Origin of the sequence: Rothia sp. HSID18067 (assembly GCF_003989445.1) — a bacterium.
Lineage (GTDB): Bacteria > Actinomycetota > Actinomycetes > Actinomycetales > Micrococcaceae > Rothia > Rothia aeria.
Genome location: NZ_RBMF01000001.1, coordinates 1 through 57168, shown reverse-complemented (window position 1 = coordinate 57168; position 57168 = coordinate 1). Strand labels below are relative to the sequence as shown.

58 protein-coding genes are annotated in these 57168 nt (G+C 58.5%); 8 read left to right on the top strand and 50 right to left on the bottom strand.

Annotated features, from left to right (window positions below):
- Positions 1-373 precede the first annotated feature (373 nt).
- From guaA to groES, 15 genes are all read right to left on the bottom strand, one after another.
- Positions 374-1966, bottom strand: a complete 1593-nt coding sequence (gene guaA, locus D8M23_RS00290) for a glutamine-hydrolyzing GMP synthase (protein WP_094757588.1) — start codon at positions 1964-1966, stop codon at positions 374-376.
- Positions 1967-2102: 136 nt separating this feature from the next.
- A complete protein-coding gene (locus D8M23_RS00285; protein WP_006888714.1) occupies positions 2103-2708 on the bottom strand; it encodes a DUF3817 domain-containing protein in 606 nt (201 codons plus the stop codon).
- A 58-nt stretch (positions 2709-2766) separates the two neighbouring features.
- On the bottom strand, positions 2767-3741 hold the full coding sequence (locus D8M23_RS00280) for an SURF1 family protein (RefSeq protein WP_126852994.1): 975 nt from the start codon (positions 3739-3741) through the stop codon (positions 2767-2769).
- A 180-nt stretch (positions 3742-3921) separates the two neighbouring features.
- Positions 3922-4458: a DUF6301 family protein gene (locus tag D8M23_RS00275; RefSeq protein WP_126852992.1), complete on the bottom strand. Its 537-nt coding sequence runs from the start codon at positions 4456-4458 to the stop codon at positions 3922-3924.
- A gap of 112 nt (positions 4459-4570) precedes the next feature.
- Complete coding sequence (locus tag D8M23_RS00270) at positions 4571-5212, bottom strand: SMI1/KNR4 family protein (RefSeq protein WP_126852990.1); 642 nt, start codon at positions 5210-5212, stop codon at positions 4571-4573.
- A gap of 151 nt (positions 5213-5363) precedes the next feature.
- On the bottom strand, positions 5364-5789 hold the full coding sequence (locus D8M23_RS00265; RefSeq protein ID WP_126852988.1) for a hypothetical protein: 426 nt from the start codon (positions 5787-5789) through the stop codon (positions 5364-5366).
- A 217-nt stretch (positions 5790-6006) separates the two neighbouring features.
- Complete coding sequence (locus D8M23_RS00260) at positions 6007-6555, bottom strand: DUF6301 family protein (RefSeq protein ID WP_126852986.1); 549 nt, start codon at positions 6553-6555, stop codon at positions 6007-6009.
- A 208-nt stretch (positions 6556-6763) separates the two neighbouring features.
- Positions 6764-7090: an NTP pyrophosphohydrolase gene (locus D8M23_RS00255; RefSeq protein WP_202976109.1), complete on the bottom strand. Its 327-nt coding sequence runs from the start codon at positions 7088-7090 to the stop codon at positions 6764-6766.
- A 496-nt stretch (positions 7091-7586) separates the two neighbouring features.
- The gene (locus tag D8M23_RS00250; RefSeq protein ID WP_126852984.1) at positions 7587-7898 is read right to left on the bottom strand and encodes a hypothetical protein; all 312 of its coding nucleotides are present in this window, start codon (positions 7896-7898) and stop codon (positions 7587-7589) included.
- Between the two features lie 765 nt (positions 7899-8663).
- The gene (locus D8M23_RS00245) at positions 8664-9089 is read right to left on the bottom strand and encodes a hypothetical protein (protein ID WP_126852983.1); all 426 of its coding nucleotides are present in this window, start codon (positions 9087-9089) and stop codon (positions 8664-8666) included.
- A 93-nt stretch (positions 9090-9182) separates the two neighbouring features.
- A complete protein-coding gene (locus tag D8M23_RS00240; RefSeq protein WP_202976108.1) occupies positions 9183-9563 on the bottom strand; it encodes a hypothetical protein in 381 nt (126 codons plus the stop codon).
- A 463-nt stretch (positions 9564-10026) separates the two neighbouring features.
- Complete coding sequence (locus tag D8M23_RS00235; RefSeq protein ID WP_126852979.1) at positions 10027-11157, bottom strand: GuaB3 family IMP dehydrogenase-related protein; 1131 nt, start codon at positions 11155-11157, stop codon at positions 10027-10029.
- Between the two features lie 104 nt (positions 11158-11261).
- Complete coding sequence (gene guaB / locus D8M23_RS00230) at positions 11262-12779, bottom strand: IMP dehydrogenase (RefSeq protein WP_006888789.1); 1518 nt, start codon at positions 12777-12779, stop codon at positions 11262-11264.
- A gap of 199 nt (positions 12780-12978) precedes the next feature.
- Entirely contained in the window at positions 12979-14568 is a 1590-nt protein-coding gene (gene groL / locus D8M23_RS00225; protein ID WP_126852978.1) for a chaperonin GroEL, read from the bottom strand.
- 119 nt (positions 14569-14687) lie between these two features.
- On the bottom strand, positions 14688-14975 hold the full coding sequence (groES, locus tag D8M23_RS00220; protein ID WP_006888719.1) for a co-chaperone GroES: 288 nt from the start codon (positions 14973-14975) through the stop codon (positions 14688-14690).
- Between the two features lie 249 nt (positions 14976-15224).
- On the opposite strand from groES, the gene D8M23_RS00215 reads away from it, so the two are divergent.
- Both D8M23_RS00215 and D8M23_RS00210 read left to right on the top strand, forming a co-directional pair.
- Positions 15225-16613 (top strand): class I SAM-dependent methyltransferase, encoded by a 1389-nt coding sequence (locus tag D8M23_RS00215; protein ID WP_238693712.1) that lies wholly within the window; start codon positions 15225-15227, stop codon positions 16611-16613.
- 302 nt (positions 16614-16915) lie between these two features.
- Positions 16916-18064 (top strand): glutamate--cysteine ligase, encoded by a 1149-nt coding sequence (locus tag D8M23_RS00210; protein ID WP_023134197.1) that lies wholly within the window; start codon positions 16916-16918, stop codon positions 18062-18064.
- 126 nt (positions 18065-18190) lie between these two features.
- Here D8M23_RS00210 and D8M23_RS00205 read toward each other — a convergent pair whose 3' ends face one another.
- The 6 genes from D8M23_RS00205 to alr all read right to left on the bottom strand — a co-directional run bounded on the left by D8M23_RS00205 (position 18191) and on the right by alr (position 24541).
- On the bottom strand, positions 18191-19759 hold the full coding sequence (locus tag D8M23_RS00205) for a cutinase family protein (protein ID WP_126852974.1): 1569 nt from the start codon (positions 19757-19759) through the stop codon (positions 18191-18193).
- Between the two features lie 234 nt (positions 19760-19993).
- Complete coding sequence (gene tsaD / locus D8M23_RS00200; RefSeq protein ID WP_126852972.1) at positions 19994-21094, bottom strand: tRNA (adenosine(37)-N6)-threonylcarbamoyltransferase complex transferase subunit TsaD; 1101 nt, start codon at positions 21092-21094, stop codon at positions 19994-19996.
- On the bottom strand, positions 21091-21684 hold the full coding sequence (gene rimI / locus D8M23_RS00195) for a ribosomal protein S18-alanine N-acetyltransferase (RefSeq protein WP_126852971.1): 594 nt from the start codon (positions 21682-21684) through the stop codon (positions 21091-21093). Before rimI ends, tsaD begins: the two co-directional genes overlap by 4 nt.
- A complete protein-coding gene (gene tsaB, locus D8M23_RS00190) occupies positions 21684-22544 on the bottom strand; it encodes a tRNA (adenosine(37)-N6)-threonylcarbamoyltransferase complex dimerization subunit type 1 TsaB (RefSeq protein WP_126852969.1) in 861 nt (286 codons plus the stop codon). The genes rimI and tsaB overlap by 1 nt, the downstream gene beginning before the upstream one ends.
- 87 nt (positions 22545-22631) lie before the next feature.
- Complete coding sequence (gene tsaE, locus D8M23_RS00185) at positions 22632-23225, bottom strand: tRNA (adenosine(37)-N6)-threonylcarbamoyltransferase complex ATPase subunit type 1 TsaE (RefSeq protein WP_126852967.1); 594 nt, start codon at positions 23223-23225, stop codon at positions 22632-22634.
- Positions 23225-24541: an alanine racemase gene (gene alr, locus D8M23_RS00180; RefSeq protein WP_126852965.1), complete on the bottom strand. Its 1317-nt coding sequence runs from the start codon at positions 24539-24541 to the stop codon at positions 23225-23227. Before alr ends, tsaE begins: the two co-directional genes overlap by 1 nt.
- 272 nt (positions 24542-24813) lie before the next feature.
- Here alr and D8M23_RS00175 point away from each other — a divergent pair, with 272 nt between their 5' ends.
- The 3 genes from D8M23_RS00175 to D8M23_RS00165 all read left to right on the top strand — a co-directional run bounded on the left by D8M23_RS00175 (position 24814) and on the right by D8M23_RS00165 (position 28884).
- The gene (locus D8M23_RS00175) at positions 24814-26094 is read left to right on the top strand and encodes a glycosyltransferase (protein ID WP_174234592.1); all 1281 of its coding nucleotides are present in this window, start codon (positions 24814-24816) and stop codon (positions 26092-26094) included.
- 54 nt (positions 26095-26148) lie between these two features.
- Complete coding sequence (locus D8M23_RS00170) at positions 26149-26937, top strand: phosphatase (RefSeq protein WP_126852964.1); 789 nt, start codon at positions 26149-26151, stop codon at positions 26935-26937.
- A 486-nt stretch (positions 26938-27423) separates the two neighbouring features.
- On the top strand, positions 27424-28884 hold the full coding sequence (locus tag D8M23_RS00165) for a sugar transferase (RefSeq protein WP_238693711.1): 1461 nt from the start codon (positions 27424-27426) through the stop codon (positions 28882-28884).
- A 105-nt stretch (positions 28885-28989) separates the two neighbouring features.
- Here D8M23_RS00165 and D8M23_RS00160 read toward each other — a convergent pair whose 3' ends face one another.
- The 3 genes from D8M23_RS00160 to glmS all read right to left on the bottom strand — a co-directional run bounded on the left by D8M23_RS00160 (position 28990) and on the right by glmS (position 33165).
- A complete protein-coding gene (locus tag D8M23_RS00160) occupies positions 28990-30570 on the bottom strand; it encodes a bifunctional ADP-dependent NAD(P)H-hydrate dehydratase/NAD(P)H-hydrate epimerase (protein ID WP_126852962.1) in 1581 nt (526 codons plus the stop codon).
- 33 nt (positions 30571-30603) lie between these two features.
- Positions 30604-31047, bottom strand: a complete 444-nt coding sequence (locus D8M23_RS00155) for a holo-ACP synthase (RefSeq protein WP_126852960.1) — start codon at positions 31045-31047, stop codon at positions 30604-30606.
- A 234-nt stretch (positions 31048-31281) separates the two neighbouring features.
- The gene (gene glmS / locus D8M23_RS00150; protein WP_126852958.1) at positions 31282-33165 is read right to left on the bottom strand and encodes a glutamine--fructose-6-phosphate transaminase (isomerizing); all 1884 of its coding nucleotides are present in this window, start codon (positions 33163-33165) and stop codon (positions 31282-31284) included.
- Positions 33166-33356: 191 nt separating this feature from the next.
- On the opposite strand from glmS, the gene coaA reads away from it, so the two are divergent.
- From coaA to mscL, 3 genes are all read left to right on the top strand, one after another.
- Positions 33357-34313 carry a type I pantothenate kinase gene (gene coaA, locus D8M23_RS00145; RefSeq protein ID WP_094757566.1) on the top strand — a complete coding sequence of 319 codons (957 nt, stop codon included), beginning with the start codon at positions 33357-33359 and terminating at the stop codon, positions 34311-34313.
- Positions 34314-34356: 43 nt separating this feature from the next.
- A complete protein-coding gene (locus D8M23_RS00140) occupies positions 34357-35154 on the top strand; it encodes a M15 family metallopeptidase (RefSeq protein WP_126852956.1) in 798 nt (265 codons plus the stop codon).
- A gap of 252 nt (positions 35155-35406) precedes the next feature.
- Positions 35407-35775, top strand: a complete 369-nt coding sequence (gene mscL / locus D8M23_RS00135) for a large conductance mechanosensitive channel protein MscL (RefSeq protein WP_126852954.1) — start codon at positions 35407-35409, stop codon at positions 35773-35775.
- Positions 35776-35938: 163 nt separating this feature from the next.
- Here the strand turns inward: mscL and glmM are convergent, their stop codons facing one another.
- From glmM to D8M23_RS00005, 26 genes are all read right to left on the bottom strand, one after another.
- Positions 35939-37300 (bottom strand): phosphoglucosamine mutase, encoded by a 1362-nt coding sequence (gene glmM / locus D8M23_RS00130; protein WP_126852952.1) that lies wholly within the window; start codon positions 37298-37300, stop codon positions 35939-35941.
- A 326-nt stretch (positions 37301-37626) separates the two neighbouring features.
- On the bottom strand, positions 37627-38706 hold the full coding sequence (gene ppk2, locus D8M23_RS00125) for a polyphosphate kinase 2 (RefSeq protein ID WP_126852950.1): 1080 nt from the start codon (positions 38704-38706) through the stop codon (positions 37627-37629).
- Positions 38707-39065: 359 nt separating this feature from the next.
- Positions 39066-39563 (bottom strand): 30S ribosomal protein S9, encoded by a 498-nt coding sequence (gene rpsI / locus D8M23_RS00120; RefSeq protein WP_006888782.1) that lies wholly within the window; start codon positions 39561-39563, stop codon positions 39066-39068.
- 32 nt (positions 39564-39595) lie between these two features.
- A complete protein-coding gene (gene rplM, locus D8M23_RS00115) occupies positions 39596-40039 on the bottom strand; it encodes a 50S ribosomal protein L13 (RefSeq protein ID WP_006888736.1) in 444 nt (147 codons plus the stop codon).
- Between the two features lie 293 nt (positions 40040-40332).
- Positions 40333-41433, bottom strand: a complete 1101-nt coding sequence (gene truA / locus D8M23_RS00110) for a tRNA pseudouridine(38-40) synthase TruA (protein ID WP_174232413.1) — start codon at positions 41431-41433, stop codon at positions 40333-40335.
- Between the two features lie 134 nt (positions 41434-41567).
- A complete protein-coding gene (gene rplQ, locus D8M23_RS00105) occupies positions 41568-42260 on the bottom strand; it encodes a 50S ribosomal protein L17, sunset domain variant (RefSeq protein WP_037286295.1) in 693 nt (230 codons plus the stop codon).
- Positions 42261-42375: 115 nt separating this feature from the next.
- Positions 42376-43368, bottom strand: a complete 993-nt coding sequence (locus D8M23_RS00100; protein ID WP_037234581.1) for a DNA-directed RNA polymerase subunit alpha — start codon at positions 43366-43368, stop codon at positions 42376-42378.
- A 144-nt stretch (positions 43369-43512) separates the two neighbouring features.
- A complete protein-coding gene (rpsK, locus tag D8M23_RS00095) occupies positions 43513-43917 on the bottom strand; it encodes a 30S ribosomal protein S11 (RefSeq protein ID WP_006888779.1) in 405 nt (134 codons plus the stop codon).
- A gap of 68 nt (positions 43918-43985) precedes the next feature.
- Positions 43986-44354 (bottom strand): 30S ribosomal protein S13, encoded by a 369-nt coding sequence (gene rpsM / locus D8M23_RS00090; protein ID WP_005505026.1) that lies wholly within the window; start codon positions 44352-44354, stop codon positions 43986-43988.
- Positions 44355-44521: 167 nt separating this feature from the next.
- Entirely contained in the window at positions 44522-44635 is a 114-nt protein-coding gene (gene rpmJ / locus D8M23_RS00085) for a 50S ribosomal protein L36 (protein ID WP_004005257.1), read from the bottom strand.
- Positions 44636-44755: 120 nt separating this feature from the next.
- A complete protein-coding gene (gene infA, locus D8M23_RS00080; protein WP_006888715.1) occupies positions 44756-44977 on the bottom strand; it encodes a translation initiation factor IF-1 in 222 nt (73 codons plus the stop codon).
- Between the two features lie 211 nt (positions 44978-45188).
- Positions 45189-46418: a 23S rRNA (adenine(2503)-C(2))-methyltransferase RlmN gene (gene rlmN / locus D8M23_RS00075; RefSeq protein ID WP_126852948.1), complete on the bottom strand. Its 1230-nt coding sequence runs from the start codon at positions 46416-46418 to the stop codon at positions 45189-45191.
- 137 nt (positions 46419-46555) lie between these two features.
- Positions 46556-47395 carry a type I methionyl aminopeptidase gene (map, locus tag D8M23_RS00070; protein ID WP_006888741.1) on the bottom strand — a complete coding sequence of 280 codons (840 nt, stop codon included), beginning with the start codon at positions 47393-47395 and terminating at the stop codon, positions 46556-46558.
- A 105-nt stretch (positions 47396-47500) separates the two neighbouring features.
- Entirely contained in the window at positions 47501-48064 is a 564-nt protein-coding gene (locus tag D8M23_RS00065; RefSeq protein ID WP_006888753.1) for an adenylate kinase, read from the bottom strand.
- Complete coding sequence (gene secY / locus D8M23_RS00060) at positions 48061-49368, bottom strand: preprotein translocase subunit SecY (protein ID WP_006888706.1); 1308 nt, start codon at positions 49366-49368, stop codon at positions 48061-48063. Before secY ends, D8M23_RS00065 begins: the two co-directional genes overlap by 4 nt.
- A gap of 241 nt (positions 49369-49609) precedes the next feature.
- Positions 49610-50056, bottom strand: coding sequence for a 50S ribosomal protein L15 (rplO, locus tag D8M23_RS00055; RefSeq protein ID WP_006888780.1), 447 nt, complete (start codon positions 50054-50056; stop codon positions 49610-49612).
- Position 50057: 1 nt separating this feature from the next.
- A complete protein-coding gene (rpmD, locus tag D8M23_RS00050; RefSeq protein WP_004005265.1) occupies positions 50058-50264 on the bottom strand; it encodes a 50S ribosomal protein L30 in 207 nt (68 codons plus the stop codon).
- On the bottom strand, positions 50264-50938 hold the full coding sequence (gene rpsE, locus D8M23_RS00045) for a 30S ribosomal protein S5 (RefSeq protein ID WP_006888721.1): 675 nt from the start codon (positions 50936-50938) through the stop codon (positions 50264-50266). The genes rpmD and rpsE overlap by 1 nt, the downstream gene beginning before the upstream one ends.
- On the bottom strand, positions 50938-51300 hold the full coding sequence (gene rplR, locus D8M23_RS00040; RefSeq protein ID WP_006888729.1) for a 50S ribosomal protein L18: 363 nt from the start codon (positions 51298-51300) through the stop codon (positions 50938-50940). Before rplR ends, rpsE begins: the two co-directional genes overlap by 1 nt.
- A 2-nt stretch (positions 51301-51302) precedes the next feature.
- Positions 51303-51839 (bottom strand): 50S ribosomal protein L6, encoded by a 537-nt coding sequence (gene rplF / locus D8M23_RS00035; protein ID WP_126852947.1) that lies wholly within the window; start codon positions 51837-51839, stop codon positions 51303-51305.
- Between the two features lie 24 nt (positions 51840-51863).
- Positions 51864-52262 (bottom strand): 30S ribosomal protein S8, encoded by a 399-nt coding sequence (gene rpsH / locus D8M23_RS00030; protein ID WP_006888793.1) that lies wholly within the window; start codon positions 52260-52262, stop codon positions 51864-51866.
- A gap of 72 nt (positions 52263-52334) precedes the next feature.
- A complete protein-coding gene (gene rplE, locus D8M23_RS00025; RefSeq protein ID WP_006888718.1) occupies positions 52335-52895 on the bottom strand; it encodes a 50S ribosomal protein L5 in 561 nt (186 codons plus the stop codon).
- Positions 52895-53230: a 50S ribosomal protein L24 gene (gene rplX / locus D8M23_RS00020; protein ID WP_006888716.1), complete on the bottom strand. Its 336-nt coding sequence runs from the start codon at positions 53228-53230 to the stop codon at positions 52895-52897. Before rplX ends, rplE begins: the two co-directional genes overlap by 1 nt.
- Positions 53231-53233: 3 nt before the next feature.
- Positions 53234-53605, bottom strand: coding sequence for a 50S ribosomal protein L14 (rplN, locus tag D8M23_RS00015; RefSeq protein WP_006888745.1), 372 nt, complete (start codon positions 53603-53605; stop codon positions 53234-53236).
- A gap of 372 nt (positions 53606-53977) precedes the next feature.
- Positions 53978-55600 (bottom strand): YncE family protein, encoded by a 1623-nt coding sequence (locus tag D8M23_RS00010; RefSeq protein ID WP_126852945.1) that lies wholly within the window; start codon positions 55598-55600, stop codon positions 53978-53980.
- Between the two features lie 150 nt (positions 55601-55750).
- On the bottom strand, positions 55751-57168 hold a 1418-nt coding region (locus D8M23_RS00005; RefSeq protein ID WP_126852943.1), incomplete at its 5' end, for an LPXTG cell wall anchor domain-containing protein.

Genomic DNA, 57168 nt, shown 5'->3' with positions numbered 1-57168 from the left:
AAAGCCGATATTATCAGTTATTGGTACTGCTTTTCTCATTATGCTGGTAACACTTATTGTAAGGTTTATTCACTTTGCAGGTTTGAGCCCCGGCAAAACCACAAGCAGAACAATATCGAGAACACCAGCAGGATTTTCTCGCAACCAAGCCTACACCTGTTACCAAGTACGCTTCAGACTTTTACATTCCCATCAATGGATATCCGAAACTGTGCTCTGTTGCAGAAGAAATTGAAGAAGTCTTCCAAAGTCATGCCACAAGCCTTCACGAGAAATACAAAGCCGCCCGGCGCATCCTGACAGCTCAGAACACACCGGGCGGCTTACCTATCCAAAACTGGGTGAAACTCTAGGCGGCTACTCCCCTAGTGTGTTACTCCCACTCAATGGTTCCTGGGGGTTTGGAGGTTACATCCAGCACCACACGGTTCACGTCTTTGACTTCGTTCGTAATCCGGTTCGAGATTTTTGCCAGCAGATCATAGGGCAGGCGCGACCAGTCGGCAGTCATCGCATCCTCTGAAGAAACCGGGCGCAGCACAATCGGATGCCCGTAAGTGCGGCCATCGCCCTGCACGCCCACCGAACGCACACCGGAGAGAAGAACCACGGGGCACTGCCAAATATGCTCGTCCTGACCGGCGGCGGTCAGCTCTTCACGCACAATCGCATCCGCCGCGCGCAGGGTCTCAAGGTTCTCGCGGGTCACCTCACCCACAATGCGGATACCCAGACCGGGGCCGGGGAACGGCTGACGCGCCACGATCTTCTCGGGAACACCCAGCTGACGACCAATCGCGCGAACCTCATCCTTAAACAGGGTACGCAGCGGCTCGACCAGCTCAAACGCCAAGTCCTCAGGCAGACCACCCACATTGTGATGCGATTTAATATTCGCCGCACCCTCGCCGCCGCCGGATTCAACCACATCCGGGTACAGGGTGCCCTGCACCAGGAACTTGATCTGCGCGCCCTCTTCGCCCGCTTCCTCAATGAGCTTGCGCTCGGCCTGCTCAAAGGAGCGAATGAACTCGCGGCCAATAATCTTACGCTTCTGCTCGGGATCACTCACGCCAGCCAATGCGGTGAGGAAACGCTCTGACTCGTCAATGGTAATCACACGGATACCCATTGACGCGGCGTAATCCTGCTCAACCTGTTCACGCTCACCCGCGCGCAGCAGCCCGTGGTCGATAAAGAAGCAAGTCAACTGATCGCCCACGGCCTTATGCACGAGAGCCGCAGCAACAGAAGAATCCACGCCGCCAGAAAGCGCACAAATCACGCGGTCTTCGCCAACCTGCTCACGAATCTTCGCAACCTGTTCCTCAATAATATTGGCGGTTGACCAGGTGGGTTTAAGCCCAGCAATGTTATACAGGAAATTCTCAAGCGCAACCTGGCCGTAGTCGGAGTGCTTCACCTCGGGGTGCCACTGCACGCCGCCCAGCTTGCGGTGCTCATCCACGAACGCCGCCACGGACGCACCCGGGGTCTGCGCCAGAACCTCAAACCCGGCGGGGGCTTCGGTCACGGAATCGCCGTGCGACATCCACACGTTCTGCGTCTGCGGGGTGCCAGTGAGGAACGAAGAATCAACTGCACACAAAGTTGCGTCGGTTGCGCCGTATTCACGGGAACCAGTCTGCGCCACGGTACCGCCCAAGGTTTGCGCCATCACCTGAAAACCGTAGCAGATGCCGAAGACCGGCACGCCAGCCTCAAATAGTGCCCTATCGCCGCGGGGGGCGCCATCGGCATACACCGATGAAGGCCCGCCCGAAAGCACAATCGCGGCGGGGTTTTTAGCGAGCATCTTTTCGGTGCTCATAGAGTGGGGAACGATTTCAGAGTAGATACCCGCCTCACGCACGCGACGAGCAATAAGCTGCGCATACTGGGCACCGTAATCTACCACCAGAACCGGACGCTCTTCAAGCTGATCCGGGTGTACAGAGTCGGTCACGGATTTTCCTCACGTGTCAGGTCGAAATTCCGCGCGAGCGCGCGAAGTCTTGTATTTCTATTCTACGGGAGAGATAAAGGTTTTATGTGGTGCTCTCACAACAGTTCTCGTGGCGGTTCTCACCGGCGCCAGGGGCCTAGTACCGCTTAGTCGCCTGCGGGTTAGCGTCAAGCTGCGCCAGGGTTTCTGCGTGGATGCGCTTCTCAACAATGAATGAGAGGAACGGCACCACGCCGCCGAGCGCCATCACAATAAACTGGGCTATACCCCAGCGCATGAGCAGCCAGATACGGAAGCATGACACTAAATAGATCACGTAGAACCAGCCGTGAATAATAAGCACCAGGGTGGAGATGTTCACCCCGCCGGTGAGATTACCGGTTTCGCGGTTCAGCACCCCCAAGGCCACAGACTTGCCGCTTGCCGCCTCCGTACCACCGGCTACCAGGTCGAAGCCCAGCACGTAACGGCTGATCATCTCAAGAACCAGCAGCAGCAGGAAGGTACCGGATATCCAGGCGCACCATTTATAGAAGGTGAGCGCCGAACGAATCTGCGCCTGCGTACCACCGAATTTTTTGCGCACCGTAAACCCGCCCTGGGGCGCATGCCCGGCCCCGTCCGCAGGTGCCTTTGAGGCGTTCGGGGACAGGGTGACTTTGCGCCCGTCGGTGCGTTCCACCGGCTGGGGTGCCCCAGGGGTGGGTGTGCTATCTGTCTCGGAACCGTGTTCTTTACTCATATTCACCTTTCGTGTGTGCAGTGGTGATGCAAAACCTAGCTATGAAGAACGGTCGTTCTTATTTTTTCGTGTGGGGCTCTCCCGGAGAGGAGGCGCTGGGGGCGTCGTCGAAGAAATAGTATTGCTTATCGGCAGGGTCCCAATAGTAGGGGCGTCCGGTGGCCTCCTCCACAAAGTATTCGCCCTCGTACTCGAAATACTGGGTGTATTCGGCGGGTTCGGCGGCGCGGTGCGCCGCATCCTTAAGCATGCGGCCCCACAGGTAGAGGGCGAACGCCGCGAAAATCAGCCATTCAAGCGAGTAGAAAATATTCAGCCAGTTCACGCTCGTATCATCCACCGCCTGAGTGGCGCGGATCGGCCGCACATCCTGCGACTGCCCGATCACCGTAGAATTCTCGGCAATCGTATGATGCTCAGTCACGGGGATAGTCTGCCCCTCGGGGACCTCAGCGGCCAGTGCCAGCACCCCGTCGTATAGGGGCGTATCCCACAGGTTACTGAGCTGCGCCGGGGATGCGCTCTCAAGAATCCGCTGCTGTTGGCGCTTATATTCGGTGGGCCCCTGCGCGTTAACCACCCGGCCCGCCACCTCAACGGTGCCGGTCGGCTCGGCGGGGATAGCCGCAGGCGCATCCCCTTCACCTTTCACCCAGGCGCGGGCCACAACAATAGCGCGGGGCTTGGTGCTCCCCTGGGCGGTCACAGTATCAGTGCCTTCGGGGATGAATTCGCTCAGCACCCAGTAGCCGCGTTCCCCATCGTTGAGGCGGTGCGCCACCAGCATGGAAGACCCCGCAACGTAGCTGCCCTTCGCCCGCACCACGGTATCTACAGTAATATTAGTGACCGGCTCATGAGGTTTCAGGATGTCCGTGTAGGGCCGCAGAGTATCTTTGGCAGTGTCCGCGTGCACCTGGCCCGACGTGGAGGCGTTAAACTGCCAGCTGGAGAGCGCAACAAACCCCGTCACGAAGACGAGAGCCAGCAAAAGCCCGCCCAACCAGCGGGGAGTAAACGCCAATTTCCACACGTATCTAGGGTAACGCGTCTGCGTGATGTGCCCCTAACGCCGTTGGTAACCTACGCGGGGAAAAGTCCCGGTGAATAGTTTGCAGAGATGCGTCGCTTCCCAGTGTAGAACGCAGTCTAGCCGGTACGGTAAGGACCCAGAACCAAAAAATAGCTGGCAGCAAACCAGCGGCGCACAGCGTTAAAGCTCCCCGCCCTCCGCAAAATACTTCTCTTCAGCTTCAGTAAGATCAGTCATCGCTGGCGATTCAATTGTCGCGGACACAAGCCTTGTAGCGACTCCTAAACCGACACTTGCGCGCGACGGCAAACGCCAAACCAAGGTCTCTACTTCGCTGCTAGGGCCAGGGGTTGCAGCCCCGTACAGTGATGTGAGTCCGGCGATATAGTCTGAACGTGCCGACTGTATCAATGCACTAATTTCCGGGGTTGGATCCGGGGATGCGAGGCTGGTCAAGCGGAAAGAAATCCCGGATACGAATTGGTTGTTACTGACGTCTAGGCTTATGTGGCCGTCTTCCTCTCCGTTGCTGACGGGAGTAACGAAAAATTCTCCATTGTCTGGAGCAGGTGTCCACCCGAACTGGTCTCGCAGCGAGAAAGCCTCCTCGACGGTCATGGGCCATCGATGCTCAGCTATTGCTCGGATGATGGCCACCGCTTGCTCGACCGGATACGCGCGAAAACCTGACGGTGTGGAGTTTGCTTCATTTAACATATGAGAATTCGGTCTCTCTTCTGGGATTTTTAGAGCTTGTCGATAGATTCTTAAGATGCTGAGCAGCCTCGGGCGTGAGAACGCCATAGCCCACCTAGCTATGCGAACTACGTCAGTCTTCCCCTTCATTGGGGCGGGTATCGAGGACAGCGTGGGGAACGCCGTCGGGCTTGGGGCCGAAGTCCTTTCTGAGGTCGGCGGTTTCGAGCTTGTTGTACTCCATCATAGACAGGTAATAGTCCAGAAGATCGTCGTAGCGTCCTAGTACTTCACCGCGCACCCACGAGGCAGTCCCCTCTGCTGGGGTACCGGGCCGCCCCATCAGAACGATATCAATCGACCCCTGTGCGGCGGCAACCATGAAATGGTCAGCAGCGATAACACCGTCTGAAGCCATAGCCTCAATGCACTCCTCCAGCTCCAGCTGAACCCCGCCCAGCCTACGCAGTTCGCCGCCAAGAAGGTCACTGGTGGAGAAGATCGTCATGTCCTGGTAGAAGCAGGGCCAGCCGTCGGCTACCTTGAGAAAGTCACGGTAGGACTTTGGCAAACGAAAACCCAGCTGAGCCTCAGTACGTGCCAGTGTTTCTTCAGAGGCTCCTGTATTGGGCGGTGCGTAGTCCCACAGGCCCTTCCAGTCGGCCTCCATCCGCTCCTGGTTAATCTCCTGCCCCCAGCTCAGGTAGTCCTGCCACGTCCATTCCGACATAGCCCGATTTGTCCCGCTGGGTACACCAATAGCCTCATCTGTCATGCGCCTTAGCCTCTTCCTATCTCCTATCCGGCTCTAAAAACCAGCTCTGCTGCCGCAGCAACCAATCACTACTAGTTTGCCGGTATCGCCATAATCTCAGGGTCTACCGCGCCCATATCAGCCTCGCCCCCTTTCACTATGAGTACATCATTCACGAGAAGTACTGAGGGTACTCCACATAAGGGTCATGCTCACGATGATCCACCCACTGATCAAGCACTTGCTGGGGTGTAATTCCCGGAGTCAAGACAGTGTGACCATCGAAAGCACTGGATGTAAACCATAGCACCACGTCAGGGTCTGGGTTCAAAGACCGCACCCACGCGGCAATCTCTACGGCCTCCTCAAAATCTGCCCCATCAACAGATATGAGCCGACCATCAGCGAAATGACTAATAATCGTCGATGCCCCATCAGGGGTAATAATGATGTCGGCATCCGTCAAGCGGTCTTCCTCAGCGGTCCACTGCGCCGTCTTACACCCGGGCCATTTTCGCTGACCCTCACGTAAGAAAGCTTCGACATCAATGAGGGTATCCTCTGAACTGAGAACGGGATATAGGTAATGAACGCCCACAATTTTTCCTCTCGCCTTACCTGCGAAATACCGTAAACCACTGCACGCTACCCGCCTGCCCTATTCATGCTACGGGGTTTAATGCGTCTGTGCCCCGCGTATGGTCATTGTGGTTCTTGCCGCCACAGCATCATTGCATATTTACCGTATTCGACATTCACAGATACCCCTGCTCATGATGATTCACGAGAAGCTACTTTAAGTCTCATGACGAGAGCTAGAATTCCCCTCCCTCTGCGAAATACTTCTCTTCAGCTTCAGTGAGGGCGGTCATCGCTGGCGATTCAATTACGACAGAAATAGATCGATGAGTGATTCCGATGTCGACGCTCACACGTGATGGCAGGTGCCACAAAACACCATCTACGTCACTGCTAGATCTGGCTTCGCCTGTGCCGTATCTCATAGTGAGGGCTTCGACGTACCTCGAATATACTGACCGTATTTCTGACTGAGTGTTAGGATCTGCATCTTTAGGAAGCTGAGAAGTTAATTTGAACCGGATTCCCGATATGTAAATTCTGTTCTCTCGGTCAATGCTTATAGTTCCGTCTTCCTCGCCGTTGCTGACAGGGGTGACGAAAAACCTCCCGTCGTCAGGAGCAGGTGTCCAGCCGAACTGATCTCGCAACGAGAACGCCTCGTCAACAGTCATAGGCCACCGATGCTCAGCTATTGACCGAATGATATTCAATGCCTGATCGACCGAGTACGAACGAAAGCCTGACGTTTCCGAGCCTGCATCATTTGACTTACTAGGGTTCATGGTACTTTCCCAGGCTTTCTAAGGCTTGTCGATAGCTAGTTGAAGATCTGAGCGACTTTAGGTGTGATCTCGGAAGGTGCGCCAGTAGCTTCTACTCTACCAATTTCGCGTCTCGCTCTCCCCCCCCTGATTGCCATCTTTATGTACCCGTTCCGAACATTCTGCTCCGCACCGGGTGGGGTGCGGAGCCATGGTGGTAGGTTGGTGGTTAGACGTCGATTCGGCGCAGCAGGTTGGCCGGTGGTAGGGCGTTGTCCTCGATATAGGTTTGGAAGATGGGGACTGCCTGCTCACCGGTGAAGACCTCCTCGGGGTGAACCTGGATGGTGAAGGGTTCGGGGTTCCCGTTGTCCCAGGACACCGTGGTCCACGCCTCGGGATCGGCCACAGGTTCGCGAGCCACCGTGTAGTGAGTGTAGGAGTCACTTCCGTCGGAAACCCGCACCTCAATAGTCATCGCCTCATGAACACCTGCGGCCTGCATGTAGCTGTTGAGGGAGGGGTCGTTCTTGGGAACGTCCTCCGGCCACAACACCTCCTCCGGAAGCGCACGCACACCAAACGAAAAGAAACCACCAAGTCGTAGGAATTTTGGAGACCCCAGCTGGTCTTTTATCTCGTTGAAAATTATGTTTGGTGTCTGTGGGGTGAGGAAATTGTTCCTTAGGCCGAACCTTGGACTGACGGTCCACGTTGTAAAATACCTTTCCATTTGTACTCCCCCCTCAAGGCTGCTCATAAATATATATCGCTCTAACAACTTCTAAAACTTCGTTGCCACCGAGGTTAACTCATGCTGGGTTGTCAGAGGAGACGGCCCGATTGAATTCTCTCTGCTCTTGTCTAAGAGAGGCTGTGCCGTGATTGTTCTCGATCCTGGTTCACCTTCTGAGCCAGCCTGTCATAGAACCACCCATGTTTGACCCCGTTTACTTAAATCAACCATCCGCTGAAGAGGTTTGCCAGACTCTTCTCTCAGTTGAGAATATAATTTCTCTTCCTTGGTGCTCTTGGCGGTGTCGGCGGAGTTGTCAGGAGAAGTATTCGGGGTACTCCACATAGGGGTCATGCTCACGATGATCCACCCACTGCTCAATGACCTGCTGGGGTGTGATGTCAGGAGTCAGAACGGTATGACCATCAAAGTTGTCGGTGGTAAACCATAGCACCAGGGTGGGGTCCGGGTTAAGGGATCTCACCCAAACGGCAATTTCGGCAGCCTCCTCAAGATCTGCCCCGTCAACAGATATGAGCTGACCGTCGCTGAAGTGACTGATAATCGTCGACGCCCCGTCTGGATCAAGCAGAATTTCTACGTCGGTCTCGCGGTCGACGGACCTCACGGATCTTGTTTTGCAGTCTGGCCAATGCCGCTTTCCCTCGCTGAGGAACGTGTCGGTGTCGGCGATAACGAGCCCTGAGTTGAGGGTTGAGTAGAGATAGCTGACGCCCATGATAACTCCTTATTCTAAGTTTATGGTTTCAGTTGGATGTGCAGTTCGACGTCGGGGCCGAGAATCTCTCGGGTTCGGTTATGCTCACCCCTGCCTTACCACGCCCCCTGCTTCAGTAATCAGGCCACTCATTGTGGACTCAATGCGAGAAAACTCGACAATTGAAACTACTTTAAGTCTCATCGCGAGAGCTAGGATTCCCCTCCCTCTGCGAAATACTTCTCTTCGGCTTCAGTGAGGGCAGTCATTGCTGGTGATTCAATTGTTGCGGACACGAATCTTTTACCAACTCCTAAACCGACACTCGCGTGTGACGGCAAACGCCAAACTAAGGTCTCTACTTCGCTGCTAGGGCCAGGGGTTACAGGTCGTCGCGGCGGGCCTCCTTGATGACGGGTTCCGTCGATTTGGACTCTACTGGACAACATCATCCTGTCCCCCAGGTCGAAACTCACTGAGGACAATATCGGTAGCCATATGAAGAGCATCGAGTCGGTTGCCCACCATGCGGGGTCGGTTCAGGGTAGGGGAAGTATTGCTCCCGTGAGGGCAAAGCGGTGGGGACCGAGCCGGAAGGGTTCGGCCCCCACCGCTGAGTGGGTTGGTCAGTGAGGTACCACAGCCAGAAAACCAACAACGGGCACGGAAGGCAGTCTAGCCGCCGATACGCATCCAGTCAGGAATAGCATTCGGTTCCCGCGGGAAAGCCTCCAGTTCTTGGGCCACATCCTGAGCTGCGTAGGGTGGGTCCAGAACGGGTTCACGGTCATAGTTGAAGTCGGAGACGAGCTTGTAGCCTTGCGAGCTGCTCATGGACAGCCGTGCCCAGGTCCACGCCCCGCCTCCAGGGCGCCCCATAGCCACACGCAGATCCACACCCAGGCGCACTAGCTCCACCGGCAGGGCACTGTTCACCCACTGCCCCTGATGCAGCACCTGACTGCTCACAGCCGCACGGGTGCCGACACCCTCAACCTCAACGACGACCTCCTGAACGCCGTTAGCGCGCATCCACTCACCCCACTGGTTCGCGATCGCCTGCGCGACCTCCATTTGACCTTCAAAAGACCACTCCATCATTATTATTCTCCTTCATCGTCCAAGCGCCCCGCCCAACAAAGACCGGGCGCACAATAAACAAATCTCCTATATTACCGGTCTGCTTCGACCGAGTCAGCTACTCGCCTTCCCCGCCGCCTCACTGGCAGTACTCGACGTATTCGTCTCGGCTTCCCGCGCAGCCTGGGCAGCTTCAGCCTTCTTGCGTGCCCGGCGGGCTCGGTCGCGTTCGCGACGTCGTGCTCGGGCCTCCTCCTTCTTGTGGAAGGCGGCTGCCTTGGTCGCCATCCACTCCGGGATGAACTCAGGATCCCGAGGATGAATCCTCAGCTCCACCGCCGCGTCCTGCTCCCCCATGAGCTCGCCGCGAATAACCGGCTCACGCATCCAGTCCGACTCCTGATGCAGCACACCGTCCGAGGCCTCCATCCACAGGTGCGAGTACAGCCAGGCACCCCGATGGGCGTCCACCTGAGCCGGACGAAGTTTGTACATGGTGAAGTCCAGCTTCGCGGGAAACAGTATGCTCTTGCGCTGACCGTCAATCGTCAGCCAGTTGATGATGTGTCCAGTGCGGTGGATGGCGTGGTAGTCGATGTCGATGCGGGTCCCGCCGCTGTCACGCAGCCAGTCTTGCAGCATGGACTCGAACCGCTCGAAGGCCTTCTCTGCGTCCATCTCTTGCGCACTCATAACTATGCATTCCCCATATCAGTTCGCCCGACCAGTTTCTTCGGTACAGCACCACGCTCACCGGCGTATTACCCACCTACCCTATTCATGCTAGGGGATTCTGCTCGCTTATGCCCCGCGTATGGTCATGTACCCAGCTTCCATGCCTGACTCGGAACAGCACAATGCGCCCCCACCGGGTATTTCACCAGTGGGGGCGCATCACTTTAGCAAAGAGAATGTTCGTTCGGTTCTGGCGTTCTCAACGGAATGCGACTGCCCGCGGTTATCCCCGGTATTCGGGCACAATCGTCATCTCTGCCTTCTGGAATTTCTTCAAATCCAGGTAGCCGCAGTTCGCCATTGCGCGTTTGAGGGCGCCCACAATATTGCGGGTACCATCCACATGGTGCGAGGGCCCATACAGCACCTCTTCGAGAGTTCCAACCACGCCCAGGGGGGTGCGCACCCCGCGCGGGAAGTCCCGCGAATGCGCCTCATTGCCCCAGTACCAGCCCTGGCCCGGCGCCTCAGATGCGCGAGCTAACGGTGCGCCGATCATGACCGCGTCCGCCCCCAGGGCCAGCGCTTTCACGAGGTCCCCGGAGCGGCTAAGCCCGCCGTCGGCAATCACATGCACATACCGCCCGCCGGATTCGTCCAGGTAGTCCGAACGAGCCGCAGCAACATCGGCGATAGCGGTTGCCATTGGGGCGGAAATACCCAGCCCCTTGCGGGTGGTCATTGCCGAACCGCCGCCGAACCCTACCAGCACACCGGCGGCACCAGTACGCATCAGGTGTTTAGCCTGCGAATACCCGGCCACACCGCCAACCATCACCGGCACATCCAGCTCGTAAATGAATTTCTTTAAATTCAGCGGCTCATGCGAGGTTGAGATGTGCTCCGCAGAGACCGACGCGCCGCGAATCACGAACACGTCCACCCCGGCCTGCACCACCGTCTCGTAGTGCTCCTGGGTGTTCTGCGGGGTGAGCGAACCCGCCACAATAACTCCCGAATCACGGATCTGCTCAAGGCGTGCGGTAATCAGCTCAGGCTTAATCGGCTCGGCGTAGATCTGCTGCATACGTCGGGTAGATGATGCCGGGTCAGCCTCAGGAAGCTCAGCGATCTCGTCCAGCAGCGGCTGCGGGTCCTCATACCGGGTCCACAGGCCCTCCAGGTTCAGCACGCCCAGCCCGCCCAGCTGCCCGAGCGCGATCGCGGTCTTCGGGGACATTACCGAGTCCATGGGTGCCCCCACAATGGGGGTGTCAAACCTGAAAGCGTCAATCTGCCACGAGGTGTCCACGTCGCGGCGGTCACGGGTGCGGCGGGTAGGCACCAGCGCCACATCGTCAAGCGCATAGGTGCGGCGGGCACTCTTCGAGAGCCCAATCTGAATATCAGACATGTTTTTCCTTCCGGGTTTCTCCCTACGGAATGGCACCGCCCCGCACCCCAGCCCACGATGGTGCTGCACCATCGTCAGGCTACGGTACGGGCGCGGCAAAAAGTTTAGCGGCGGTAGTTCGGTGCCTCAACGGTCATCATAATGTCGTGCGGGTGCGATTCTTTCAAACCCGCCGGGGTGATGCGCACAAACTTGCCTTTAGTCTTAAGCTCCTCAATGGTGCGTGAACCCACGTAGAACATGGTCTGGCGCAGGCCGCCTTCCAGCTGATGCAGCACCGCAGAGAGCGGACCACGGTACGGAACCTGCCCCTCAATACCCTCGGGGATGAGCTTCTCCTCACTGGACACATCCGACTGGAAGTAACGGTCCTTCGAGTACGACTTGTGGGCGCCGCGGGTCTGCATAGCCCCCAGGGAGCCCATGCCACGGTACGACTTGAACTGCTTACCGTTCATAAAAATCAGATCGCCGGGGGCCTCAGCGGTTCCCGCCAGCAGCGAGCCCAGCATTACGGAGTCGGCGCCCGCAACCAGGGCCTTACCAATCTCACCCGAATGCTGCATACCGCCGTCGGCGATGAGCGGAACACCTGCGGGGATAGCTGCCTTAGCAGACTCATTAATGGCGGTAATCTGCGGTACGCCAACACCAGCAATAATGCGGGTGGTGCAGATCGACCCGGGGCCCACACCAACTTTCACAGCATCCGCGCCCGCATCAATGATGGCTTGCGCGCCTGCGCGTGTTGCCGCCTGGCCGCCAATCACATCAACATGCGCCGCAGCGGGGTCTTTTTTCAGCCGGGCAATCATATCAAGCACACCCTGGGAGTGGCCATTGGCGGTATCAACGAAGAGTGCGTCCACGCCCGCCTCGATGAGGGTCATGGCCCGCTCATACCCGTCACCGAAGAAACCAATTGCTGCACCGGCCCGCAGGCGCCCGTCCTCATCTTTGGTGGCGCGCGGGTACTGCTCGGTTTTCACAAAATCTTTGAGGGTGATCAGCCCGGCCAGTTTACCGGCCGCATCCACCAGGGGAAGGCGCTCAATCTTATTCTTTGACAGTAGGGTAAACGCCTCATCCTTGGTCAGCCCGGGCGTACCGGTGACCAACGGCATGGGGGTCATAATGTCGCGCACATATATGTCGGCGTAGTCGGTGCGGGAAAGGTAACGGATGTCACGGTTGGTGATAATGCCTTCCAGCACACCGTCCTCGCTCACCACCGGCAGGCCCGAAACCTTGTAGTAGCCGCATAGCTTATCGTATTCGTCGATGCTCGCATCCGCACCAATGGTCACGGGGTTAGTGATCATGCCCGATTCGGAGCGTTTCACCCGGTCCACATGCGCCGCCTGATCCTCAATGGAGAGGTTGCGGTGGATCACGCCCAGCCCGCCCAGGCGCGCAATAGCGATCGCCATCTGCGAGTCGGTGACGGTATCCATCGCCGCAGAAATAATGGGGGTGCCCAGAGTAATGCGTTTAGAGAGCCGGGTGGTGGTGTCTGCGTCAGAGGGAATAACATCAGTGTTTCCGGGAAGAAGCAGAACGTCGTCGTAGGTGAGGCCGGTGAAGCCGAAGGGGTCTTCTGACAGGGCGGTGGGGGTGGTCATTCTTTACCTTTCACAACCGTGGAACTCAAGGAGATTTAGTTCAGTCGTATATCTATAGTAAACCGCGTGCATGGTCTTTGCCGGACGGTGGTTCTGTGTCGGTGCGCCGCCTGGGGTGAGCCGGACCCAGAGGCATCAGCAGGGTGAATAAGCCTGTGCCCCGCGAACCGTAATCCGCGGGGCACAGGCTTTTATGAGGTTATTCGTCCTCGTCGTCCTCTTCGGGCTTGTTCACCACCAGGGTCTCAGTGGTGAGCACCAGTGCTGCAATGGAGGATGCGTTCTGCAGCGCCGAGCGAGTGACCTTCACCGGGTCGATCACGCCCGCCTGGAACAGGTCCTCATACTCGCCGGTTTTGGCGTTAAAGCCGTGACCGGCGGGCTGCTCAGCAACCTTCGCGGCCACCACGTAACCGTCATAACCGGCGTTTTCGGCAATCCAACGCAGCGGCTGCACCAGGGCGCGGCGCACAATCTGCACGCCCACGTTCGCGTCGTGACTGTCGAGTTCAAAACCGTCAAGCGATTTCAGGGCGTGAACCAGCGCCGAACCGCCGCCGGATACGATGCCTTCTTCAAGAGCCGCGCGGGTAGAAGACACAGCGTCTTCGATGCGGTGCTTACGTTCCTTAGCCTCAACCTCGGTTGCCGCACCCACCTTGATCACGCCCACGCCACCGGCGAGTTTCGCTAGGCGTTCCTTGAGCTTCTCGCGGTCCCATTCGGACTCTACGGCCTCGATCTCTCGGCGCAGTTGCTGCACACGGTCTTCAACCGCTTCCTTGCCGCCGCCGCCGTCCACAATCGTGGTGGTGTTCTTGGTGACGGTCACCCGGCGCGCCGAACCGGTTTCTTCGAGAGTTGCCTGAGCCAGGTCGATACCCAGTTCGGGGGTAATCACGATGCTGCCGGTCAGAATGGCGAGATCCTGCATAATAGCCTTGCGGCGATCGCCGAATCCGGGAGCCTTAAGCGCCACAACGTCGAGAGTTCCGCGGAGCTTATTCACCACGAGGGTAGACAGCGCTTCACCATCAACGTCTTCGGCGATAATGGTCAGCGGTTTCTTCGCCTGTACAACCTTCTCCAACAGGGGCATAATCTCGGCAACCGTGGAGATCTTACCCTGGTAGAGCAGAATGAGGCTATCTTCAAGAACCGCTTCGCCGCGCTCGGCATCGGTCACGAACGAAGGCGAAAGGTAGCCCTTGTCGAACTGCATACCCTCGGTAATGTCAAGCTCAATCTCGGTAGACGAGCCGTCTTCAATGGTAATGACGCCGTCCTGACCGACCTTCTCAAAAGCAGATGCCAAGAGCTCGCCGATCTGGTCGGACTGAGCCGAAATAGCAGCAACATGTGCAACTTCTGGGCCCTGTACCTCGCGGGCATCCTGAAGCAGACGCTCCGAGACCTTCTCAACGGCGGCCTCAATACCGCGCTTCACCTCCGCGGGTGCCGCACCGCTTGTTACGTTGCGCAGCCCCTCATTCACGAGTGCCTGCGCCAGTACGGTTGCGGTGGTCGTACCGTCACCGGCAACGTCGTTCGTCTTGGTGGCTACCTCTTTAGCGAGCTGCGCACCCAGGTTTTCGTAGGGGTCTTCCAGTTCGACTTCACGGGCGATGGAGACGCCATCGTTCGTAATAACCGGTGCGCCCCACTGCTTATCAAGCACCACGTTACGCCCGCGCGGGCCGAGGGTAACCTTCACCGTGTCGGCAAGCTTATCAACACCGGCCTGCAGGGATTTGCGGGCGGCATCATTGAATTCAAGCTGTTTAGCCATGAATTTCGTTACTCCTTATATGGCTGTTCTTCTGGTACGCCCACCGGTAAGTACCGTGCGGGCCCAGCTACGCGGATGCGCCGCCAGGGTGTGGCGGCGCATCCGGTTACTTCACGAAATTAGTCGACGATCGCCAGAACGTCACGGGCGGAAAGGATCAGGTACTCTTCACCCTGGTACTTCACCTCGGTACCGCCGTAGCGGGAGAACACCACAACGTCGCCTTCAGCAATATCAACGGGAACACGGTTGCCCTTATCGTCGATGCGGCCGGGGCCTACAGCCACCACGCGAGCCTCCTGAGGCTTTTCCTTGGCGGTTTCGGGAATAACCAGACCGGATGCGGTGGTCTGCTCAGCCTGCTCTAGTTTGACAACAACTCGGTCTTCGAGGGGCTTAATTGCCATGAGAGGTTTTCTCCTTATGCATTACATTCTTAAGGTGTTTTCGCCGGCGTGATAGCGCGTTTTTTCTGCGCCCGCCAGAGCACTAGTTCAACTTTAGAATCCCGCCGCGCACCGGTCAAGAAAGACCCGCCGCGTTCGGCGGCATTTCGCGCAAGGGGGAATGCGCACAGACCGATACGGCCACCACCCCACGTTCTGCATCACACCGGGCATGACCCTGCGGCGCACAGGCACACTACACTTGAAGATATGGCAGATTTCACCGCATCCGGCGCGCCGCTGGGTTTCACGAACCCACCCGTGCCGCCTTTCACCCCGCAGTCGCTACAGGCCGCTGATGAGCTGTACCCCTATGATCCTTCCCGTTCCCTCACCGATGCCGCTGCCTTACGTGCACAAGGTTTTACGCCTGAGGAGTCGGCAGCCATCCTGACCCTGGTAAAAACCCGCACCCGCGCCGAGGCCAAATTCGGCGAGCGCGCCCGCCATCTGCTGCTGACGGAGGAGGGCTTTGAGCAGTCCACCCGCTCCCCTGTTGCCCGGTACCATGCGCGGCGTTTTCTGAAAGCACAGGTGGGTTCGGTAGCCGATCTGGGGTGCGGTATTGGTGCGGATTCGGTGGCGTTCGCGTCCGCCGGTTTGGCAACTGTCTCGGTTGAGCGTGACCCCGTCACCGCCTCATTTGCGGCCCATAACCTGGCCTCATACGGGCAGTCGCGTGTGCTGGTGGGTGATGTGACGGACTATGAGCACGGGGCACTGTGTACAGCCGCTGGGGAGCCGGTGCAGGGTATCTGGTGCGACCCGGCACGCCGCGAGTTGGAGGGTGCGAAGAAGGCCCGTACCGAACGTATTTTTGATCCTGAGGCGTTCTCCCCACCGTTTTCGTTTGTGTTGTCCCTGGCACGGCTGGGCGTACCGATGGGGGTTAAACTTGGGCCAGGCACCGCGCATGAGGCGATCCCCTCCCCGGAGGATATTGCTGGTGCGGCGAACCTGCAGCCGCGTGTTGAGGCGCAGTGGGTGCAGCACGCCGGGTCTGTGGTTGAGCTGGTGCTCTGGTTTAATGCGGCGGCGCGTGAATCGGTGGCGCGGGCGGCAACAATTGTGGGGGATGCGGGCGAGGTGCTGGGCGAGATGACCTCCGCTGAGCCTCTTGGTGCGGCTGCACCGTTGGCGGCACCTGATGACGGTGCGGGGCTGCCGGTGGCGGGCGGGTACCTGTATGAGCCTTCCGGGGCTGTGATTCGGGCGCAGCTGGTGCATGATTTTGCGTGTGCGGTGGGTGCGCATCGTATTGACCCGCGTATCGCTTATCTTTCTGCTGAGCACCCGCTGCCAGCCTCATACGCGGAGTTCGCCGCCTGCTATGAGGTGCTTGAGCGGGTTCCGGTGGGTCAGAAGCAGCTAAAACGTTGGGTGCGTGAGCACGGTATTAACGCCGTGACCATCAAAAAACGCGGGGTGGATATTGTGCCTGAGAAGCTGCGGGCGGCCCTGCTGGCTGGGGTGAAAAAGAAGAAGGGCGAGTATAAGCCTGCGACCCTGGTTTTTACCCGCGTTGGCGGCTCTGGTGAGGATGCTGCGCGGACGGAGCATGTGGGCTGGTGGGTGCGGCCGCTGGGCGTGGCGGAGTGAACCAGGTGGTCTCACCGGAGCGGGCTGGTTTGCTGGCCCGTATAAGGTGCAGGTGGTGCGTGCAGTAGGATGAGCCGGTGGCGGTTTCACCCTGTATAGGGTTCTGTGCGGGGCTGCCGCTTGGGTGCATCCGTTATCTGAGACGCGGGTCTTTGCGGTACCGAAAGAGCACCCGCGCCCGTGTTACACACTGTGACGCTGCGCCCAGCGGTACTGTCGTTTTTAGTCATACATTACCCAAATGGCGGTGAAAGTGAGCTGCACCGCGTAAAATAATTGCAGTTGTCACCGTCAGGAGAGAAATGGTAGCTTTTGCCCACTCGCCCCAGTCCACAATCGGCGTGGAGTGGGAGCTCGCGCTGACCAATAAAACAGATGGCGAGCTCGCCCCGCGTGCCGAGCAGGTGCTGGCACGCCTGGGTGAGCGGCACCCGCATCTGCTGGTTCCCTCGACCGAGTCGGTGCATGTGACCGGCGAATTTTTGAATAATACCCTGGAGGTTATTACCGGGGTGTGCACCACCGTCGCCGAGTCGTGCCGTCAGCTTGCTGAAGCCGTCGACGCGCTGCGACCTATCTGTGATGAGCTGGGCCTGGACTTTTTCTGCGCGGGAACTCACCCGTATTCTCGGTGGGCGCAGCAGACGGTGGTTAATAAGGACCGCTACCAGCGGGTGGTGAACCGTGCCCAGTACTGGGGCCGGCACATGATCATTTTTGGGGTGCATGTGCATGTGGGTGTTGATTCGCCGCAGAAGGCCCTGGCGGTGGTGGATGCGCTCACTAACTACTGCCCGCACCTGCTGGCGCCCTCGGTGTCGTCGCCGTTCTGGGAGGGTATTGACACCGGGTACGCTTCGCACCGCACCATGCTGTACCAGCAGCTGCCCTCGAATGGGCTGCCGTTTTCTTTTCAGACGTGGGAGCAGTACTCGGCGTATCTTGATTCGCAGGTGGCGACCGGCGCTATTGAAGATGTGAGCGAGGACCGGTGGGATGTGCGGCCTGTACCGCACTACGGCACAGTCGAGATGCGCTACTGCGACGGTTTGGCGTCTTTGCCGGATGTGGCCGGTATTGTGGCGCTCACCCAGTGTTTGGTGGAGTATTTTTCACGCCGGTTTGATGCGGGTGAGCGGGTGCAGGTGCTGGACCCGTGGCATGCCCAGGAGAATAAGTGGCGTGCGGCCCGGTACGGGCTGGATGCGCAGGTGGTGGTTTCTAACGAGCCGCAGGTTCGCCCGCTGCGGGATGAGCTGAAGGATCTTCTGGATATGCTGCGGCCGGTCGCTGAGGATTTGGAGTGCCTGCCCGAACTGGAGCAGATGCGGCGTATCCTCACTGAGGGTACTGGCGCCGACAGGCAGCGGCGTGTCTTGGCGCAGACCGGGTCGTTCCGTGAGGTGATGCGTGATCTTGCGGAGCAGGCAAAGCAGCCGCCGCTACGGTAGCCCGTTTCCCTTACACTGCGCGCAGCGCACCCCGGTTCAGGCATTACCAGAAGGAATACACAGAGTACTCCGCAGGGTACGCCAGCGGGGAGCAGCCGCGCGCAGAGAGCCGAAAAGAGGCTGCGGCTAGGCTGCCGCCTCTGCGGGAACAGACCCACCAGGTACGGAAGAACCGCCAGGAGCAGACCCGCCGGGAGTGCTGCCGCCCTGAGCCTTAAACGTGAAGGTTTTCACCTCACCCGCTATGCCCTGCGCCGAGACGGGAGCCACCCCGATCTCTACATCGCGGGAGGCATCCAGCCCCGTCACAACAGCCTCAGCGGTATTGGAAGTGTACACCCCAACGGGGAACCCGTTTACGGTGATCTGCCAACCAAGTTCAGGTGCTTTCGCAGCACTCCAACGCAGGGTCGCCTCGGTGCCGTTGCGTTCCCCGCTCACTGTGGCCGCAGCCTCCGGCAGTGTCGGGATGCCGGTGGTGGTGCCCGCGTGCACCGTCACTTGCCGTTCGGTCACCGCACCCTTGCTGTCGGTGGCGCGCACCTTCACGGTGTAGTCACCCTGCGCCGAGTAGGAGTGCTCCATTACGGCCGCGCCATCGTGTGTCTCGTACACGCCGTCGCCGTCAATATCCCAGTCCCAGCGCACAATTTTTGAGCCCGCCGAGTAGGATGCTCCCGCGTCAAGGCGTACCGTGTGCCCCACGGGGGCGTAGTACTCATCCGCTGGCAGGTTCACAACCGGGCCGCTACCGGCGGGGGTCAGCCGAGCGGCGGCATCTTCCACACCCCGCCGCTGACCCACACGTGAGAAGGCTTCCCGCAGGGCCTCATCAATCGGCCCGTTTGCCTGTGCGTACAGCATGTGCCCGTTTTCACGACTGAACCCCATGAGCACCTTCGTGGAGCCGCACACGTAGTCGTTGGCCAGGCACCATGAGCCGGTGTTCTGCTCCCCTGCGGGCAGGTAGGGGGTGCGCGCCCCTAAGGATCCTTGCGCGGTTGCGGGTGCGGGACTTTGCCGCCGCCACGGCGAAATTCCCCGCCCGTCAAAGACGGGGTGTTCTCCCGCCACGGACCGCCCTTCGGGAAGGTTCAGTTTGGGGTCACCAAAGAACGCATTAAAAGCTACCTTGCTGCGTTGTTCATCTGTGAGCTGCCCATACACGTCCCCCATCACCTGCGCACCCTGGGAGTAGCCGCCCAGAACGTACTGGCTGTTGGGGCACTGGCTCATACGCTGCTGCAGGTACCCCACCCCTTCCCGCACGCCCTCGTTCACGCTCTGCTCGTAGGAGAAGTACCGGCTGCCCTCGGCCTTATACCCCGCGTTCAGTAGGGAGGTGAATCCTTGAATCGGGTGGGCCGGGTAGTGGGCACCATTAATATGGCGTGTGCCCAGTTCGTAGAAGTTTTGGGTCAGACCTAGTGTCTGCGCATTGGATGCGGCAAGTTCTTTGACATGTTTCGCCTCTTTGACATGTTTCGCCTTGTCCGCTTTCTGCTCACCGACCGCCTCGGACTCCACATCCGCTAGGAGAGGCTGCCCGGAGCCGCGCGCAAAAACAACCTCAACATCTTGGCAGGGTGCCTGCTGGTTTTCATCATCCGCCACGGCGGGAGCTGTGGTGATACACGAGGCCGCCACGATACTCACTGCTGAGAGGGCTGTGCCTAGCTTCCTCATCATTTTCATGTGGTTACACTCCTTAAACACGCCAAACGCGCAGGAAAATACAATATAAACCTTAGATTTATCATTAATGAGCGTTTAAGAAGAATTGTAACCTTAAAGGTACTGACATGGGCTTTTATAACCGTTGTGGGTTAAGATGAATATTTCACTTGAAGGTTTTTTCAACTAGCGGCATGTGGTACCCACACCACCCGCACACGTGCCTGTGCTGGCAACAGACAGCAGAACACGGGTCTACAGGCAGACCGTCGTCACCGGAAGCGATGAATCCGCGGTAAACCCGACCCCCGAAGGCTCACGCCCAGCCGCCACCAGCTGCGCCCCAAGGGCCGCAACCATCGCCCCGTTATCTGTGCACAGGGTGAACTTGGGAATAATCAGGCGCACCCCCGCAGAAGCGCACCGTGCCGCCAGCAGCTGCCGCAGCCGCGAATTCGCCGCCACGCCCCCGCCCAGCAGCAGAGTATCCATCCCCTGCTCGGTGCAGGCAAGCGTCGCTTTTTTCGTAATAACATCCACCACAGCCTCTTGGAAAGACGCCGCAATATCAGCCACCGGAACCGTCTCGCCGCGCGCGGTGAGCCCCTCAACTACGCGCGCAACCGCCGTTTTCAGGCCCGAAAACGAAAAATCGTAGCGGTGCTGACCCGGCTCTTCGGCGCTTCCCATGAATTTACGCGCCGAGAGCCCCCGCGGGAAAGTGAACGCCGTGCGGTCACCATCCTTCGCAGCACGATCAATAGCGGGGCCGCCCGGGTAGTCAAGCCCCAGCAGGCGCGCAACCTTATCGTATGCCTCCCCCGCGGCATCATCCAGGGTAGCCCCCAGCAGGCGCACATCCGATGTAATGTCACGCACCTGCAAAATCTCGGTGTGCCCGCCCGAGACCAGCAACGCCCCCAGCCCGCCAGCTTCGGCGTTCTGCAGCAGGCGCGCCCCGTCACTGGTGCCGTTATCGTCCAGAAGCCCCACCCCAACATGCGCCACCAGGTGGTTAATCCCATACAACGGTTTGCCGGTGGCCACCGCGAGCGCTTTCGCCGCCGCCACACCCACCATGAGCGCCCCGGCCAGTCCCGGGCCAGCGGTCACGGCGATCGCATCAATATCACCAAGGCTCACTCCCGCCTCAGTCAGGGCCTTCTCCAAGGCCGGGAGCATGGCCTCCAGATGCGCACGGGAAGCGATTTCTGGGATAACACCACCGAACCGCACGTGCTCTTCCATGGAGGAGGAGATGGTGTTGGTCAGAAGTTTCGAGCCGCGAACAATACCGATGCCGGTCTCGTCGCAGGAGGATTCGATGCCCAGAACGAGTGGTTCAGTAGCTGTCATGGGGTGCTGTCCTTTGCAGTGTGCGGTGCTGTGGGGTGTTCACCGGTGGCGGGTGGGTGTACGGTCGCCACCGGCACGGTGGGTGCCGTGAGTTCTTTGAGCATAATGAGCGCGTCAGTGCCGTCGTCGTAGTAGCGGGGCCGCACGTGAATACGCGTGTACCCGTTACGCCGGTAGAGTCGTTGGGCGCGCGGGTTGTCGGCGCGCACCTCCAGCAGGATGCGTTCGGCCCCCTGCTGGCGGGAGCGGGTGTGCATGGTCTCTAGCATGGCGCGGCCGTACCCGTTCCCTTCATGCTCGGGCAGCACGGCAATGGTCTGCACATCGGCGGTATCGCCCACGACCATCACCCCGCAGTAGCCGATAATGCTGGGGCCAGAGCCGGTGCCATGCTCGAGCACATAGTAGCTGCGGGTGGGGTGCCCTACTTCGGCCAGGAACATGTCAAGAGCCCAGGCGTCTGCCGGGAAAAGCCGGGTTTCAAGGGTGTGCAGGTCGGGCACGTCCTGCAGCTGTGCGGCCCGCAGGGTAGTGTCTTCCCCCAGGCGGGTGGGCAGCTGCGGTTCCGGGTGGTCTGAGGTCGGCGACATTACTGCTCCCGTGCGGGTGCTGCTGGGGCGGGCTGCTGCCCGCGTGTTTTCTGTGGCTTGCCTGTATTCTGCTGCCCATGCGGGGGCTGGGCGCTGGCGGTGCGGGCAAGCATGGCAGCCGGTACTTTCGCATCCGATTCACGCAGGTACAGCGCCTGCGTATCGCGGCTGAGATTTTTTACCCCGCACCGCGCCGCAGCTTTCACCAAGTCCGCTGCGGTGGGGTGCAGGTGGGCGTAGTCTTTGAGCACATTCCAGCCGGAGGCGGCCAGTGCCTCGGTGTACAGCCCAGCCCCGTACCCTAGTGCGGGTGCGGCGGGATCTGACGGATCGTATGCGGGTGCATGGGTCTGGTGGGCGGGCCCAACCGACGGGCCCGAGGCGAGCGAATAGCCATTCTCAGTGACGGCAAAAAGCGCACAGTAGATTTCACGGCGGCGGGCATCCGAGGCAACTAGCGTCTCAACCGCCGCCCGGTTCATACCGCTATTGGCCGCCGTCCGGGAGTCACGGAAAGCACCGTCAGCGAACGCTCGTTCTACTATGGCAGTCAGGCTCATAAGCCCATATACGGGTTTATTCCAAGCAAACCCGAGAGTGCGGGCGGTCATAATACCGGCGCGCAACCCGGTGAACGGGCCCGGCCCGGTGCCGGTGAGCACCGCATCCACGGCGGCGCCGTCCAGCCCCGTATCGGCTAAAACCTGTGCAGCGTAGGGGGCCATCACCTCGGCGTGGGAGCGGGTGTCTTCGCTCTCGTAACTGGCGAGAATCTCTGCGCTCGCACCCGGTGCGTCACTGTCGATGCGGGCAAGCGCTACGGATGCGGTAGCTGATGAATCAAGGGCAAGTACTAGCACCCATCAATTCTAACGCGCCCGCCGCCCCAGTCAGCAGAGCGTGCACTGCCGGTCTTTGTGCACCTGCTCCCCTGAATGGTGTGAACGTTACGCCTGCTGCAGGGCGCGGTACAGTTCATGTGCAGCGTGCCCCTCCCAGCGGGGCCCAATGGCGCGCACCCGCAGCAGGCGGGCCTCCGGGGTGTCTGTGTCTGCGTGATCCTGCGCGTCCCAGTCGAATTCGCCCTGCTCCCTGGTGGCGTATTCCAGGGCCGTGTGGGCGCCGTGCAGCCGGGTAAAGTCCAGTTCCAGGCGTGAATCGCTCAGGTGCTCGGCCTTGCCGCGCCCCCATTCGATAACAGTCACCGAGGTGTCCAGGGAAAACTCCAGGTCGAGGTCGTCAAGTTCTTCGGCGCTTGAGAGCCGGTAGGCGTCCACATGCACCAGGTCAGGCCCGCCAGCTCTGGGACCGTCCGGCAGGTTAGGGTGCACGCGTGAGAGCACGAATGTGGGCGAAATAACCCCTTCACGCACGCCAAGCCCCTCCCCTAATGAGCGGGTAAATGTGGTTTTCCCAGCCCCCAGCTCACCCGAGAGCAGCAGCACATCCCCGGCGCGCAGCATCCGGGCGAGGGCGTGGGCGAGTCGGCGCGTGTGCGCCGGGTCTGTCACCTCAAGGTCTATAGCCTCAGCGGCGTGCATTACTGTGCACCTTCGGGGACACTGGTGTCTATGTCTTTGAGCGCTTCGTCCAAGGAGTGCAGCACATCAATTTCGCGTTCGATCCAGGTGCCGCCGCTATAGATACGGATCACGCGTGAAGAGATGCGGGTAACAACCTCATAGTTAATGGTCTCGGAGGCCTCAGCCCACTCCTCCACGGGCGGGTTGGGGCTGGCACCGAACAGGACCGCCCGCGCACCCAGGTAGCCAAGTTCCGGGTTGGAAAGCCCCGGCTCGCCAAGGTCTACCACCAGCTGGTCCATGGCGATGCGGCCAACCACACGGTAGGTTTTCGCCTCGGCGTCCCGCGGGTAAATACGCACCGGGGCGTTCGCGGCAATGCGCGGCACACCGTCGGCGTAGCCGAGCGGGATGAGCGCGAGGGTGGTGGGCTTGTCGGTGGTGTACCGCAGCCCGTACGAAACGCCCTGCCCGGCGGGTACCTCCTTGACGGCGCTCACATACCCGGTGAGGGTCATGACGGGGCGCAGCCCCAGCTGCTGAGCGTTCACCCCCGCCAACGGTGAAAGCCCGTAGATAGCCAGCCCGCAGCGGACAGCATTACCAAGCACAGCCTCAGGGGTGTTGTACTCTTCGGATGCTCCGGTGAGGGTGGCGGGGCTGTTCGCCAAGTGGATGAGGTCGGGGGTGAGCCCGGCGGCGCGGGCGGCGGCTACGAATTTATTAAACTTCTCGGTTTGCTGCGCGGTCTCGGCGCGTTCGGGTTCATCGGCCACGGCGAAGTGCGTAAAAATGCCCTCCACTCGGATCAGCCCGGCGGCTTCAAGCTCGGCGGCGCGGGAGATAAGGGCAGGCCATTCGGTGTCGGTGGAGCCGTTACGGCCCAGCCCGGTATCGGCCTTAAGGTGCACTATGGCACGCATGCGCAGTTTGGCTGCGGCAATGGCGATCGCTTCCAAATCCCAGCCAGATACACCCAGGCGAACATCTGCTTCGATGGCTTCCTCAAAGTCGGTGCGAGGTGTGTGGAGCCACGCAATAATGGGTGCCTCTATACCTTCGGAACGCAGCTCAAGAGCTTCGGAGACGTGCACCACCGCGAGCATGTCGGCGCCCGCTTCAAGAACGGAACGGGCAACCGGGTAGGCGCCGTGCCCGTAGGCGTCGGCTTTGACAACGGCAATGAGCTGCCGCTCACCAATACGGTGTTTGAGGGTGCGCACGTTATGTTCAACAGCGCTCAGATCGATAATGGCGGCTCGTTCGGCTTCGCCGGGTTGCAGCTGGACGTTGGCGATGGGGGTTCCGGGAATGGCGCTTTCGGGGGTGTTCATTCTCTGTACCTCGGTTTAGTTGTGCCTTTAGGTGACCTGCTGGGCGGTGTACGCCGGTGTCTTTACATTTTATCGTGGACTCCCCCCGGCGGTCATACGCCCTAGTCACCGCGTTTTTCAGGGTTTTTCTACCGTGCGGGGTTTCTTCCATCATGCACAATACGGCTGGGCGGAGTGTAAGTGCTGGCTGTGCGCTGGCTATGTGCCGGTATGCCGTCTTGGGTGCAGGTGTTCTTTGGGATGGGTGCGTTGCGGCGCGGTAGACTGTGCGAGTGAGTATTTCAATCCCGCCCTCCTGCGTTTCCTCTGAGACCGCCGCCCGCGTGGTGCATGTTTTTTCAATGCACACCGACCCGTTTGCTCAGCCTGGCAGCGGCGATGCCGGGGGCATGAATGTGTACATTGCGCGTTCGGTGGAGGCAATGCTCGCCGCCGACCCCACCCTGCGTATTGAGGTTTTTACCCTGGATTTTGGGGATGGGGCGGCAGAGCGCTCGGCGGCCCCTGAGCATCCGCGGTGTCGCGTGCACTATGTGCCGGTTTCGGGAACGCGCGGGGCCACGAAGAATGATTTGCCGAAGTTCACCGGCGGTTTTGCGCAGGCGGCGGTGGAGGCGGCACAGTGGGCACCGCAGCTGATCCACGCGCACTATTGGCTTTCGGGTGTTGCCGCGCTAAGCGCTGCGGCACACTATGCAACAGCCACCGCAGGCAGCAGAACGAACGTTCCGGTTCTTTTTACCCCGCATACTACGGCGGCGGCGAAGGATGCGCATCGTGGTGCCAACGAGCCTGCGGAGCCGGGGTACCGGCGAGCTGAAGAGGGCCGCATTATTGCCGAGGCAAACCTCATTATCGCGAACACCCCGGTTGAGGCCGACCAGCTGCAGGGGTACTACGGGGCTGACCCTTCACGGCTGCGGGTGATTACTCCGGGGGTTGATACGAGTATTTTCTGCCCCGTTGCGGGCGTACACGCCGAGAATGAGGGGTCGGATACTCGCTCCCGTATCGTTTTTGCGGGCAGGCCCCAGCCGCTTAAAGGCCCGCACCTGCTGGTCGAGGCACTGGGGCTGCTCCCTGATGACCTGCTGGTTGAACTCGATATTATTGGCCGTTCCAACTCCGACTATGAACAGCTGCTCCTTCAGCGCGCCGCGCAGCTGCAGGTGGCGGACCGGGTGCATTTACGGCCCCCTGTTCCGGCGAGTGAGCTGGCGCAGATCTTCCGGCGGGCCGATATTGTGGCTTCCCCGTCCTCATCCGAGTCGTTCGGGCTGGTGGCTTTAGAGGCTCAGGCCGCTGGTGCGGCGGTGCTGGCCTCCGACGTTGATGGGCTGAGGTATGCGGTCGAGAACCATGTCTCCGGTTTACTGGTAGCCCCGCGTACCCCGCAGCATTGGGCGGTGGCCATTGAGCGTATGGTTCGTGCCCCGCGGCTTCGGCTCACCCTGGGGGCGCAGGCGGCGGCGCGGGCGCGCTCCTTCAGCTGGGAGGCTACGGCACAGAAAACTCTGGCGGCGTATGCAGATGCGCTCTCCGCAGTGAGCTAACCGGCCGCGCTCGTCTCACCAGGGAACCCCATCTCCATTAGCTACACTGTACCCATGACATTCCCTATGACCCGGCACGAGTTCGCCGCTTACCTTGATTCCGCCCGTATCACGGGTGATGTTGCCACCCCACGCGAGAATAACCTTTCGCATATTCAAGGTTTCCTTGATCATAATGAGCACCTCGAATTCGGGGTGAACTGGTCAAAGGATTGGACCTACGACGAAGTTTTTGAAGTTATGGTACGCCGTGCTGGCCTGAACCCTGACCGCTCGCATATTCAGGGGCAAGATACGATTGGTTCCGCCCAGTGCATTGATGCTCTCGAAGAGTATGCCCGTATTTTTGGTGATGCGGTACGTGCCCGCCAGAAAATCCTGTTCGCCACCGGTCATCCCGCCGGGCTTTTCCCCATTTATGCTGAGCTGGCGCGCGTCGCCGAACGCGCCGAGGCCACGGTGCTGCGTATTGAGCAGGGTGAGCGGTTTTTGGACGGCGATATCCGCCAGATCATGGGTGTGGTGATGTTTGAGCAGTACGGGAACCTGCAGCACACGCATTTCCCCGGGCCGATGCGCATCGCCCTCGCCCAGCTTCGTGAGCGCGGCGAGCTGCCCGATCTTGTGGTTTCCGATCACGGGATGGCGGGGTATGCGGCATCGCAGCAGAAGCTGCCGACGCTCGGTATTGCCGACTGTAACGACCCGGGGCTGTTTATTGCCGCGGAGCAGGGTGATTTACCGGTGTGTGTTCCGATGGATGATAATGTTCCGCCGAATCGTTACGAACCGCTGATTGATTTTGTGCTCGACCGGGCTGAACTGACCGGTTTTCGTTCCTGACTCATGACTTATAAGCATGAGCGGATAGACTAAGAAGATGTACCAGCGCACCTCACGCACTGCTGCTTTTAGGCCCCTGCGGGCGCTGCCTGCCGCAGCGAGTACCCGCACCTGCCTTCCGCGCCAGCAGGCGTTATGCGGCGCTGTCTCCCCACCACACGCACGTCCTGTGACCGACTTCACTCAACTTAACGGGTTTTGTGTGAATATGCGCGGGCCTTGTAGCCCTAAAATAATGAGTGGATACGTTTTCGCTGACAGCCGACTGTTCTCTCGTTACCTGATCCTGCCCCGGCAGTGTTCGGCTTCTGAAACGCGTTTCCACTCACTCACACAAACACAGCACTGGCAAAAACAATAGGTTCACGCCGGGCGGGTCTGCCGCCACGGCGCGGAACCAGTCTATCGGCTCCACGGTCCGGGGAAGGTTATTGAATTTTGGGGATTCAAGACAACCTTAAGAAAATATGGGATAGCGCCTATGTCATGAAGAAAACCTGGCACACGAAAGTCGTGCACGCCCTGTACCTGGTTGATCTTATAGCGATCGTATTCTCCGTGGTGAGCGCGCACATTTTCCGGTTTGGCTTCGAGCAGGTGGATCTTCCCCCCATTAACCTCTGGCCGTTTAGCGTCATGGGCCGTGAATACATCCCGTTTGACTACATCACCCTAGATATCATCATGATCATCATGTGGTGGCTTTTCCTGCAATTTAACGGCTCCCGCAGTGTGCGGGTTCTGGGGTTCGGCACAGAGGAGTACCGGCTTGTCACGCGGGGCACCACCTACTGTTTCTGCATGATCATCATTGTCGCCTTCTTCTTGAAGGTGGAATTCACCCGCCTGTACATGCTGATTTCCTACCCGCTGGGCATTATCTCGCTGGCGTTTATGCGGTGGCTGCTGCGGCAGGGATTAGTGCGGTGGCGTAAAAGAGGCCGCGCGCTCACCCGCGTCCTTATTATCTCCGACGTCATCACCGGGCGTCACCTGCACCAGGCGCTGGGGAGCGTGATCGCCTCCGGGCTGTGCCCCACCGCGTTCTACCTGCCGGGCCTTCCCCAGGGCACGGTTGTTGCTGGCGATAACCTGCCGGTGCTGGGGTACAGCACCGACCCCGCCAAGATTATGCAGGCGGTGCAGGAGAACAATATTCACATGGTGGCGGTCTCGAACGGCCACCACCTGACCCCCAACCAGATGAGGCAGCTGGGGTGGAAACTGGCTGATGCCCGCATCTCACTGATTATGGCCCCAGCCACCACCGACGTGGCGGGCCCGCGCATGCACATTCAGCCGCTGAACGGTCTGCCGCTGGTGCACGTCTCAACCCCGCGTATTACGGGCGCTTCGGCCTTCGCAAAACGCAGTATTGATGTGGTCTGCTCGGGTCTGGGGCTGCTGCTGCTTTCCCCGCTGTTCGCTATTGTGGCGCTCGTGGTGAAGAGCGATAGAGGCCCCGTGTTCTTCCTCCAGGAGCGTGTGGGTATTAAAGGCCAGCCGTTTAAGATGGTGAAGTTCCGGTCGATGCGCACCGACGCCGAAGAAATCAAAAAACAGCTGGCGGCGCAAAACGAGGGGCACGGACTGCTCTTTAAGATGGCGAACGACCCGCGAGTCACCCCGGTGGGGCGGTTTATCCGCAAATACTCGATCGATGAGCTACCGCAGCTGTGGAACGTGTTCAAGGGTGACATGTCACTGGTGGGCCCGCGTCCGCCGCTGCCTGAAGAGGTCGAAAAGTACGAGGAGATGGTGTACCGCCGTCTGCTGGTCAAACCCGGTATTACGGGGCTGTGGCAGGTTTCTGGCCGCAGCGACCTTTCTTGGGAAGAGTCGGTACGCCTCGACTTGTACTATGTGGAGAACTGGTCACTCACCACCGATTTCGTGATTTTAGCGCGCACAGTACGCGCCGTATTCGCCAAGGACGGGGCGTACTAAACATCACACACAAACGGCGTCTCTTACCGCCGCCGCAGACTAGGATGCTGTGCCTGCCAGCTGATATCAGCTGGCGGGCACAGCATTATTTTTTCTGTCTCACCGCTAGTACTCCAGCAGTTCTGCAATCGCCTGCGGCAGGCTCTGAACCACCCGTGTGGGCGGTACTGGGCCCCTGCGCCCACCCAATGAGGCGAGGGCCGCGCGGCCATGCAGGTACACAGCCAAAGCGGCAACACGCGCGTAGACGTCGTCCTCTAGCGGCGTGCCGCGCTGTGCAGCGGCGGCAACTTTCTGCGCCAATAGTGCCCCTAAAATACCGGTGAGAGTGTCTCCGCTGCCGGCAGTGGCCAACCAGGCGGTAGCCCCGCGCACACTGTAAACGGTGTCTGCGGGCGAGGCGATCAGGCTATACCCGCCTTTGAGCATAACGGTTGCCCCGGTAAGCGCGGCAGCGGTTTTCACCCACCGCAACGGCTGACGGGTAATATCGTCCCTGCTGGGGGCGGGGGTGTTCTGCATCAACTCGGCCCACCGCCCCGTCAGCCCGTTAGCGAGCGCCGCCAGCAGCCGCTGCAGCTCACCGGCGTGGGGGGTGAGTATTTTATGGGCGGTGAGGCGTTTACCGGTGAGCAAATACTCCGCCACGGTATCCACAGCCCCGGCGTCAAGTACCGCCGGTTCAGGGGCCTCAATGAGGTACCGGTTGGTAGGCTCGCTCGACGTGGTGCCGCTGCCCCCGGCCCAGGCGTGCACCTGCTGCTGGCGTGCAGGCCCGCTGAAACACACGGTTTCGGGATTGTGGGCAAGCATCAGGGCGTGTAATTTCTCGTCATTCACACCGAAGCGCACCATACCCACCCCGGTGTTAATGGCCGCATGAACACTCATGAGCGCCGCACCCGGGTATTCGGGTGTTCCGGTGAGCATCCCCAGCACTCCCCGCGTATATTTGTGTGATTCTACGGTGGGGGTCTCAAGCTCACGACGGTAATCTTTGGTCTCTAGCACCCGCAGCGCCGGTTCGGTGTTATCAAGGGCGTGCGGCACCCCCAGGGTGTGCAGCCGAATGCTGCCGCAGTGTTCGGCGGTGCCGGTGCCAGTTGGCAGCTTATGCCCAATGAAGGTGACGGTACGCACCGCCGCAAGGGACGGCTCATTCAGGGTGCCGTCGTTGCTGTCTACCCCACTGGGGATGTCACAGGCGATAACGGGCGGTAGTGTGCCCAGCTGCTGCAGGGACCGCAAATACCCCAGGTACTCCCCCGCTTCCCCGCGCACAGGCCCGCGCGCACCGGTGCCGAGGATCCCATCAATGATTAATGAGTAGTCGGAGATATTACGCAGGCTCTGCTCTGTGTGCAACACCCGGGTGCCTTCCCCAGCCTCACGGGCGATAAGCTCAAGGTTACGCCCCGTGGGGTCAAACAGCACCGCGTCAATACTGTACCCAAGCCGGTGCAGCCGCACCCCCGCATACACGGTGTCGGCACCGTTATTACCGGGCCCTACCAGCAGCAGCACACGCCCGCTGTGCGGCGGCGCCCCGTGGCTAACGAGGGTATCGTATGCTTCTTCGGCGAGCGCATCGGCGGCGCGCTGCATCAGGTAGCCGTTATAGTCGGGTGCCTGCACGTATGGCTTTTCGGCTTCGCGGATGCTTTCGCCGGTGTAGATGAGTTTCATGGCCTCTCCTTAGGCTGGTGCCCTCACACGTTTCTACGGTGTTTCGCCTGGGGGCTCTGGGGCGAGCACGGTAATGCGATAGCTTTCGGGGTTGAACCGGCGCAGGTGCTCCAGTTCGCTGGTGTTGAGGTATTCTGCGGTGGCGATAGCCACGGCCACAGGTTCGTCGTGAGTGAGGCTCAGGTGCAGGCGGTTAATGCCGAGCGAGCGGGCGCGGGCCGCGATGGTTCCGCTGACCACCAGGTAGGGCTGGCCGGATTCGGTGCTGGCTACTTCGCAGTCTTGCCAGCTGAGCCCGGCGGGTGCGCCGAGAACTTTGGCGAGGGCTTCTTTCGCGGCGAACCGTACGGCTTGGGAGCGTAGGTTGCGGGTGCGCTCGCTGGCGGTGAAGACGCGTCGCACGAAGGCGGGGGTTTCGGTCACTATCCGCTCGAATCGTTCGATATTGACGGTATCTACGCCGATGCCGATAATCATCTCTCACCTTCTTCCCGATGCGGTGTTTTATGTTAAGTCTAGCTAGGTTGTGTGGGTTTCAACAGGTTTCGCTTTGCTCTCAGCACCGCTGCAGACTATTTTTCCGGGTGTTGGGTGCCTACGAGGGCATGTAGCTGCAGCAGAGTGGGTTTCGGGCTGGTATAAGAAAGCGCCCGGCAGCACCTGGGGTGCACGCCGGACGCTTGTGGCAGTTCCTGACAGAGCGGGGTTGCGCTACTCTACGGTCACCGACTTGGCGAGGTTACGGGGCTGGTCAACGTCCAGTCCTTTCGCCTCAGCAAGTGCGCACGCAAAAATCTGCAGCGGCACGGTGGCCAGCAGGGGCTGCAGCAGAGAAGGCGCAGCGGGAACAGTGATCAGACGATCCGCGTAGTCCTTGACGGCTTCGTCTCCTTCTTCGGCGATCACGATGGTGAAGGCGCCGCGAGCGCGCACTTCCTGAATATTGGAGACGACCTTGCCGTGCAGGGATTCACGCCCCTGCGCGGAGGGCACAATGATGATAACGGGCTGGCCCTCTTCAATCAGGGCGATAGGACCGTGCTTCAGCTCGCCGGCGGCGAAGCCTTCGGCGTGGATGTAGCTGATCTCTTTGAGTTTAAGCGCGCCTTCAAGGGCAACAGGGAACCCAACGTGACGGCCCAGGAAGATCACCGAAGAGGTATCTTTCATCTCGGCACCAAGTTCCTTCACGAGGGTATCGTTGTCGATCACCTTCTGGATCTTGGCGGGCATCTTCTGCAGCTCACCGAGGATGGCGGAGATTTCGTCCTTGTACTTGTTGCCGCGAAGCTGCGCCAGGTACAGACCCAGCAGGTATGCTGCGGTAATCTGCGCCAGGAACGCCTTGGTTGATGCAACCGCGATCTCAGGACCGGCGTGGGTGTACAGCGCCGCATCGGATTCACGCGGCAGGGTTGATCCGTGGGTGTTGCAGATGGAGATGACCTTAGCGCCCTGCTCGCGGGCGTGACGCACCGCCATGAGGGTATCCATGGTTTCACCGGACTGCGAGAGAGCCACAATCAGGGTCTTCTCGTTTACGATGGGGTCGCGGTAGCGGAACTCATGAGCGAGCTCGACCTCGGTGGGGATACGGCACCAGTGCTCGATAGCGTAGCGCGCAACCTGACCCGCGTACGCTGCGGTACCGCAGGCCACCACAATGATCTTATCGATCGAGCGCAGCACGGAGTCATCGATATTGAGCTCGTCCAGAACGAGGTTGCCTTTTTCGTCCATGCGTCCCATGAGGGTCTGCTCAACGGCGGTGGGCTGCTCGTGGATTTCTTTCTCCATGAACGAGTTGTAGCCGCCCTTTTCCGCCGCTGCGGCGTCCCATTCGATGTGGAAGGGTTTGCCTTCGGCGGGGTTGCCGTCAAAGTCAATAATCGAGTAGTCGGTGCTGGTGATGGTGACAATCTGATCCTGCCCCATCTCCACGGCTTCTTTGGTGTGATCGATAAACGCCGAAACGTCAGAGCCCAGGAAGTTCTCGTTCTCCCCCAGGCCGATCACCAGCGGGGAGTTACGGCGGGTTGCCACCACCTGGTCGGGGTGGTCTGCGTGCACCGCAAGGATTGTGAACGCACCTTCCATACGGTTTGATGCCACGCGCACGGCCTCGGTTAAGTTACCGGTGCCGAGCTTGTTATAGCTGCTTGCGATCAGTGCGGCAGCTACCTCGGTATCGGTCTGGGACTGGAACTCGGCCCCTTCAGCGAGCAGTTCGGCGCGCAGTTCAGCGAAGTTTTCAATAATACCGTTATGCACTACCGCAAGGCGGCCGTGATCGACCACGTGCGGGTGCGCATTAGTGTCGGTGGGCCCGCCGTGGGTGGCCCACCGAGTGTGACCGATACCGATCCGTGATTCGGTGAGAGGAGCTTGCGCAACCTCGTTTTCCAGGTTAATGAGCTTGCCCGCTTTCTTGCGGAATTCGATGCCGTCGGGGCATACGAGCGCAACACCGGCAGAGTCATAGCCGCGGTATTCCTGGCGGCGTAGACCTTCTAGAACCACATCATATGCATTGTGGCTAAATTTATGACCGTCTGGTGCTGAGCCCAGACCTACGTATCCAACGATTCCACACATACTCAAAAGTCTATCTTATTGCTAGCGGTTCTCTGCGCGTTTGGGGGCCGGTTGGGCCTGTGAGCACAATGGGGTTCACCACCCCCGTTTCTTTTCGTTAGGTGCACCACACCCCCGGGGCGTTGTTCCCTGTCGGGGGCGCTAAGGGCCCGGTTTAGCGCGCCGGTGACAAAAACCCTACACTTGAGGTCATGAGCTCAGCATCTACTTCTGCCGCTTGGTCGCGTTTTACCGAGCTGGAACGCACCCGCTGGTCGCGTCTTTCCGCCGAAATATCGGTGCCGCTGACCGGCGCAGAGATCGAAGACTTAAGGGGTTTAGGCGAGACGATAGACCTTGAAGAAGTGCAGCAGGTGTATCTTCCGGTGTCTCGCCTGCTGAACCTGTATGTGAACGCTGCCTCGTCACTGAACCATATGACGAACGATTTTTTGGGGGTTTCGCAGCGGCGGGTACCGTTCATCATTGGTGTGGCGGGCTCGGTCGCTGTGGGCAAGTCCACAACAGCCCGCGTGTTGCAGGCGTTATTACGCCGCTGGCCTTCCACCCCGAAGGTGCAGCTCGTCACCACTGACGGCTTCCTGTACCCTAATGCCGAGCTGCAGCGTCGCGGCATTATGCACCGTAAGGGCTTCCCCGAGTCTTTCGATCGCAGAGCCCTGCTGGAGTTTGTATCCGCCGTCAAATCGGGTGTGCCGCAGGTTTCGGCACCCAAGTACTCGCATCTGTATTACGATATCCTGCCCGATGAGCGGATTGAGGTGAACACCCCGGACGTGCTGATCCTGGAGGGGCTGAACGTGCTCGCCCCCGCCGGTACGGAAGGCCCCGAAACATCGGATTTGACGCTCAGTGATTTTTTCGACTTCTCCATCTACGTGGATGCGCTCACTGAAGATATTCAACGCTGGTACGTGGAACGTTTCCTTTCCTTGCGTTCTTCGGCGTTTTCTAACCCCAATTCGTATTTTAGGCGTTATGCTGAGCTGGACGATACGCAAGCGGCAGAGGTTGCTACCGGTATCTGGAAGTCCATTAACGAGCCGAACCTGGTACATAATGTACTTCCAACCCGTGCCCGTGCCCACCTGATACTGCAAAAGGACGCTAACCACAGCGTGCAGCGGGTGCTTTTGCGTAAAAACTAGATGCGTTCGTGTGGCGTGCGCATCACCGACGAATGGAGATATTATGACCGTGCACCGAACAGCCGATATTTTTTCGCGCCGTGCCGCGCTTGCTCTCGCTGGCGGCGGAGCGGGCGCCTTATTATTGGCGGCCTGCGGTTCGGGTGATGGTACTTCGGGTGTATCAAACTCGGCTTCTTCTACTGGTTCCGCTTCTGAAGGGTCGGGTGGTGCGGGCTCAACGGCTGCGGCTGGCTCCAGCCCTTCGGCCGCATCGGCGAGCACCGAGACAAACCCGGGGTCCTTAAGAGTAATTGTGAACAAGATGCGCCCGTTCTCCCCTAAGGAGTGGGAGCCTGAGGACCTGGTAGATTTTGAGGGACACCAGCTGCGGGCTGAGGCGGCCGAAGCAGCGAAGAAAATGATGCGGGCCGCGAAGCAGGAGGGCGTGGAGCTGACGGTTAGCAGCGCCTACCGTTCGTACGCAGTACAGCAGCAGACCTATCAGCACTGGGTTGAGGTGAACGGCAAGCAGAAGGCAGATACGCTCTCGGCCCGCCCCGGATATTCGGAGCATCAGACTGGTCTTGCCATTGATTTTGGGTCGGCGCAGGAGGGGTGCTTGCTGGAAGAGTGCTACAAGGACACGAAGGCCGGGCGGTGGCTGGCCGAGCACGCCCCCGAGTACGGCTATATTCTGCGCTTCCCTCAGCAGCAGCAGGGTATTACTGGCTACATTTTTGAGCCGTGGCACTACCGGTATTTAGGCGTTGAGCTTGCCAAGGAGTACACAGCATCGGGAGCGGACACTTTGGAGGAGTTCTTTGGCACGGGGGCTGCCCCGAATTATGAGGAGTCTTAGAGCGGTGACTGACCGTCACTGAGGGCTCACCCTGAACGACAGGCTTAACTGTATATTTAGTGAAGTACTGAGGGGGCACATATGGAGAGTGTGTCCCCTCTTATGCTCGAATTTATGCGGTTAATAAATGCATCTCTGATAGACTGCTGAACATTTCCAGAAAGTTATTTGTGAATAAAAACACAAGGGTTTTTGTCTATATTCTGAGACACCTCTCGAAATCTGCACCTGATTATGGTTATCCTTAATCACATGCTTAAAGGTTTTAAAGATTTTATTCTCCGTGGCAATGTCCTTGATCTTGCGGTCGCTTTCATCATGGGTGCTGCGTTCAACGAGGTCGTGAAGGCTCTCGTTAATTCTATTCTGATGCCTGCCATTTCTATGGTTGTTGGCGTTCAGAATTACGATAACTTCCTGGCATTTGGCGATGTCAAGGTTGGCGTGTTCCTGACTGCTGTTGTCAACTTCTTGCTGGTTGCTGCCGCCCTGTACTTCGCGGTAGTGATGCCTATGAAGAAGCTCAACGCAAGGGTCAGCAAGAAAAAGGCTGAAGATATGGAAGACACTGAGCTGTCCCTGTTGAAGGAGATCCGCGACTCCCTCGCCACCAAGAAGTAAGCTTCCCGTTCGTACCTGTATTTAACAGGCTTAACCTATCCCGTTCTTTCCCACCGGAAAGAGCGGGATAGCTGCTTTAAAGCGTCATACCCACAACAGGGACACCAATAATGAAAGGGCACCGACGGAGCAAGCCGTCGGTGCCTTGTGCGCATTATAGGGTTTATACGAGTTTCAGCTCTTTAGTGACAACATCAGCCAGCTGCTGGGCGACCTCGTCAGCCTGTTGTTGAGCTGCGGCTTCCACCATTACCCGCACCAGCGGCTCGGTACCGGAGGCACGCAATAGCACGCGCCCGCTGTGCCCCAGTGTTTTCTCGGCATCAGTCACTGCGGCGGTGAGTGCCTTATTGGTTTTCACACCGGCCCTGTCTACGTTCTTCACGTTAATGAGGCGCTGCGGGGTGGGCTTCATGCGGGCTGCCAGCTCCGATAGTTTCTTCCCGCTCCGGGCCACTTCGGCCGCCAGGTGAAGGCCTGTCAGCACACCGTCTCCGGTGGTTGCATAGTCGCTCATAATCACGTGCCCGGATTGTTCGCCACCCAGGTTATAGCCGTTTTCGCGCATGGCCTCCAGCACGTAGCGGTCCCCTACCCCAGTGCGCACTAGGTTAATGTCGTGCTCTTTCAGATATAGTTCCAGCCCCAGGCTGCTCATGACGGTCGCCACGAGTGTATCCTGCGCCAGAGTGCCAGCGTTTTTCGCTGCTACAGCAAGAATCGCCATAATCTGGTCGCCGTCCACGAGCTTGCCGTTCTCATCCACGGCTTGGCACCGGTCAGAGTCGCCATCGTGAGCAATACCCATGTCGGCGCCGTGTTTTATGACGGCTTCTTGCAGCTTCTCGGGGTGGGTTGAACCCACACCGTCGTTAATATTCGTGCCGTTCGGTTCCACAGCTAGAGTAACTACCTCAGCGCCCAGTGCCTCAAATGCGGCGGGCGAGACGGAGTAAGCGGCACCATTCGCGCAGTCAAGCACAATCTTTTGGCCCGCCAGCGGTTTTTCCTCCGACAGGGTGGACACCAGATGATCCACGTACACTGAGGCGCCATTACTGAGAGGACGCACAGTACCTACCGCACCGCCGGTGGGGTACCGGAATGCTTTGAGCTTATACACGTGCTCAATGGCGTCTTCGACCTTGTCCTCAAGCTTCTGACCGCCGCGTGCTAAGAACTTAATGCCGTTATCGGCAGCGGGGTTGTGTGAGGCAGAAATCATCACCCCAAAATCGGCGTCGGTGTGGGCCACCAGGTAGGCAGCGGCCGGGGTGGGGACTATCCCCGCGTCAAGCACATCAACACCGGCGCTGGCGAAACCAGCCTTCATTGCCGCGCAAATGAAGTCTGCGGATGCCCGAGAGTCGTTAGCGATAACCGCCCGGGGACGTACCCCGTCAGCAACGGTATCGAATCCCAGTACAATAGCTGCTGCCTGGGCAAGTTCTAGAGCGAATTCCGGGGTGATCGCCGAATTGGCGAGGCCACGCACCCCGTCGGTTCCAAATAGTCTTTCAGTCACACTCCCATTCTACGGGGTACTGAGAGATTCTTCAGGCAGGTTTGGTCAATAGCAATGATCACATCATTAAAATTTTTATTAAATATTCATTTAAAAAATTAAGATTATATAAATTAATTGCGCCCTGCAAGGAAAAACTTGCGGGACGCAACTGCATTCTTCTATCAACCCGATAATAGATTATTCGTTAAATTTTTTTATGTATTACCCGTATTATTCGGAGTGTAATAGCAATAAAGTTTTATAGCACCGCACCCACCCGGTGTGTCAGTGACTTTTTCCAGGTGGGTGCAGGCCTCAGGGTCTACCCTTGTACGTGGGCTAGGCTACTGAACGACGGGGAAACCTTCCGGGTCGCTGCCGCCTTCCTCCTCAAATACATCGGTTGCCGACCGAACAATAAGGGGGTCGCAGGTGCCCACCACTTCATGGTCCTTAGAGGGGTAGTCGAACTGCGAGAGCACATAGCGCATTGCCTCTAGACGGGCACGTTTCTTATCATTCGACTTAATTACGGTCCACGGGGCATCGCCGGTGTGAGTGTAGAAGAACATTGCCTCCTTGGCGGCAGTGTAATCATCCCACTTATCAAGTGAGGCAAGGTCGGTGGGTGAGAGCTTCCACTGCCGCACCGGGTCGGTCCGGCGCGAGTTAAAACGCGCCAGCTGCTCCTGCTTGGTGACAGAGAACCAGAACTTAATGAGCTTAATGCCGGAGTTCACCAGCATACGTTCCAGGTCGGGAACCTCACGCATGAACTCAAAGTACTGCGTCTGGGTGCAGTATCCCATCACCCGTTCAACACCGGCACGGTTGTACCAGGAACGGTCCATCATCACGATCTCCCCGCCTGAGGGAAGGTGTTTAATGTACCGCTGAAAGTACCACTGGGTCTGTTCAATGTCGGTGGGTTTCTCCAGCGCAACCACACGGGCGCCACGCGGGTTCAGGTGTTCGGTAAAGCGCTTAATAGATCCACCCTTACCAGCGGCATCGCGCCCCTCAAAGATGATCAGGATTTTCTGGCCCGTGGCTTTTGCCCACAGCTGGAGCTTCAAAAGCTCAATCTGCAGGGCTCGCTTTTCTTTCTCGTAGGCTTTACGCCCCAGTTTCTTATCGTACGGATAGCCGATTTTCCAGGCGTCGCTCTTATTGTCGTCTTTTTTGCTGCCGTTTAGTGCGTGCGTTAAGGAAGCCATTTCGTCCAATTCCGCGGCATAGTCTTCCACTACCGAGGTACGGCGAAGCTGAGGCCTAAGAGCCTGCTTAATGGCTGCCCGCTTATCGGAGGTGGATGCGCCACTTTTTTCGGTCTCAAAGACAGCCTTCTCACTTACAGAATGGGCTGTAACGGACTGATCTTCTACAGTGGTGGCCTGCTCCGTTGCGGGGTTTTTCTCCGTCATACTGTCTCTTCCTGTTGTGTCTACTATGACCTTTTAACTGTATCGAAATCACCCTCTAAGTGACAACCGTTACAGTTACACGTACCCTTATGGTTACTACCCAAGCCCCGCCGCTGTGCCCTTTCAGCGGCACTATTACCGTGGGCCTACTCCCCCGATATATGTGTTTCTTTCAACGCCCATACAAACGGGGTACTCTGCACGCACCGCCACTCTGCCTCTGCTCTGTTATCCCACTACTAAACCGCAGCAGCAAGAAGAGCTCCAGACTAACCTCGATAGCTTCAGGGGTAAAGCAAAGGCCCTGCAGCCCCACCTGAGGAGAGCTGCAGAGCCTGCAAACCACGCAGAACCAGCGATTAACGCTTGGAGAACTGCGAAGCTTTACGTGCCTTCTTAAGACCGGCCTTCTTACGCTCAATGACGCGTGCGTCACGGGTGAGGTAGCCTGCCTTCTTCAGCGCGGGACGGTTGTTCTCACGGTCGATCTCGTTCAACGCGCGAGCAATGCCCAAACGCAGCGCACCAGCCTGACCGGAGGGGCCGCCACCGTTAATGCGTGCGATCACGTCGTAAGCGCCCTCAAGTTCCAGAATCTTGAACGGCTGGTTCACGTCCTGCTGGTGCAGCTTATTGGGGAAGTAGCTATCCAGGGCGCGGCCGTTAATGGTCCAGTTGCCGGAGCCGGGGATAACGCGCACACGCGCCACTGCTTCTTTACGGCGGCCAACTGCAGCACCTGCAACAGTCAGTGCCGGACGGCTTGCCTGTGCAGCCGCCGCTACGGGGGCTGCGGATTCCGAGGTGTAGCTGGTCAGCTCTTCCTCGACTACGATCTGCTCTTCGTTCTGAGCCACGATTTCTCCTATTGTTTCTTCGTAGGCCCGAATTACTGGGCGACCTGGTTGAATTCGTAGGTCTTGGGCTGCTGTGCCGCGTGCGGGTGCTCGGGGCCAGCGTAGACCTTCAGCTTCTTGATCTGCTGTGCAGCCAGCTTGTTCTTGGGCAGCATGCCCTTCACAGCCTTCTCAACCGCACGAACAGGGTTGGTTTCAAGAAGCTCTGCATAGTTAACGGACTTCAGACCGCCGGGGTAACCCGAGTGGCGGTATGCACGCTTCTGTTCAAGCTTTGCACCGGTCAGGGCGACCTTCTCAGCATTCACGATGATCACGAAATCGCCGGTGTCCACGTTAGGGGTAAAAGTCGGCTTGTGCTTACCGCGCAGCAGGATAGCGGTCTGGCTTGCGAGGCGACCGAGCACCACGTCGGTGGCATCAATGATGTGCCACTGGCGCTCAATTTCGCCGGGCTTAGGAGTATAAGTGCGCAAAATATTGGCCTTTGTCTCGAAATGTACATTCGGCGCTTAGTTGGGTATCACGCCTATTACTACGTGCATGACGAATCCGGGTGAGGACCGAATGCTCGCCCGTCCTAGCCCGTACCCCGCGGCACCTTAACGTCCTGCAACTAGACAGTGCCGCAGAGCGCGCTCGGGTAGAACACGCACAACTGTCAAAACTATACAGGACTTTAAACGCTTAATCCACACGGAACCCTCATCCGTGTGGATTTAAACGTTAAAATAAACCAGCACCTTTTAGGGGCCGGGCTATGACCGGTTTACCCTGCGGCTGCGGCGGTACGCGTCCGACGGGCACGTTCCGCCTGCGCCCCGTACTCTTCAGGAGCCGGGTAGTAAATCTCAGCCAGTGATAGGCCCTGAGGGGGTGCCAACGTCAGAGAGGCATCGCGCGCCGGGGAATCAATCAGTCCCCGCAGCCATTCGCGGGTGCGCTTGCCGCTGGCATACAGTACCAGAGCCCCAATAATGGAGCGCACCATATGGTGGCAGAAGGCATCAGCAACGATATGGGCCTCAATCAGGCCCTCTTCGGTGCGCATAAAGTTCAGAATCCGCAGTTCACGAATAGTCGTAGCACCCTCACGGGGCTTACAGAACGACAGGAAATCACGCAACCCCAACAGGTCTGCGGCGGCCTCGTTCAGAACACTCGGGGTGAGCCTCTCAGGGACGCCCCACGTGAAGGTGCGCCGCAGCGGGTCGGGGCCCGCCTGCTGCCCATCGGCAATGCGGTAAATATAACGACGGCCAGTCGCTGAGAAACGTGCATCAAAGTTAGCGGGCATCTCGCACACGCGGTGAATACGTATTGCCCCCTGCATTACGCCGTGCATACTCATGGGCAGGCCCAATTTTACCTCGGCCTCCCCCAGCGTGCGGCGCAGGGCCCCGGTAAGGCGGCGGTGCAGGGTGCACGCCGGATCCTGATTACCCTCACGTCCGGTGAGTTTCTGCCATGTCTCTTCTGTTATGTCCAGATGCACAGTCTGCGCCTCAGCGTGCACACCGGCATCGGTACGGCCTGCGACCGTCACACGGTGGGGTGAGCGCAGAATAAGTTCCAACGCAGATTCCAGAACACCTTGGACCGTCACCCGGCTGGGCTGCCTCGCCCACCCGCTAAAGAACGAGCCATCATACGCCAAGTCGATACGTACCCTACGCAGCCCCGGAGCTCGCACGCTAATAGCGGCGTCAGCGAAATCATCGCCGCAGCGCATGGCTATTAAGGCTGGATCGTATTCCTGCATCTCAAAATCCTGAACGCTGTCTTCCTGCACACCTGCTTCCCAGAGGGCCAGCATCGTATTCTCCTTGTGGTTGGTTGAGTCGGTGAGTGTGAGCCAGTGCTCTTCCACCATACCCGCCAAACAACCGGTAAAGAAACTACAACGAGAAAATAAGTAAAATTTTATCAAATTGATATAAAAGCAGGCCCGCCCCCACAGAACGTGGGGGCGGGCCTGCACAAAGCATCAGATGATCGCCACAACTACTCGGCGGACACCTTCTGAGCCGCTGCGCCACCAGCCGGTGCGTAACCTGCTGCTTCAGCTGACTCGGCCGAGTCGAACCAAATCTCAGCAATAGTGTTCGCATACCAGCGGGAACCGGGCACATGGTACTTCATTGAGTCGGCGTTACCCTTCACCTCAAAGCCCTTGGGAGCCTCACCAGACTCCAGCGGGGGGTGAGCACCCGTGGGCAGGTCAGCAGACTTCCCTGCTTCCTCAGCAGCGGGCTTTGCCTCAGCCTTCTCAGCCTTGGGAGCATCAGCAGCCTTTTCAGCAACCTTGGTAGCCTCTGCAACGGCGCCCTTGGTAGCCACCGGCTCCATCACGAGCTCAATCACAGCCATGGGGGCGTTGTCACCCTTACGGTTACCAATCTTAATGATGCGGGTGTAGCCGCCGGGACGCTCCGCCATTGCCGGGGCGATCACAGTGAACAGCTCGTGCACCACAGACTTATCGGTAATGGAACGCAGCACGCGGCGTCGAGCAGCGAGATCGCCCTTCTTACCGAAAGTAATGAAACGCTCCGCCACCGGGCGCATACGCTTCGCCTTGGTGAGGGTGGTGGTGATGCGCTTGTGCTGGAACAGCTGCGCAGAAAGGTTATTGAGCATCAGACGCTCATGGGTCGGGGAACCGCCAAGGCGAGGACCCTTAGTGGGAGTAGGCATAATTATTTCTCCATAGTTTACGTTCCGTCGCTCCAGTAGCCTCAGAGCTTAGGAACCAAGTTTGACTAACCCCGGTTTACCGGGTGAACTGTACGGTCGGAATGGTCCGTGGGGATTATTCGCCGGAACCGTCTTCGTCGTCGAACGCGCGGACTACGGGCTCAAACCCGGGAGGGGAATCCTTCAGGGCTAGGCCGAGCTCGTGAAGCTTTGCCTTGACCTCATCAATGGACTTGGCACCGAAGTTACGGATATCCATGAGGTCGGCCTCGCTACGGGTCACCAGCTCACCCACAGTGTGGATGCCCTCACGCTTGAGGCAGTTGTACGAGCGGACGGACATGTTCAGGTCCTCAATCGGCAGCGCCATATCAGCGGCGATGGACTCGTCCACCGGGGACGGACCAACCTCAATACCCTCGGCAGCAACGTTGAGTTCACGTGCTAGCCCGAAGAGCTCGACTAGGGTGCTACCAGCGGATGCGACGGCATCGCGCGGTGCGATAGCTTCCTTAGTTTCAACATCCAGGGTCAGGCTGTCGAAGTCGGTGCGCTGCTCCACACGGGTCGCATTCACGTTGAAGGTGACTTTCAGAACCGGTGAGTAGATAGAGTCAACCGGGATGCGGCCAATCTCTGCGTCACCAATTTTATTCTGAGCAGCAGACACGTAGCCGCGGCCACGCTCGATAGTCAGCTCAGCGTTAAAGTTCGCCTTATCGTTCAGGGTAGCGATGTGCAGATCCGGGTTGTGGATTTCTACACCGGCGGGCACCTCAATATCGCCTGCGGTGAGCTCACCCTCGCCCTGCAGCCGCAGGTAGGCGACCACGGGCTCGTCGTTCTCAGAGGAAATGGAGAGTTTCTTGATGTTCAAGATAATCTCGGTCACATCCTCGGTCACACCTGCAATGGTGCTGAACTCGTGAAGCACACCGTCGATACGGACGCTGGTCACGGCAGCACCGGGAATGGAGGACAGCAGGGTACGACGGAGCGAGTTGCCCATGGTGTAACCGAAGCCCGGCTCAAGGGGCTCAATGGTGAAGCGCGAACGGTTCGGCGCTACGACCTCTTCAGTCAGAGTGGGGCGCTGTGCAATAAGCACTTTGTTTCCTTTCGGTGGACTCCGCTATATGAGCCCACAGGTTGGGGAAAACAGGATTCAGGAAGCAGACGGTAGTCTGTACTCTGCTCGCAAGGCATAGCCCGTAACACGGGTGGCCCTGCGAGGGACAGGGACGGAACCCTACTAGACGCGACGGCGCTTAGGCGGACGGCAGCCGTTGTGCGCAACGGGGGTGACGTCCTGGATCGAGCCGACCTCTAGGCCTGCTGCCTGCAGCGAACGAATGGCGGTTTCACGACCGGAACCGGGGCCCTTGACGAATACATCCACCTTTCGCACGCCGTGCTCCTTGGCGCGGTTAGCAGCGGCTTCGGCGGCCAGCTGTGCGGCATAGGGGGTGGACTTACGGGAGCCCTTGAAACCCATGTCACCTGCGGAAGACCACGAGATCACTGCACCGGTGGGGTCGGTAATGGAGACAATAGTGTTGTTGAAGGTCGACTTAATATGAGCCTGACCAGCAACGATGTTCTTGCTAACCTTGCGGCGGGTCTTACGAGCAGCCGCGGCGCGAGTCTTGGGAGGCATTTTTGATTCTCCTACAAAGGTTTACTAATACGTTGGCCGATAGCGATGATCCGGCTGAGCAACGTTGCTTACTTCTTCTTACCTGCGACGGTACGCTTCGGGCCCTTGCGGGTACGTGCGTTGGTCTTGGTGCGCTGACCGTGAACCGGCAGGCCGCGACGGTGACGCAGACCCTGGTAGCTGCCGATTTCAACCTTGCGGCGAATATCGGCTGCAACCTCGCGGCGAAGATCACCTTCAACCTTGTAGTTGCCTTCGATGAAGTCACGAAGAGCCACAAGCTCCTGGTCGGTGAGGTCCTTAACACGGGTGTCAGGGTTCACGCCGGTAGCAGCGAGGGTTTCGTGAGCACGGGTCTTACCCACGCCGTAAATGTAAGTGAGAGCAACTTCCACGCGCTTTTCGCGGGGAATATCAACTCCAGCGAGACGTGCCATACTGGCTTCTCCTTGTTGTTTTCCAGAGGTCTATAGCATCACTGCCCGGGCGTACCCGGTCCCCGGCCTCTGAGTCCGGAGGTATCCGCCTGCGCCCCGTATAAGGGACGATGCGGAGCGGTGCCTATGACGGTTCCACCGTTTGGTGGGTTTATGGCGACCGGGGCTTAGCCCTGGCGCTGCTTGTGGCGCGGGTTTTCGCAGATCACCATGACCACACCGTGACGGCGGATCACTTTGCATTTATCGCAGATCGGCTTAACGCTCGGCTTGACCTTCATCGCATTCCTTTTGATTGCAACTTGATAACTGGCGAGATAAGAGGTTCCGTCAAAACGCGGAACTATTTATCCCTGTGAACACGACTTAAACGCCGCCGAAGCGACGTTTAATCATCGGGTTTATTTGTAACGGTAGACAATACGACCGCGAGAGAGGTCGTAGGGGCTCAGTTCCACTATCACACGATCCTCAGGCAGGATTCGGATGTAGTGCTGACGCATCTTGCCTGAAATGTGGGCAAGGACCTTGTGGCCGTTTTCCATCTCAACGCGGAACATCGCGTTAGGTAGGGCTTCCACCACGTGGCCTTCAATTTCGATGACGCCGTCTTTCTTGGCCATATCCTCCGCTAACGTCGGTGCCCGGAGCCTAATGCGCCGGGCAATCTAATATTCTGCTGTGAGCCCTCGCCGACATACGAGAGTATCGGCGCGGGGCGTTCCACACCTAAAATGGGTGCACTTAACGCCGGCACAAACTACCAGCTATTAACTTTACGACACGCCCGGCCATAACACAACTTGGGAGGCTATGCTTCACCACACACTGCTGTTATTCTTCTTCCTTGGCGGCAAGCTGACCGCAGGCACCATCAATATCAGAACCGCGAGTATCGCGAATTGTCGTTGGGATACCGTGTGCCCGCAGGCGCTCCACAAAATTCTGCTCCACGCCCTTACGCGATGCTGTCCATTTTGAGCCGGGGGTCGGATTCAACGGAATAGGGTTTACATGCACCCATCCGCGGCCGCGCTGCGCGAGCTTTTTCCCCAGCAAATCGGCGCGCCATCCCTGGTCGTTAATATCGCGAATCAGCGCATATTCAATTGAGATGCGCCGCCCGGTCGTGCGGTAATAGTCGTATGCGGCATCCAGGGTCTCATCAACCTTCCACCGCTGGTTAATGGGAATAAGCTCATCGCGCAGTTCATCATCCGGCGCGTGCAGCGAGAGGGCAAGCGTAATCGGCAGTTTCTCCAGCTCAAACTTGCGGATACCGGGCACCAATCCCACGGTAGACATCGTCAGTCCGCGCGCGGAAATACCCAACCCTTCGGGGGCGGGATCGATCAGGCGGTGCACCGCACCCATCGTTGATTTATAGTTTGCCAGTGCCTCACCCATGCCCATAAACACAATATTGGAGACGCGTAGCGGGCGGGTATCTTCCGACCCTCCATCGGCCTTGTCAAGACCCTTCATCTGCTTCAGATAGCGTGCCCCAGCAACTACTTGATCCACGATTTCTGCGGTCGAAAGATTGCGGGTGAGCCCCTGCTGCCCGGTGGCACAAAAGGGGCAGTTCATCCCGCATCCAGCCTGCGAGGAAATACACATGGTGACGCGGTTGTCATACCGCATAATGACCGATTCAATAAGCGCCCCATCGAAAAGACGATGTACTACTTTGAGGGTATCCCCGCCGTCAGCTTCTAGGGTTCGCACGGGAGTTAGCAGCTGCGGCATTGCGCGGGATACTATCTCATCACGGTCCCGGGCAGGCAGGTCTGTCATCTGCGTCGGATCGTTAACCAGTCGTTCGAAATAGTGCTTTGAGAGCTGCGATGCACGGAAGTGCTGGTATCCCAGTTCCTTGAGGAATTCACGACGCCCCGCCATATCAAAATCGGCAATATGCTTGGGCGGTTTAGTGCGCCGGGGTGCTTTGAGCGCAATTTTTCCCGGTTCGGGGCGCACGCTTGAAATCTCCACGGGTACTTTGGTGGAGCGCGACGTGGAATCGGTTGAAGCTGCGGTGCAGCCAGCGAAGGTTTCGGTCATGGTTTCTTCCTGTCGTCTGTGTGGTGTGAGGTCAGTACCTCATCAGGTGAGGAACCGGTTGCCCGGCGGTATTCTGGAAGCCGTGTGGGAGGGTACCTCAAGTGCAGCAGCCGCACGGTCCGCTGTGGGGCGGTGTCTTAGTCGGCGGGGATCTCTCGTACCTCCACGCCCAGCTCCGCAAGTTCCTTAGCTCCCCCGTCCTGTGCAGTAAGCACCCAGATCCCGTCCCGGTGAACAGCAACCGAATGTTCCCATTGGCAGGCATCAGAGCCGTCAGCAGTCACGACCGTCCAGTCGTCCTGGAGCACGCGTGTGGCAATACCCCCGGTGACGAGCATCGGTTCAATAGCGAATGCCATACCGGGCTTAATTTTCGGGCCTAAATCACGTGCCGCATAGTTCAGTACATCTGGGCGCATATGCATTTGGGTGCCAATACCGTGCCCCACATAGTCTTCAATAATGCCGTACTTATCCCCCGCCTGCTCACGCACGAACCCTTCAATAGCAACTCCGACCTCCCCCACTTTTTTGGCGGTAGCCAACGCCGCGATACCGTGCCACATAGCAGCGCGAGTGATCTCCGAAAGTTCACGCCGTTCCTGGGACACTTCACCCACTAAGACGGTGCGTGCTGAATCGCCGTGCCACTGTTTACCGGTTGCCGGGTCAATAATATAGGCGCCGCCGTCAATGGAGAGAATATCCCCCTCTTTGAGCCTGTAGTCGCCAGGAATACCGTGCACCACCTCGTGGTTTACGGAGGTGCAAATACTGGCCGGGTAGTCGTAGTAGCCGTAGAAGTTCGAGATGCCGCCCTGCTCCTGCAGGCTTTCTTCGAAGACGCGGTTAATCTCTGCGGTGCTCACTCCTGGCTGGGCGGCGGCAACCGCTGCGTCGAGCGCTCGGGACGTAATTAACCCGGCGCGTGACATATGCGCCAGTTGGGCATTGGTTTTAATCTCGACTCGTGCCACGGTGTTTACCCTTCATTCAGTGCGGTGCGGCGGGTGCCGTATCTATCCAAGCTTAAAACGCTGTGCCCCCGCAAGTTCTTGCGGGGGCACAAGTCACGGTTTCCGCTAGTTAAGGGCCGAGAGGATACGATCGGTCACCTCAGCGATCTCGCCAAGGCCGTTTACTTCTTTGACGATACCGCGTTCACGATAAATCGCGATCAGCGGTGCGGTCTCCTCTTCGTACACCTTCAGGCGGTGGCGGATGACCTCTTCATTATCGTCGGTGCGGCCCTGTTCGGCGGCACGGTTCAGCAGACGCGCCACGAGCTCATCGTTATCAGCGACCAGCAAGAGCACACGGTCGAGCTGCTGATGAGTTTCGGCGAGGATCGAATCCAGTTCATGCACCTGCGCGGTGTTGCGGGGGTACCCGTCCAGCAGGAAGCCGTTGGCGGTGTCTGCCTCAGCAAGGCGCGCCCGCACCATCCTGTTCGTCACAGAATCGGGAACTAGGTTGCCGGAGTCGATATACGACTTGGCTTCTTTACCCAGGTCGGTTTCTTCCTTAATGTTTTTGCGGAAGATATCGCCTGTGGAGATCGCCGGGATGTTCAGTTTCTCGGCGATTTTTACGGCTTGAGTGCCTTTGCCGGCCCCCGGGGGGCCAACGATCAGCAGACGGTTCATCGAAGCAGTCCTTCGTAGTGTCGTTGTTGGAGCTGGGCGTTAATCTGCTTGAGGGTATCAAGCCCAACGCCCACCACGATCAGCAGCGAGGCGCCACCGAACGGGAAGTTCTGGTTTGCCTGGAATAGAATCAGTGCAACCAGCGGAATCATAGAGATAACCGCCAGGTAGAGCGAGCCAGGCAGGGTGATACGGTTCAGCACGTAGCTGAGGTAACGCTCGGTAGGTTTGCCGGCTCGAACACCGGGGATGAACCCACCGTATTTCTTCATATTATCCGCCACTTCAACTGGGTCGAAAGTCACCGACACATAGAAGTACGTGAATCCCAGGATGAGGAAGAAGTACAGGGTAATGTACAGCGGGTGGTCGCCGCGCACCAGGTAGGTGTTAATCCAGCTGACCCACTCCGGCGGAGGCGAGCCGTTATTGGGGGTGTTCAGCTGGGCGATAATGCCGGGCAGGCTCAGCAGGGAGGAAGCGAAAATCAGCGGAATCACACCGGCCATATTGACCTTGAGCGGAATATAGGTGCTGGTGCCGCCAATGGTGCGGCGCCCAATCATCCGTTTTGCGTACTGCACGGGCACACGGCGTACCGACTGTTCCACGTAGACCACGGCGAGCATCACCACAAGGCCCACACCGCACACGGCCCAGAAAACCATTGCGCCCTGCTGACGCTCAATAGCGCCAAGTGCGTTCGGGAAGGAGGAGGCGATGGAGGTGAAAATCAGCAGTGACATGCCGTTGCCCACGCCGCGTTCGGTGATCTGCTCACCCATCCACATGATCACGGTGGTACCTGCGCACAGGGTGATAATAATCAGCAGAACATGCCAGATGTCGTCAACGGGGATAATGTTCGGGCAGTTCCCGATCAGTGCGCCGCTGCGGGCCATCGACACAATGGTGGTGCCGTTCAGAAGCGCGAGGGCAATGGTGAGATAACGAGTGTACTGTGTGAGTTTAGCCTGTCCCTGAGCCCCTTCATCGTGTAGCTCTTGGAAACGCGGGATGACCACACGCAACAGCTGAATAATGATGCTTGCGGTAATGTACGGCATCACGCCCAGTGCGAAGATAGACAGCTGCAACAGGGCGCCACCGCTGAAGAGGTTAACGATGTCATAGATTCCGTGGTTACTGCCGTTATTGGCGATACACTGCTGAACGGTGCCGTAGGAAATACCGGGGGCAGGGATGAAAGTGCCCATGCGGTATATCACGATCATGCCCAGGGTAAACAGCAGCTTGCGTCGCAAGTCGGCGGTCTTTAGGACGCGCCCGAATGCGCTAAGCACATGTCCTCCTGAAATTCTTGGGGTGTGCACGCCCTAAGGCTAACCTTAGCGGGTGCGTTAAACACATACCTTCCAGTCTAACCCGTTCACGGCGTTTGTCGATAACCGTGCCCACGAATACCGCCTATTTCTACTCTCTGAGCATGATTTAGTGTGCAATAACACCGTGCGGTTGCTGACTGGAAAAGAACGACCCCCGCAGGGGTAAAAACCTGCGGGGGTCATACCTGTAGTGTGAAAACTACTTGACGGTCACAGAACCGCCAGCGGCTTTGATCTTCTCAATAGCGGAAGCCGATGCCTTGTCAACGGTTACGTTCACCTTCACAGTGATCTCGCCGTTGCCCAGAACCTTCACGGGCTGGTTCTTACGAACTGCACCCTTAGCCACCAGCTCGGCGACGGTTACGTCACCGCCGGAGGGGAAAAGCTCCTGGATACGGTCCAGGTTTACCACCTGGTACTCGGTGCGGAACGGGTTCTTGAAGCCGCGCAGCTTCGGCAGGCGCATGTGCAGCGGCAGCTGGCCGCCTTCGAAGCCTGCACGAACCTGGTAGCGTGCCTTGGTACCCTTGGTACCGCGACCTGCGGTCTTACCCTTGGAGCCTTCACCGCGACCTACGCGGGTCTTTGCCTTGTGGGCACCCGGTGCCGGGCGCAGATCGTGAATCTTGATAGCGTCTGCCATCTTACTTGACCTCCTCAACCTTCACCAGGTGAGCAACGGTGTTAACCATGCCAACGGTGACGGGGTCAGCAGTGCGCACTACCTTGTTGCCCGGGCGCTTCAGGCCGAGGGAACGCAGGGTGTCGCGCATGTTCTGCTTCTGACCAACATAGGACTTGACCTGGGTGATTTCCAGCTTTGCGTCACTGGGCTGAATACGCTTAGCCATTACGCACCTGCCTTATCGGACTTGGTGTTGCGCAGGTAGCTGGGGATAACCTCGTCTGCGGGCAGGCCACGGCGGGCTGCCACTGCCAGAGGCTCTTCCAGCTGCTTGAGTGCTGCAACGGTTGCGTGAACGATGTTGATCTGGTTAGCTGACCCCAGCGACTTGGAGAGCACATCGTGAATACCGGCGCACTCCAGCACCGCACGCACGGGGCCACCAGCGATCACACCGGTACCGGCGGTTGCCGGGCGGAGCATCACAACACCTGCGGCTGCCTCACCCTGCACACGGTGCGGGATGGTGCGGTCCTCGATGCGGGGAACACGGAAGAAGTTCTTCTTCGCTTCCTCAACACCCTTGGAAATAGCCGAGGGAACTTCCTTGGCCTTGCCGTACCCGACGCCGACCATACCGTTACCGTCACCAACAACGACCAGAGCGGTGAAGCTGAAACGACGGCCGCCCTTCACCACCTTGGCAACACGGTTAATGGCAACAACGTGCTCAATGTACTTGTCTTTTTCCTCTTCGCGTGCGCGGTTGTTCTTACGGTCACCGCGGCCGCGACGCTCGCCGCGGTTGCTGCGGCGATCTTCGCGCTGCTTGGAGGTCTCAGCGGTTTCAGCTACGGTTGCTTCGCTCACCTGAGTTTCCTTTTCGTTCTGCTCGCTCATTAGAGTTCCAGACCCCCTTCGCGTGCACCATCAGCAACTGCTGCAACACGACCGTGGTACTTGTTACCGCCGCGGTCGAACACAACGGTTTCGATACCCGCAGCCTTCGCGCGCTCTGCGATGAGTTCGCCAACACGCTTAGCCTTAGCGGTCTTTGTCAGTTCGGTTGCTGCACGCAGATCCGCTTCCATGGTCGATGCCGATGCCAGGGTTACGCCCTTCACATCGTCAATCACCTGAACGAACATGTGACGGCTCGAACGGGTGACGCACAGGCGCGGACGCGCCGCAGTACCCGAGATGTGCTTACGCAGACGAGCGTGACGACGTGCACGCTGCGCTGCTTTCGACTTAATAGCCATGTTTACTTACCAGCCTTCCCGACCTTGCGGCGGATGTGCTCACCTGCGTAGCGAACACCCTTGCCCTTGTAGGGGTCGGGCTTACGCAGACCACGAATGTTTGCTGCAACCTGACCAACCTGCTGCTTGTCGATACCCGACACGGTCAGCTTGTTGGGGCCCTCCACGGTGAAGGAGATACCTTCGGGGGCCTCAATGTTGATCGAGTGGGAGTAACCGAGAGCGAACTCAAGGTCTTTACCCTTGGCGGTCACACGGTAACCGGTGCCAACGATCTCGAGCTTCTTCTCGTAGCCCTGAGTCACACCAATGATCAGGTTCTGGATCAGGGTGCGGGTCAAACCGTGCAGTGAACGCGACAGACGTTCATCATTGGGGCGGGAAACGGTAATTTCGTTCTCGTTCAGGTCCACAGTAATGGGGGCGGCCACAGTGTGGCTCAGCTCGCCCTTGGGGCCCTTAACGGTCACCAGGTTGCCATCAACCTTCACCTCAACGCCAGCCGGAATCGAGATGGGGAGACGTCCAATACGTGACATTATTCTCTTCCTTTCTCTAACCGACTACCAGATGTAAGCGATGACTTCGCCGCCCACGCCCTTCTTCGCAGCCTGCTTGTCAGTGAGCAGACCCGAGGAGGTGGACAGGATTGCGGTACCGAGGCCGCCCAGAACCTTCGGCAGGTTCGTGGACTTTGCGTAGGTGCGCAGACCCGGCTTGGAAATACGGCGCACGCCAGCGATAGAACGCTCACGGGACGGACCGTACTTGAGGACGAGAGTCAGGGTCTTACCGACCTTGGCTTCCTCTTCCTTAACGTCAGCAATGTAACCCTCAGCCTTCAGGATCTCGGCGATACGAGCCTTCAGCTTGGAGTAGGGCATAGATACGGTGTCGTGGTATGCCGAGTTTGCGTTGCGCAAACGGGTCAGCATATCTGCGACCGGATCAGTCATAGTCATGTGGGCTCTTGCCCTTCCTCGTTGTGGTTTCCCCCGCCGCCTGTTGTGCGGGTGGGACCTACAACGTAGTCGTTAGTTGGTCTTGAACGGGAAGCCCAGTGCCTTCAGAATGGCACGGCCTTCATCATCGGTCTTGGCGCTGGTCACCACGGTAATGTCCATACCACGCACGCGGTCGATCGAATCCTGATCGATTTCGTGGAACATGGACTGCTCGGTCAGACCGAAGGTGTAGTTACCGTTACCGTCGAACTGGCGGTCCGAAAGTCCGCGGAAGTCGCGGATACGGGGCAGGGCCAGGGTGACGAGGCGGTCCAGGAATTCCCACATGCGGTCGCCACGCAGGGTGACGTGCGCACCAATGGGCATGCCTTCACGCAGCTTGAACTGTGCGATGGACTTCTTCGCGCGGGTAACAATCGGCTTCTGACCGGTGATGGCGGTGAGGTCGCGGATAGCGCCGTCCATGAGCTTTGCGTCGCGAGCTGCCTCGCCAACACCCATGTTCACAACAACCTTAACGACCTTCGGGATCTGCATGACGTTCTCGTACTTGAACTCTTCCTGCAGAGCGGGAACGACGACCTCAGCGTACTTGGTTTTGAAGCGGGGGGTGATCTTGGTTTCGCTCATTAGATGTCCTTACCCGAGCTCTTGGCGTAGCGCACACGAACGGTGCGGGTCTTGCCGTTACGCTCTACAGTCTCTTCACGGAAACCAACACGGGTCGGCTTCTTGGTTTCGGGGTCAACGATCGCAACGTTCGAGACGTGAATCGGTGCCTCAACCTTCTGAATGCCGCCAGCAGCGCCGGTTACGGGGTTGGCTTTGGTGTGCTTGGTGACGACCTTAACGCCCTCAACAATCACGCGGTTTTCCTTAGGGATAACCTTCAGAACCTTACCCTGCTTGCCCTTGTCTGCACCGGAAATAACCTGAACCAGGTCGCCGGACTTGATCTTAGCCATGAGTTAGAGCACCTCCGGAGCAAGCGAAACGATCTTCATGAACTTCTTATCGCGAAGTTCACGGCCCACAGGGCCGAAGATACGGGTACCGCGAGGATCACCATCGGTGTTCTTCAGGATCACTGCGGAGTTCTCGTCGAACTTAATGTAGGAGCCGTCTGCTCGACGGGTTTCCTTCTTGGTGCGGACGACTACGGCTTTCACCACGTCGCCCTTCTTTACGGTACCGCCGGGGATAGCATCCTTGACGGTTGCGACAATAACGTCGCCAATGCCTGCGTAGCGACGCGAAGAACCACCGAGCACACGGATGGTCAGGATTTCCTTCGCACCGGTGTTGTCGGCGACCTTCAGTCGCGACTCCTGCTGAATCATATTTCTCCTGTCGTCTCGCCGGTTCCGACACGCAGTAAGCGCGAGCCAGCCTTGCGGAACATTTTTACGGGATTGGGTGACGCCCCGGGCCCAACACTATGCAGTGAGGGTTAGCGGAAACGCCTGGGGTAGCCCATGCCAACAGCATCTGGACCCGCGTGAAGCGGGCGTAATCCACCCGCGTAGCGGCATTATGCTTTGGCACGAGAAACCCGTGGTTGCGCGCGCGAATCTGTATGCGCGCACGCATTCTTAAAAATATACCGGAGATTTAGCGGTAAAACAAAGAAAATGCCGCAGGTAGGATGCGCGCCACATTTGAGACACGCCTATCCGCCCCGGTTACTCCTTCCGGATACTCATCCCACGGGGCTAGGGAAATTTGGGGTATCCTGCAAAATCAGTGTGCTGCACAGATGTATCCACGGTGGCTACCGCTGGTGCAGGCACGTGGCGCTCTGCCTCTACAATACGCACCGGGATTCCCAAGGAGCGCGCAATATCGCCCTCTGCTTCCCCAGAGCGGACAGTAATAACATGCTCTTGCCCGGCCTTCCACCCGGCGGGGAATTCTACAGAGGCGGTCAACAACGCCCCAAAATGCGCCGCCTGAACCTGAACACGCGCCAGCTCTACCCCATCCCCGTCGATAATCACCTCGGACCCAACGCGTGGGCCGTATCCGGGATGCTCTTTGAACCATCCCGAACCCGTTATCTGAATCGGGTACCCTTCAGGCAGCTCTGCAAGTATCTCAACACCAGCACCATCGTCTTCAACAAGAACCCGCAGCGATGGGGAGAATACAGGAAAAACCGTGGCATCCGGCTCACCGTGCACCTGCACCTGCACACGCGTTATAGAATCCGCGTCAATAGTGCGCGGCTTTTCACCAGTGCGCTCTTCAGTATCCGCCGCAGTAAATTTACCCGTGAACGGATCAATATGGAACGACACCCGCACCTGCTTGTGCTCGCCCGCCTTATCGGATACAAGCACCGCCCCATCAGGAAGCAACACCTGGTGATTGGTTTTCGTCTCACTCACGCGGATCTCCCCCAACACTTTTCGGCTGGCAACGTCAATAATGCCAACAGTTCCACCAATAGGCTCAGGCGAACGGGGCGCACCGAAATCAGTCACATACAGTAGAGCTTTGGCAGCGTCATAGAGGATATCGGTTGGCATTTTGCCGTAGGGGATAAAATCTAAGGGTTCTCCTTCAAGGCTGAGAATATGAACACCGGAGTTACGGCCCTGCACACCCTGAGTGGAGACATAGAGCTCACCGCGCGCGCCGCTGACTTCAACACCGTGCACCACAGCAGGTAGGGTCTTGTAATCGGCGGCAGGCACATCATAAGTTCGTACATGTTCCGCGGTATTGAGATCTACCACTAAAATCTGGTTATTCATAATGTCGGGAATGTACAGTTCACGTTTTTCATCTAAGGCAATAGGCCCCAGAAGCATCGCTTCGGAGCCGCCGCTCTGCGTAGTGAGGTAGTGGTAGTTCACCTCAAAAGTGTCGAGGTCTACAGTGCAGTACCCTCCTGAAGTGGTGATATAGGCGCGGTTTCCGGGCGTATCAATAAATAATTCGCGCAGCTGCCATATCTGCTCCCCCACCGCCAAACTATCCCATACCAGGGACAGGTCATCCTGGTTATACACTGTGACGGACCCGGTGCTTGCGCTGCCAACCCACAAAGTTCCGCGTTCGTTATCGAGTGCTAGCCCAAAAGCACCCTGCAGCTGGTATTGCCCTTTCACCAGGTCTCGGTTATCGGAGGTCACGGGCAGCTGCGCGAGTGCTTTGATACGCAAAGTATCGGGGTCAATGCGCGCAATGGTTGAGGTGGTGCTTCCGTGGGCGCGGGCATAGTTAAAGGTTCCGGTCACGAACAGCTGCCGTGTTGTGGGGTTGTGCGCTAGCTGGTATTGCCCAGGAATACCCTGCGCTTTAAGGAGGTTAGCGGTAACAGTCTGAGCCATAATGAAAGATTCTTCTCACAAAAATATAGGAGGCGGATATTTAATGTGATGGGGCGGGTACTCCCTACTCTTGAGGAAGTACCCGCCCCTATCATAGACGCGCTATGCGCTGTTTTACTAGCCTAAAGCGGTGTAACCGACTTTATCCGTTTAGGCTGAAGTGCGGCGACGTGCCACCATGACCGAACCTGCAACGAGCGCAGCCGTGCCAGCACCCAGGGCTACCCACATCCCTGAGGCACCAGTGTTAGCAAGCGTCCGTGAGGAGGACTTGGTAGCGGCAGTGGTTGCAGAGCCGGAGCCCCGTGCCTCGCCGCTCGTAGTACCAGTAGACCCGCCACTGGTGGTCGTGGAATCGCCGGTTACAGCGGAGTCGTGGTCGTTATCCTTGGCAGCTGCAATACCATTGGCGTCGCCCTTGGCTGCGCCGTTAGCGTTGGCGTCTGCGCCCGCGTTAGCGTTTGCATTGCCTCCAGCGTTTGCATTAGCGTTACCGCCTGCGTTTGCGTTGGCATTGGCGTTATCGCCCGCGTTAGCGTTGCCACCAGCGTTGTTACCACCAGCATTATTACCGCCACCAGCAACAATAGTCACATCGTTAGCTTCACCACCACGAGGGGTATCACCCTTCTTCATGGAGCCACTCAGCAGGTTAACGCTGACCTCATCACCAACGTTCGGTACAGCAACACCCTCCTTCACCTGATCTGCACCCGGGAAAGGAATCTCAGCGGTGAAGTTACCGTTAGCATCTGCCTGGATGTACAACCACACACCGGTGCTGTTACCCTTCTTACCCTCAAAAGTAGCGTCCACCTTAGGAGCCAGAGCACCACCATTGAGCTTAACAGCGATCACCGAACCGCTAGTACCATCCTGAGTCTTGAAACCCTCACCACGGATCTTCAGCGGCTGACCAACCTGCCACTGCTCAGGAATGTACACCTTGGCACCATCATCGTAGGTGTGAACATCTACTTCACCAACTACGTTATTGCCACCCTGGTTGGGGTCGGCCTGGTTACCACCCTGGTTTGCACCAGCATTGGCATTGCCACCAGCGTTGGCATTACCGCCTGCGTTTGCATTATCAGCAGCATTGGCGTTACCACCAGCGTTAGCGTTTCCGCCTGCATTGGCGTTACCACCGGCGTTAGCATTGTTACCGCCACCAGCGTTATTGCCGCCGCCCTGGTTTGCACCAGCCTTAGCATTGTCGCCACCGCCAGCGTTATTACCGCCAGCCTTAGCATTGTCGCCGCCGCCAGCGTTTACATTGCCACCAGCGTTATTGCCGCCGCCCTGGTTTGCACCAGCCTTAGCATTGTCGCCACCGCCTGCGTTATTGCCGCCAGCGTTAGCGTTGTTACCGCCTGCGTTATTGCCGCCAGCCTTAGCATTGTCGCCGCCGCCAGCGTTATTACCGCCAGCGTTTACATTACCACCAGCGTTATTGCCGCCGCCCTGGTTTGCACCAGCCTTAGCATTGTCGCCACCGCCTGCGTTATTGCCGCCAGCGTTAGCGTTGTTACCGCCTGCGTTATTGCCGCCAGCCTTAGCATTGTCGC

Coding starts and splice junctions, on each gene's coding strand:
- D8M23_RS00285 (WP_006888714.1), bottom strand. CDS start 2,708: ATGAGTAAAGAACACGGTTCCGAGACAGATAGCACACCCACCCCTGGG.
- D8M23_RS00275 (WP_126852992.1), bottom strand. CDS start 4,458: ATGTTAAATGAAGCAAACTCCACACCGTCAGGTTTTCGCGCGTATCCG.
- D8M23_RS00270 (WP_126852990.1), bottom strand. CDS start 5,212: ATGACAGATGAGGCTATTGGTGTACCCAGCGGGACAAATCGGGCTATG.
- D8M23_RS00260 (WP_126852986.1), bottom strand. CDS start 6,555: ATGAACCCTAGTAAGTCAAATGATGCAGGCTCGGAAACGTCAGGCTTT.
- D8M23_RS00245 (WP_126852983.1), bottom strand. CDS start 9,089: ATGATGGAGTGGTCTTTTGAAGGTCAAATGGAGGTCGCGCAGGCGATC.
- D8M23_RS00240 (WP_202976108.1), bottom strand. CDS start 9,563: ATGTACAAACTTCGTCCGGCTCAGGTGGACGCCCATCGGGGTGCCTGG.
- D8M23_RS00235 (WP_126852979.1), bottom strand. CDS start 11,157: ATGTCTGATATTCAGATTGGGCTCTCGAAGAGTGCCCGCCGCACCTAT.
- guaB (WP_006888789.1), bottom strand. CDS start 12,779: ATGACCACCCCCACCGCCCTGTCAGAAGACCCCTTCGGCTTCACCGGC.
- groL (WP_126852978.1), bottom strand. CDS start 14,568: ATGGCTAAACAGCTTGAATTCAATGATGCCGCCCGCAAATCCCTGCAG.
- groES (WP_006888719.1), bottom strand. CDS start 14,975: ATGGCAATTAAGCCCCTCGAAGACCGAGTTGTTGTCAAACTAGAGCAG.
- D8M23_RS00215 (WP_238693712.1), top strand. CDS start 15,225: ATGGCAGATTTCACCGCATCCGGCGCGCCGCTGGGTTTCACGAACCCA.
- D8M23_RS00210 (WP_023134197.1), top strand. CDS start 16,916: ATGGTAGCTTTTGCCCACTCGCCCCAGTCCACAATCGGCGTGGAGTGG.
- D8M23_RS00205 (WP_126852974.1), bottom strand. CDS start 19,759: ATGAAAATGATGAGGAAGCTAGGCACAGCCCTCTCAGCAGTGAGTATC.
- tsaD (WP_126852972.1), bottom strand. CDS start 21,094: ATGACAGCTACTGAACCACTCGTTCTGGGCATCGAATCCTCCTGCGAC.
- rimI (WP_126852971.1), bottom strand. CDS start 21,684: ATGTCGCCGACCTCAGACCACCCGGAACCGCAGCTGCCCACCCGCCTG.
- tsaE (WP_126852967.1), bottom strand. CDS start 23,225: ATGCACGCCGCTGAGGCTATAGACCTTGAGGTGACAGACCCGGCGCAC.
- alr (WP_126852965.1), bottom strand. CDS start 24,541: ATGAACACCCCCGAAAGCGCCATTCCCGGAACCCCCATCGCCAACGTC.
- D8M23_RS00170 (WP_126852964.1), top strand. CDS start 26,149: ATGACATTCCCTATGACCCGGCACGAGTTCGCCGCTTACCTTGATTCC.
- D8M23_RS00165 (WP_238693711.1), top strand. CDS start 27,424: ATGAAGAAAACCTGGCACACGAAAGTCGTGCACGCCCTGTACCTGGTT.
- D8M23_RS00160 (WP_126852962.1), bottom strand. CDS start 30,570: ATGAAACTCATCTACACCGGCGAAAGCATCCGCGAAGCCGAAAAGCCA.
- D8M23_RS00155 (WP_126852960.1), bottom strand. CDS start 31,047: ATGATTATCGGCATCGGCGTAGATACCGTCAATATCGAACGATTCGAG.
- glmS (WP_126852958.1), bottom strand. CDS start 33,165: ATGTGTGGAATCGTTGGATACGTAGGTCTGGGCTCAGCACCAGACGGT.
- coaA (WP_094757566.1), top strand. CDS start 33,357: ATGAGCTCAGCATCTACTTCTGCCGCTTGGTCGCGTTTTACCGAGCTG.
- D8M23_RS00140 (WP_126852956.1), top strand. CDS start 34,357: ATGACCGTGCACCGAACAGCCGATATTTTTTCGCGCCGTGCCGCGCTT.
- mscL (WP_126852954.1), top strand. CDS start 35,407: ATGCTTAAAGGTTTTAAAGATTTTATTCTCCGTGGCAATGTCCTTGAT.
- ppk2 (WP_126852950.1), bottom strand. CDS start 38,706: ATGACGGAGAAAAACCCCGCAACGGAGCAGGCCACCACTGTAGAAGAT.
- rplQ (WP_037286295.1), bottom strand. CDS start 42,260: ATGCCTACTCCCACTAAGGGTCCTCGCCTTGGCGGTTCCCCGACCCAT.
- rpsK (WP_006888779.1), bottom strand. CDS start 43,917: ATGCCTCCCAAGACTCGCGCCGCGGCTGCTCGTAAGACCCGCCGCAAG.
- rpsM (WP_005505026.1), bottom strand. CDS start 44,354: ATGGCACGTCTCGCTGGAGTTGATATTCCCCGCGAAAAGCGCGTGGAA.
- rpmJ (WP_004005257.1), bottom strand. CDS start 44,635: ATGAAGGTCAAGCCGAGCGTTAAGCCGATCTGCGATAAATGCAAAGTG.
- infA (WP_006888715.1), bottom strand. CDS start 44,977: ATGGCCAAGAAAGACGGCGTCATCGAAATTGAAGGCCACGTGGTGGAA.
- rlmN (WP_126852948.1), bottom strand. CDS start 46,418: ATGACCGAAACCTTCGCTGGCTGCACCGCAGCTTCAACCGATTCCACG.
- D8M23_RS00065 (WP_006888753.1), bottom strand. CDS start 48,064: ATGAACCGTCTGCTGATCGTTGGCCCCCCGGGGGCCGGCAAAGGCACT.
- rplO (WP_006888780.1), bottom strand. CDS start 50,056: ATGGCAGACGCTATCAAGATTCACGATCTGCGCCCGGCACCGGGTGCC.
- rpmD (WP_004005265.1), bottom strand. CDS start 50,264: ATGGCTAAGCGTATTCAGCCCAGTGACGCAAAGCTGGAAATCACCCAG.
- rpsE (WP_006888721.1), bottom strand. CDS start 50,938: ATGAGCGAGCAGAACGAAAAGGAAACTCAGGTGAGCGAAGCAACCGTA.
- rplR (WP_006888729.1), bottom strand. CDS start 51,300: ATGGCTATTAAGTCGAAAGCAGCGCAGCGTGCACGTCGTCACGCTCGT.
- rplF (WP_126852947.1), bottom strand. CDS start 51,839: ATGTCACGTATTGGACGTCTCCCCATCTCGATTCCGGCTGGCGTTGAG.
- rpsH (WP_006888793.1), bottom strand. CDS start 52,262: ATGACTATGACTGATCCGGTCGCAGATATGCTGACCCGTTTGCGCAAC.
- rplE (WP_006888718.1), bottom strand. CDS start 52,895: ATGAGCGAAACCAAGATCACCCCCCGCTTCAAAACCAAGTACGCTGAG.
- rplX (WP_006888716.1), bottom strand. CDS start 53,230: ATGGCTAAGATCAAGTCCGGCGACCTGGTTCAGGTTATTTCCGGTGCA.
- rplN (WP_006888745.1), bottom strand. CDS start 53,605: ATGATTCAGCAGGAGTCGCGACTGAAGGTCGCCGACAACACCGGTGCG.
- D8M23_RS00010 (WP_126852945.1), bottom strand. CDS start 55,600: ATGGCTCAGACTGTTACCGCTAACCTCCTTAAAGCGCAGGGTATTCCT.